The 54,453-nt window shown below is 57.9% G+C and carries 56 protein-coding genes, 1 tRNA gene, 3 pseudogenes and 1 riboswitch (1 of these 61 only partly in view); of the genes and pseudogenes, 27 read left to right on the forward strand and 33 right to left on the reverse strand.

Translation table 11 applies throughout. The features are described 5' to 3' along the window. Positions 1–266 precede the first annotated feature (266 nt). Complete coding sequence (locus ACVWXE_RS02960) at positions 267–1,805, forward strand: glycoside hydrolase family 3 protein (protein ID WP_457489551.1); 1,539 nt, start codon at positions 267–269, stop codon at positions 1,803–1,805. Positions 1,806–1,852: 47 nt separating this feature from the next. On the opposite strand, the pseudogene ACVWXE_RS02965 reads toward ACVWXE_RS02960, so the two are convergent. The 5 genes and pseudogenes from ACVWXE_RS02965 to hmpF form a co-directional block, all read right to left on the reverse strand. Beyond that, a pseudogene (locus tag ACVWXE_RS02965) lies at positions 1,853–2,036 on the reverse strand (hypothetical protein); the annotation flags it as partial. Positions 2,037–2,105: 69 nt separating this feature from the next. Beyond that, entirely contained in the window at positions 2,106–2,972 is an 867-nt protein-coding gene (gene fabD, locus ACVWXE_RS02970) for an ACP S-malonyltransferase (protein ID WP_457388824.1), read from the reverse strand. A gap of 4 nt (positions 2,973–2,976) precedes the next feature. Next, positions 2,977–3,978 (reverse strand): beta-ketoacyl-ACP synthase III, encoded by a 1,002-nt coding sequence (locus ACVWXE_RS02975; RefSeq protein WP_457489552.1) that lies wholly within the window; start codon positions 3,976–3,978, stop codon positions 2,977–2,979. Next, a complete protein-coding gene (gene plsX / locus ACVWXE_RS02980; RefSeq protein WP_457395637.1) occupies positions 3,965–5,089 on the reverse strand; it encodes a phosphate acyltransferase PlsX in 1,125 nt (374 codons plus the stop codon). The genes ACVWXE_RS02975 and plsX overlap by 14 nt, the downstream gene beginning before the upstream one ends. Before the next feature lie 208 nt (positions 5,090–5,297). Beyond that, a complete protein-coding gene (gene hmpF, locus ACVWXE_RS02985) occupies positions 5,298–7,025 on the reverse strand; it encodes a pilus motility taxis protein HmpF (protein WP_457489553.1) in 1,728 nt (575 codons plus the stop codon). A gap of 263 nt (positions 7,026–7,288) precedes the next feature. Here hmpF and trpC point away from each other — a divergent pair, with 263 nt between their 5' ends. From trpC to ACVWXE_RS03015, 6 genes are all read left to right on the forward strand, one after another. Continuing rightward, positions 7,289–8,209: an indole-3-glycerol phosphate synthase TrpC gene (gene trpC / locus ACVWXE_RS02990; RefSeq protein ID WP_457489554.1), complete on the forward strand. Its 921-nt coding sequence runs from the start codon at positions 7,289–7,291 to the stop codon at positions 8,207–8,209. A 63-nt stretch (positions 8,210–8,272) separates the two neighbouring features. After that, positions 8,273–8,512, forward strand: coding sequence for a DUF5340 domain-containing protein (locus tag ACVWXE_RS02995; RefSeq protein ID WP_041436722.1), 240 nt, complete (start codon positions 8,273–8,275; stop codon positions 8,510–8,512). 59 nt (positions 8,513–8,571) lie between these two features. Further along, positions 8,572–8,766, forward strand: a complete 195-nt coding sequence (locus tag ACVWXE_RS03000; protein WP_457395644.1) for a copper chaperone — start codon at positions 8,572–8,574, stop codon at positions 8,764–8,766. A 112-nt stretch (positions 8,767–8,878) separates the two neighbouring features. After that, positions 8,879–11,194 (forward strand): heavy metal translocating P-type ATPase, encoded by a 2,316-nt coding sequence (locus ACVWXE_RS03005; RefSeq protein WP_457489555.1) that lies wholly within the window; start codon positions 8,879–8,881, stop codon positions 11,192–11,194. Between the two features lie 127 nt (positions 11,195–11,321). Then, positions 11,322–11,457, forward strand: a riboswitch (cobalamin riboswitch). Between the two features lie 30 nt (positions 11,458–11,487). Beyond that, positions 11,488–12,531, forward strand: a complete 1,044-nt coding sequence (locus ACVWXE_RS03010) for a sirohydrochlorin chelatase (protein WP_457489556.1) — start codon at positions 11,488–11,490, stop codon at positions 12,529–12,531. Between the two features lie 97 nt (positions 12,532–12,628). Continuing rightward, a complete protein-coding gene (locus tag ACVWXE_RS03015) occupies positions 12,629–13,522 on the forward strand; it encodes a hypothetical protein (protein WP_457465547.1) in 894 nt (297 codons plus the stop codon). Positions 13,523–13,530: 8 nt separating this feature from the next. Here ACVWXE_RS03015 and ACVWXE_RS03020 read toward each other — a convergent pair whose 3' ends face one another. The 4 genes from ACVWXE_RS03020 to obgE are packed head-to-tail and all read right to left on the reverse strand — an operon-like array spanning position 13,531 to position 16,414. Further along, on the reverse strand, positions 13,531–14,148 hold the full coding sequence (locus ACVWXE_RS03020; RefSeq protein ID WP_414357585.1) for a PAP/fibrillin family protein: 618 nt from the start codon (positions 14,146–14,148) through the stop codon (positions 13,531–13,533). 55 nt (positions 14,149–14,203) lie between these two features. Next, on the reverse strand, positions 14,204–14,917 hold the full coding sequence (locus ACVWXE_RS03025; protein WP_457489557.1) for an L-threonylcarbamoyladenylate synthase: 714 nt from the start codon (positions 14,915–14,917) through the stop codon (positions 14,204–14,206). An 18-nt stretch (positions 14,918–14,935) separates the two neighbouring features. Then, positions 14,936–15,310, reverse strand: a complete 375-nt coding sequence (locus tag ACVWXE_RS03030) for a hypothetical protein (protein ID WP_457403299.1) — start codon at positions 15,308–15,310, stop codon at positions 14,936–14,938. A 60-nt stretch (positions 15,311–15,370) separates the two neighbouring features. Continuing rightward, positions 15,371–16,414: a GTPase ObgE gene (gene obgE, locus ACVWXE_RS03035; RefSeq protein WP_457489590.1), complete on the reverse strand. Its 1,044-nt coding sequence runs from the start codon at positions 16,412–16,414 to the stop codon at positions 15,371–15,373. 214 nt (positions 16,415–16,628) lie between these two features. On the opposite strand from obgE, the gene ACVWXE_RS03040 reads away from it, so the two are divergent. Then, positions 16,629–17,597: a 30S ribosomal protein S1 gene (locus tag ACVWXE_RS03040; protein WP_011433921.1), complete on the forward strand. Its 969-nt coding sequence runs from the start codon at positions 16,629–16,631 to the stop codon at positions 17,595–17,597. 210 nt (positions 17,598–17,807) lie between these two features. Here ACVWXE_RS03040 and ACVWXE_RS03045 read toward each other — a convergent pair whose 3' ends face one another. The 3 genes from ACVWXE_RS03045 to ACVWXE_RS03055 form a co-directional block, all read right to left on the reverse strand. Continuing rightward, a complete protein-coding gene (locus tag ACVWXE_RS03045; RefSeq protein WP_457489558.1) occupies positions 17,808–18,701 on the reverse strand; it encodes a hypothetical protein in 894 nt (297 codons plus the stop codon). 54 nt (positions 18,702–18,755) lie between these two features. After that, on the reverse strand, positions 18,756–19,724 hold the full coding sequence (locus tag ACVWXE_RS03050; protein ID WP_457489559.1) for a CobW family GTP-binding protein: 969 nt from the start codon (positions 19,722–19,724) through the stop codon (positions 18,756–18,758). Between the two features lie 572 nt (positions 19,725–20,296). Then, the gene (locus ACVWXE_RS03055) at positions 20,297–20,722 is read right to left on the reverse strand and encodes a VOC family protein (RefSeq protein ID WP_414408912.1); all 426 of its coding nucleotides are present in this window, start codon (positions 20,720–20,722) and stop codon (positions 20,297–20,299) included. Positions 20,723–20,918: 196 nt separating this feature from the next. On the opposite strand from ACVWXE_RS03055, the gene topA reads away from it, so the two are divergent. Next, the gene (gene topA / locus ACVWXE_RS03060) at positions 20,919–23,714 is read left to right on the forward strand and encodes a type I DNA topoisomerase (RefSeq protein WP_457489560.1); all 2,796 of its coding nucleotides are present in this window, start codon (positions 20,919–20,921) and stop codon (positions 23,712–23,714) included. 89 nt (positions 23,715–23,803) lie between these two features. On the opposite strand, the gene ACVWXE_RS03065 is transcribed toward topA, so the two are convergent. After that, complete coding sequence (locus ACVWXE_RS03065) at positions 23,804–23,971, reverse strand: hypothetical protein (protein WP_011433927.1); 168 nt, start codon at positions 23,969–23,971, stop codon at positions 23,804–23,806. Between the two features lie 115 nt (positions 23,972–24,086). Between ACVWXE_RS03065 and ACVWXE_RS03070 the strand changes: the two genes are divergently transcribed. After that, the gene (locus ACVWXE_RS03070) at positions 24,087–25,322 is read left to right on the forward strand and encodes an RNA-guided endonuclease InsQ/TnpB family protein (protein WP_457489561.1); all 1,236 of its coding nucleotides are present in this window, start codon (positions 24,087–24,089) and stop codon (positions 25,320–25,322) included. 1 nt (position 25,323) lies between these two features. Here the strand turns inward: ACVWXE_RS03070 and ACVWXE_RS03075 are convergent, their stop codons facing one another. The 5 genes from ACVWXE_RS03075 to grxD form a co-directional block, all read right to left on the reverse strand. After that, the gene (locus ACVWXE_RS03075) at positions 25,324–26,484 is read right to left on the reverse strand and encodes a SpoIID/LytB domain-containing protein (RefSeq protein WP_457489562.1); all 1,161 of its coding nucleotides are present in this window, start codon (positions 26,482–26,484) and stop codon (positions 25,324–25,326) included. Positions 26,485–26,535: 51 nt separating this feature from the next. Continuing rightward, positions 26,536–28,092, reverse strand: coding sequence for a B12-binding domain-containing radical SAM protein (locus ACVWXE_RS03080; RefSeq protein WP_457489563.1), 1,557 nt, complete (start codon positions 28,090–28,092; stop codon positions 26,536–26,538). Positions 28,093–28,419: 327 nt separating this feature from the next. Further along, positions 28,420–28,776 carry a phage holin family protein gene (locus tag ACVWXE_RS03085; protein WP_011433930.1) on the reverse strand — a complete coding sequence of 119 codons (357 nt, stop codon included), beginning with the start codon at positions 28,774–28,776 and terminating at the stop codon, positions 28,420–28,422. Positions 28,777–28,820: 44 nt separating this feature from the next. Further along, the gene (locus ACVWXE_RS03090) at positions 28,821–29,111 is read right to left on the reverse strand and encodes a BolA family protein (protein ID WP_414329320.1); all 291 of its coding nucleotides are present in this window, start codon (positions 29,109–29,111) and stop codon (positions 28,821–28,823) included. A gap of 29 nt (positions 29,112–29,140) precedes the next feature. Further along, positions 29,141–29,482 (reverse strand): Grx4 family monothiol glutaredoxin, encoded by a 342-nt coding sequence (gene grxD / locus ACVWXE_RS03095; RefSeq protein ID WP_011433932.1) that lies wholly within the window; start codon positions 29,480–29,482, stop codon positions 29,141–29,143. 501 nt (positions 29,483–29,983) lie between these two features. Here grxD and arsB point away from each other — a divergent pair. Next, positions 29,984–30,994: an ACR3 family arsenite efflux transporter gene (gene arsB / locus ACVWXE_RS03100; RefSeq protein WP_414328751.1), complete on the forward strand. Its 1,011-nt coding sequence runs from the start codon at positions 29,984–29,986 to the stop codon at positions 30,992–30,994. Further along, positions 30,995–31,411, forward strand: coding sequence for an arsenate reductase ArsC (locus tag ACVWXE_RS03105; protein WP_011433934.1), 417 nt, complete (start codon positions 30,995–30,997; stop codon positions 31,409–31,411). 51 nt (positions 31,412–31,462) lie between these two features. Here the strand turns inward: ACVWXE_RS03105 and ACVWXE_RS03110 are convergent, their stop codons facing one another. The 3 genes from ACVWXE_RS03110 to hrcA all read right to left on the reverse strand — a co-directional run bounded on the left by ACVWXE_RS03110 (position 31,463) and on the right by hrcA (position 34,763). Beyond that, the gene (locus ACVWXE_RS03110; RefSeq protein WP_414357574.1) at positions 31,463–32,359 is read right to left on the reverse strand and encodes a T9SS type A sorting domain-containing protein; all 897 of its coding nucleotides are present in this window, start codon (positions 32,357–32,359) and stop codon (positions 31,463–31,465) included. A 215-nt stretch (positions 32,360–32,574) separates the two neighbouring features. Continuing rightward, the gene (gene tilS / locus ACVWXE_RS03115) at positions 32,575–33,558 is read right to left on the reverse strand and encodes a tRNA lysidine(34) synthetase TilS (RefSeq protein WP_457489564.1); all 984 of its coding nucleotides are present in this window, start codon (positions 33,556–33,558) and stop codon (positions 32,575–32,577) included. A 53-nt stretch (positions 33,559–33,611) separates the two neighbouring features. Then, positions 33,612–34,763, reverse strand: a complete 1,152-nt coding sequence (hrcA, locus tag ACVWXE_RS03120; RefSeq protein ID WP_414344420.1) for a heat-inducible transcriptional repressor HrcA — start codon at positions 34,761–34,763, stop codon at positions 33,612–33,614. Positions 34,764–35,190: 427 nt separating this feature from the next. On the opposite strand from hrcA, the gene ACVWXE_RS03125 reads away from it, so the two are divergent. Together ACVWXE_RS03125 and ACVWXE_RS03130 are read left to right on the forward strand one after the other, a co-directional pair. Beyond that, positions 35,191–35,493 (forward strand): urease subunit gamma, encoded by a 303-nt coding sequence (locus tag ACVWXE_RS03125; RefSeq protein WP_011433938.1) that lies wholly within the window; start codon positions 35,191–35,193, stop codon positions 35,491–35,493. A gap of 49 nt (positions 35,494–35,542) precedes the next feature. Next, positions 35,543–35,965: an urease subunit beta gene (locus ACVWXE_RS03130; RefSeq protein ID WP_457489565.1), complete on the forward strand. Its 423-nt coding sequence runs from the start codon at positions 35,543–35,545 to the stop codon at positions 35,963–35,965. Between the two features lie 143 nt (positions 35,966–36,108). Here ACVWXE_RS03130 and ACVWXE_RS03135 read toward each other — a convergent pair. Beyond that, a pseudogene (locus ACVWXE_RS03135) lies at positions 36,109–36,292 on the reverse strand (hypothetical protein); the annotation flags it as partial. Between the two features lie 72 nt (positions 36,293–36,364). Between ACVWXE_RS03135 and ACVWXE_RS03140 the strand changes: the two are divergent. Further along, positions 36,365–36,619 carry a hypothetical protein gene (locus ACVWXE_RS03140; RefSeq protein WP_011433939.1) on the forward strand — a complete coding sequence of 85 codons (255 nt, stop codon included), beginning with the start codon at positions 36,365–36,367 and terminating at the stop codon, positions 36,617–36,619. 95 nt (positions 36,620–36,714) lie between these two features. On the opposite strand, the gene ACVWXE_RS03145 is transcribed toward ACVWXE_RS03140, so the two are convergent. Continuing rightward, complete coding sequence (locus ACVWXE_RS03145; RefSeq protein WP_457489566.1) at positions 36,715–39,150, reverse strand: endonuclease MutS2; 2,436 nt, start codon at positions 39,148–39,150, stop codon at positions 36,715–36,717. A gap of 7 nt (positions 39,151–39,157) precedes the next feature. Beyond that, the gene (locus ACVWXE_RS03150) at positions 39,158–39,328 is read right to left on the reverse strand and encodes a hypothetical protein (protein ID WP_187147233.1); all 171 of its coding nucleotides are present in this window, start codon (positions 39,326–39,328) and stop codon (positions 39,158–39,160) included. 306 nt (positions 39,329–39,634) lie between these two features. Here ACVWXE_RS03150 and ACVWXE_RS03155 point away from each other — a divergent pair, with 306 nt between their 5' ends. From ACVWXE_RS03155 to ACVWXE_RS03180, 6 genes are all read left to right on the forward strand, one after another. Beyond that, the gene (locus ACVWXE_RS03155) at positions 39,635–40,039 is read left to right on the forward strand and encodes an NIL domain-containing protein (RefSeq protein WP_414344412.1); all 405 of its coding nucleotides are present in this window, start codon (positions 39,635–39,637) and stop codon (positions 40,037–40,039) included. A gap of 108 nt (positions 40,040–40,147) precedes the next feature. Beyond that, a complete protein-coding gene (ndhL, locus tag ACVWXE_RS03160; protein WP_414331907.1) occupies positions 40,148–40,369 on the forward strand; it encodes an NAD(P)H-quinone oxidoreductase subunit L in 222 nt (73 codons plus the stop codon). Between the two features lie 28 nt (positions 40,370–40,397). Further along, the gene (locus tag ACVWXE_RS03165; protein WP_414331908.1) at positions 40,398–40,712 is read left to right on the forward strand and encodes a DUF3007 family protein; all 315 of its coding nucleotides are present in this window, start codon (positions 40,398–40,400) and stop codon (positions 40,710–40,712) included. A gap of 338 nt (positions 40,713–41,050) precedes the next feature. Then, the gene (locus ACVWXE_RS03170; protein WP_457398309.1) at positions 41,051–41,572 is read left to right on the forward strand and encodes a response regulator; all 522 of its coding nucleotides are present in this window, start codon (positions 41,051–41,053) and stop codon (positions 41,570–41,572) included. A 273-nt stretch (positions 41,573–41,845) separates the two neighbouring features. After that, positions 41,846–42,769 carry an NAD(+) kinase gene (locus tag ACVWXE_RS03175; protein ID WP_011433945.1) on the forward strand — a complete coding sequence of 308 codons (924 nt, stop codon included), beginning with the start codon at positions 41,846–41,848 and terminating at the stop codon, positions 42,767–42,769. A gap of 90 nt (positions 42,770–42,859) precedes the next feature. Further along, positions 42,860–42,940 (forward strand) — tRNA-Leu (locus tag ACVWXE_RS03180). A 76-nt stretch (positions 42,941–43,016) separates the two neighbouring features. Here ACVWXE_RS03180 and ACVWXE_RS03185 read toward each other — a convergent pair. The 3 genes from ACVWXE_RS03185 to ACVWXE_RS03195 all read right to left on the reverse strand — a co-directional run bounded on the left by ACVWXE_RS03185 (position 43,017) and on the right by ACVWXE_RS03195 (position 44,210). After that, on the reverse strand, positions 43,017–43,508 hold the full coding sequence (locus ACVWXE_RS03185) for a pentapeptide repeat-containing protein (protein WP_041436730.1): 492 nt from the start codon (positions 43,506–43,508) through the stop codon (positions 43,017–43,019). Between the two features lie 167 nt (positions 43,509–43,675). Further along, positions 43,676–43,972: a hypothetical protein gene (locus tag ACVWXE_RS03190; protein WP_011433947.1), complete on the reverse strand. Its 297-nt coding sequence runs from the start codon at positions 43,970–43,972 to the stop codon at positions 43,676–43,678. Positions 43,973–44,036: 64 nt separating this feature from the next. Then, positions 44,037–44,210, reverse strand: coding sequence for a hypothetical protein (locus ACVWXE_RS03195; RefSeq protein ID WP_011433948.1), 174 nt, complete (start codon positions 44,208–44,210; stop codon positions 44,037–44,039). A gap of 25 nt (positions 44,211–44,235) precedes the next feature. On the opposite strand from ACVWXE_RS03195, the gene lptB reads away from it, so the two are divergent. After that, positions 44,236–44,964 carry an LPS export ABC transporter ATP-binding protein gene (gene lptB / locus ACVWXE_RS03200; protein WP_011433949.1) on the forward strand — a complete coding sequence of 243 codons (729 nt, stop codon included), beginning with the start codon at positions 44,236–44,238 and terminating at the stop codon, positions 44,962–44,964. 12 nt (positions 44,965–44,976) lie between these two features. On the opposite strand, the pseudogene ACVWXE_RS03205 reads toward lptB, so the two are convergent. Beyond that, positions 44,977–45,552, reverse strand: a pseudogene (locus ACVWXE_RS03205) (pyruvate kinase); the annotation flags it as partial. A 75-nt stretch (positions 45,553–45,627) separates the two neighbouring features. Here ACVWXE_RS03205 and ACVWXE_RS03210 point away from each other — a divergent pair. Continuing rightward, positions 45,628–46,821, forward strand: coding sequence for an RNA-guided endonuclease InsQ/TnpB family protein (locus ACVWXE_RS03210; RefSeq protein WP_457489567.1), 1,194 nt, complete (start codon positions 45,628–45,630; stop codon positions 46,819–46,821). Here ACVWXE_RS03210 and ACVWXE_RS03215 read toward each other — a convergent pair. Together ACVWXE_RS03215 and ACVWXE_RS03220 are read right to left on the reverse strand one after the other, a co-directional pair. After that, positions 46,818–47,441 (reverse strand): pyruvate kinase, encoded by a 624-nt coding sequence (locus ACVWXE_RS03215; protein WP_457489568.1) that lies wholly within the window; start codon positions 47,439–47,441, stop codon positions 46,818–46,820. The two genes, ACVWXE_RS03210 and ACVWXE_RS03215, sit on opposite strands and share 4 nt — an antisense overlap. Before the next feature lie 3 nt (positions 47,442–47,444). Beyond that, entirely contained in the window at positions 47,445–47,735 is a 291-nt protein-coding gene (locus ACVWXE_RS03220; RefSeq protein ID WP_457489569.1) for a hypothetical protein, read from the reverse strand. Positions 47,736–47,989: 254 nt separating this feature from the next. On the opposite strand from ACVWXE_RS03220, the gene ACVWXE_RS03225 reads away from it, so the two are divergent. Beyond that, positions 47,990–49,111, forward strand: a complete 1,122-nt coding sequence (locus ACVWXE_RS03225) for an LptF/LptG family permease (protein ID WP_457489570.1) — start codon at positions 47,990–47,992, stop codon at positions 49,109–49,111. Positions 49,112–49,174: 63 nt separating this feature from the next. Continuing rightward, positions 49,175–49,327, forward strand: a complete 153-nt coding sequence (locus tag ACVWXE_RS03230; RefSeq protein WP_414328994.1) for a hypothetical protein — start codon at positions 49,175–49,177, stop codon at positions 49,325–49,327. 75 nt (positions 49,328–49,402) lie between these two features. Here the strand turns inward: ACVWXE_RS03230 and ACVWXE_RS03235 are convergent, their stop codons facing one another. The 3 genes from ACVWXE_RS03235 to upp all read right to left on the reverse strand — a co-directional run bounded on the left by ACVWXE_RS03235 (position 49,403) and on the right by upp (position 51,946). Further along, positions 49,403–50,110 carry a tetratricopeptide repeat protein gene (locus tag ACVWXE_RS03235; protein ID WP_414383967.1) on the reverse strand — a complete coding sequence of 236 codons (708 nt, stop codon included), beginning with the start codon at positions 50,108–50,110 and terminating at the stop codon, positions 49,403–49,405. After that, entirely contained in the window at positions 50,097–50,981 is an 885-nt protein-coding gene (locus ACVWXE_RS03240) for an HAD family hydrolase (protein ID WP_414383968.1), read from the reverse strand. The genes ACVWXE_RS03235 and ACVWXE_RS03240 overlap by 14 nt, the downstream gene beginning before the upstream one ends. 275 nt (positions 50,982–51,256) lie before the next feature. Further along, positions 51,257–51,946 (reverse strand): uracil phosphoribosyltransferase, encoded by a 690-nt coding sequence (gene upp / locus ACVWXE_RS03245; protein WP_011433955.1) that lies wholly within the window; start codon positions 51,944–51,946, stop codon positions 51,257–51,259. A gap of 571 nt (positions 51,947–52,517) precedes the next feature. Here upp and ACVWXE_RS03250 point away from each other — a divergent pair. Beyond that, complete coding sequence (locus ACVWXE_RS03250) at positions 52,518–53,594, forward strand: ABC transporter substrate-binding protein (protein ID WP_011433957.1); 1,077 nt, start codon at positions 52,518–52,520, stop codon at positions 53,592–53,594. A 404-nt stretch (positions 53,595–53,998) separates the two neighbouring features. Beyond that, positions 53,999–54,453, forward strand: the beginning of a protein-coding gene (locus tag ACVWXE_RS03255) for an FAD-dependent oxidoreductase (protein WP_457489571.1). It continues 820 nt past the right edge of the window; 455 of the gene's 1,275 nt are visible here — the first part of the coding sequence; its start codon is at positions 53,999–54,001; its stop codon lies beyond the right edge, outside the window.

Below are 54,453 nucleotides of genomic sequence, written 5' to 3' on the forward strand. Positions count from 1 at the left end.
GTCGATTGGGGGTGCTGTAAACCACCCCAGAGGCTCGTGGTTGGCTTGCTAACTGCAGGGCTACTAAAAGCCCGCTCCGTACCGCCTAGCGGTTGATGTCGGGTAGTTTACGCTCATCCTGACCGGCTTTCTTTGCAGCGACGCCCAAGGACATCTGCTTTAGGACATCTGCTTTGACATGCTCGATAGGACTCCGTCCCGCTGACGCGAAAGGACCCCGTCCCGCTGCCGCAGTGGATCCCAGGGCTTGGAGCCTTGAGGAGAAAGTGGGGCAACTGTTTCTGGTTTATTTTGAGGGAGCTGAGTTTTCCTCCGCTCTCGAGGAGATGATCCGGGACTACCACGTGGGCGGGCTGATCTTCTATTCGATTGCCGGCAACATTCAAACGTTGCCTCAGGTGGCCCAGCTCATTGCCGCGGCTCAGGCACAAGCCCTTGTCCCCCTGTGGATAGCCATTGATCAAGAGGGGGGGCCGGTGGTGCGCCTTACCGAGGGGGTGACGGTGTTCCCCAGCGCCATGGCAGTGGCAGCAGCGGGATCCCTGGCAAAGGCGGAGGCTATGGCCCGTGCGGTGGGAACGGAGCTGAAAAGTTTGGGGTTTAACCTCAACTTCGCCCCTGTTGTGGACGTGAACAGCAACCCCCACAACCCCATCATCGGCATCCGAGCCTTTGGGTCAGACCCGAAACAGGTGACAGATTACGGCCTCGCCCTGTGGCGCGGCTATCGGCAAGCCGGGATCCTCTGTACGCCCAAACATTTTCCCGGCCATGGGGACACCGATATGGATTCCCACCTGGGGTTGCCGCGGGTGGATCGCCCTCTGGAGGCGCTACAGACCACGGAATTGCGCCCGTTTCAGGCTTTGATCCGGGCAGGGGCAGAGGCGATGATGACGGCGCATGTGGTGATGCCGGCTCTGGGATCCGTCGGCGACAGCGGGACGAAGTCCTTGCAACCGGCAACGCTGGCCCCTGAGGTGGTGTCCGGCTGGCTGCGGCAGAAGCTGGGTTTCAAGGGTCTTGTCCTGACGGATTCCCTGACCATGGGGGCCATTGCCCGCACCTACGGCATTCCCGAAGCGGCAGAACTGGCCTTTAGGGCAGGAGCCGATGTGCTGGTGTTTGGGGCAGATCCCGGCTTTAGCCCGGCCATCCAAAAAGAAGCCTATGCCCATCTGCTGCGGGAGTTCCGTGCCGGTCGTTTGTCGGTTGAGCAGTTGGATCGGTCAGTGGAGCGAATTTTGACCTTGAAGCGGCGCTACGGATTGGGATCCCCCTGCCCCCCTTTCCCCCCTGCCGGCTTGGAAAACCACCGGGCACTGGCCCGCCAAATCGCCCAAGACAGCATCACCCTAGTACGGGGATCCCTGCCTCCCTTGGCCCCTGACCCGCTGCTTATCACCCCTGTACCTTTGTTGGGGGAGCTGCTGCAAAAAGCCAGTCCCGCTGCCCAAGTGTTCTCCATCCCTCTGGATCCCACCCCCGAACAGCAGCGGATTGCCCAAGAAGGGGCTCAAAGGGCTGCGCAGGTGCTGGTGGGATCCCTTGATCTGTTTCGTTACCCGCTTCAGAAGGAGTTGCTGGTGGACTTACTGGGATCCCTTCCGCCGGAAAAGGTGATTGGGTTGGCCTTGGGATCCCCCTACGACGCCTTTGCCCTGCCCCAGATCCCGGTCTATTTGGCCTGCTACGGCACTACCCCCGTCTCTCTACAGGCGTTGCTGCAGGTGTTGTTGGGACAGATCCCGGCCCAGGGTCGCTTGCCGGTTGGATCCCACTTGGAGGGAGCCTGGTCGCGTTAGCGGAGCTGATACATTTACGCTGAACACTGCTGAACATCACTGTTCAACTATGCAGCGATAGCATTCTGTTTGTTTCCAACCAGAATGGCGGTATCCCGCAAAGCTTTGAGTAGAATACCCAAAGCGCAGTTTCCGTGTCGTCTTACTACCAATTTTCTGCTTTGCTTTGGCTACCATGTTGGCAGACTCGAAAGTAAACAGAAAGATCAACTGGTAGTAATCCGTACTGAACATATTATACATTATTTTCAGTATAGTTGAGCTTATTATTGACTAGAGTCATGCTCCATAGCAGATCCCCTAGCTGCTGAGGTTGCTGAAATTGCACCGCGTCAGGGTCGGCACCGTTCGCCTCACCAAGCCCGTCAGCACGTTGCCGGGGCCGATTTCCCACACCTCTTGGATGCCGTCGGCGGCCATCTGCAACACGGTTTCTCGCCAGCGGACAGGGGCAGTCATCTGGGCCAGCAGCGCCTGCTTAAGGGCTTGCGGATCCCGGCTGGCGGTGGCAGTGCAGTTGCTGTAGACGGGCACTCGCGGCGGCTGAAAGTCAACAGCGCGCAAGGTGTGGGCAAACTCCTCGGCAGCAGCCTGCATAAAGGGCGAGTGAAAGGCGCCACTTACCTTGAGGGGAACGGTGCGCTTGGCCTGCAACTGCTCACAGACGGCCCGCACCCCCTCCACTGAGCCGCTGATCACCACCTGATCCGGGCTGTTGTCGTTGGCAAGAGTGACGTCGGGGATCATCTGGCACAGGTGCTCCAGCTTGTCGCGGTCAAACCCCATCACTGCCGCCATGCTGCCCGGGGGATCCCCTGCGGCTTCCATCAGTTGGCCCCGCAGCGCCACCAGCCGTAGGCCGGTTTCGAAATCAAACACGCCGGCAGCGTAGAGGGCGCTGTATTCGCCCAGACTGTGGCCAGCAGTGCAGGCAGGAGCCTGTCCCTGGGCGTAGAGATAGTCCGTCAACAGGGCCGATACGGTGAACAAAGCCGGTTGTGTGTAGCCGGTCTGGTGGATCTGGTCTTCCGACAGAGCTAAGGGATCCCATCCCAACATCTCACGGGCCAAAGCCAACTTCTGGGCTGCTCCCTGCCAGTTCCGCAAGTCCCTTCCCATGCCCACCGCTTGGGATCCCTGGCCGGGATAGATCCAGGCAACGGTCATCAATTCACTTCCCCCAACGAAACACAATCGCCCCCCAGGTGAGGCCGGCACCAAAGCCCGCCATCACCCCCAGATCGCCGGCGCCAAAGCGTCCCTGCTCGATCCAAGTGGCCAAGGCAATTGGCACCGAAGCGCCCGAGGTGTTGCCGTAATACTCTAGGACGCTGGCCACCCGCTGCGGATCCAGTTGCAAACGCTTGGCTACCGCATCGAGAATGCGCTGGTTGGCCTGATGAATAAAATACCCCTGCACCGCCTCCGCCGGGATCCCAGCCCGGAAGAGAGCCTTCTCGATAACCTCCGGCACCGCCTGGACGGCAAACTTGTACACCTCGCGGCCATTCATGGCGATGGGGCAGCAGCGGTATTGCCCCACCTGCAGGGATCCCACCAGGGGCTTGGCCTCTGTAGCCATGGACAAGCTGAGCAGCTGGCTGCCACTGCCATCGCTGCGCAGCTCAATGCTGAGGATCCCGCCGGTTTCCCCCGCCTCCAGAACCACCGCCCCGGCCCCATCTCCAAACAAGACACAGGTGGTGCGATCTGCCCAGTCCACCGTGCGGGAGAGCACATCCGCCGCCACCACCAAGGCCCGCCGATACAGCCCGGTTTGCAAAAACTGTGCTGCCGTGGCCACCGCAAAGACAAAGCCTGTGCAGGCTGCCGTCAGATCAAAAGCCACCGCCCGCGTTGCTCCCAGAGCTGCCTGCACCTGAGGGGCCGAGCCAAACCGATCGACGCCGGTGGAAGTGGCCAGCAGGATCAAATCCAGATCTTGTGGCGGGATCCCAGCCCGATCCAGAGCAGCCTTCGCCGCTTGAGCCGCCAAGTCCACCAAACTCAGATGGGGGGGGAGAATGCGTCGTTGGCGGATACCGGTGCGGGGCCAAATCCATTCGTCAGAAGTTGCAACGATCTGGCTGAGGTCGTCGTTGCTCAAGCAGGGATCCGGCAGGGCAGCCCCCACCCCCACCAGCCGCACGGTCGGGAGGCTATGGCTGGGCATCTTCCACGGGTTCGGGACAGCGGGAGGAAGTCCTTTCCAGGGATCCCAACGGCAACACTTCCGGGCCAGAGCCAGAGTAGACCTGAAGGGGCCGGGTGCGCCGCCTGGGGTTGGATTCAGGTTCGCGAGGGTCAACCATTTCCGCCTGCAGCCGCTGTAGGATTTTCTGTTCTGCCGCCTCTTTGGCCAGGCGAATGGCGTGGTAGACCATCGGCGCCTTGGAGCTGCCGTGGGTAATCACGCAGATGCCGTTGACGCCGAGCAGCAAAGCACCGCCATACTCCACGTAGTCCATGCGCCGCTTTACCTGCTTGAGGTTGGGCCGGAGCAGCCAGCAGCCCAACTTGCCGCGCCAGCCGCGGGGCAGCTCCTCCCGCAGCACCTGGGTGATCACCTGGCCAACACTTTCGGCAAACTTGAGGAGGGCATTGCCCACAAAGCCGTCACACACCACCACATCAAACTCCCCGGTCAGCACATCCCGCCCCTCGGCATTGCCGGCGAAATGGATCCCTGGCAACTGGGCCAGACGCTGGTGGGTGGCCAGAGCCAAATCGTTTCCCTTGTTGGGCTCCTCGCCGATGTTGAGCAGGCCCACCCGCGGACGCTCGACCCCCAGTACACACTGGCAGTAGAGGGATCCCATACGGGCAAACTGCTCCAAAAAGCGGGGCCGGCAATCCACATTGGCCCCCACATCCAGCAGCAGCACCGGCTTGCCTTTCAAAGTGGGCAAAAGAGCGCCAATGGCCGGGCGATCGATCCCTGCCAGCCGGCCCAAATTCAGGTAGGCCGCAGCCATCGCTGCTCCGGTATTCCCGGCGGCCACCACGGCATCCGCTTGGTTGGAGCGCACCTGTTGCATCGAGATGTTGATGGAGGCTTTGGGCTTTTTGCGCACCATCAGCGGCTCTTCCGCCATGCCCACATCGTCCTCGGCAGGCACGATGGTGATCCCAGCAGGCAAGGGCTGAGGCAAAAAGGGCTTGAGGGAATCTGGACGACCGACTAGTGCAATCCCGACCCGGAGCTGCCGATGGGCCAGCAGGGCGCCCTTGATGATCTCTTCGGGAGCGTAGTCACCCCCCATCGCATCGACCGCAATTCGCACAAGCTGACCTCACACTGGAATATCCTTGGCAACTGCAAGCAAGAAGCGGGGCAAAACGCACTAACCTCTGCAGTCCCCTCGCCCGAGAATTGGGAGCCCCAGTGGCTGCAGGGTGCTAGCGAATTTTACCAGATTTGTTTTCCTCAATTAAGGCCGCAGTTCCGCTTGCGCCGGTTCTCCCCACCCCCCACAGGAAACGTGAACTTCCTCACGCCTGCGTGAGGGCAGCCAAGAGAGAGCGTACCTGTTGGACGTGGGCGTGTGCAGTGGAGTTTCTGGCCTGGTGTTGGCTCAGCTCCGTCTCCAACTGCGCCAATTCTCCTGCCAACGCTGCCCACCGATCCCGCTCTGGGTAGAGGGTGGCCTGCAAGTGATTGAGGCGACCCCAGGTTTCTGCCATGGCCTGGGCGCGCGCCCGCAGGGATCCCTCCTCTTGCTCCAGGTGTTGCCACTGCTGCTCCAATTTCTGCCGTTGGCGGGCGAGCTGCTCCTGCTGAGAAGGCAAGGACGATTCCAGTTGTTGAATGAGGGTTTGCAGACGACCTTTTTCTTGGAGAAGATCCTGCTTCTGGCTGCCGATCTGTTCCAGGAGCGGCCCAATATCGACCTGAACCGGGGCAGCAGCTTGATTTTGCAGCTGTCTAAGGCGGGCTTCCTGGCGGGTCAACTCTTCATACTCTCGCTGCAGGTTTTTTTCCTGAGGCAGCAGGGCTTCTTCCAAAGCACTGCAGGCAGACTGGGCATAGTCGATATCCATCTCGATGTCAAACCGCTCCTCTGGAGAGGCGCTGGCCAGCCGCTCTTGCAGCTCCCGCAGGGTTTGCCGGTTTTGCTCCAGTTCGGCCCGCTGCTGGCTGACCTGGGCCGCCCGCTGCTCGTAATCTCGGCGCAGTTGGCTGACCAAAGCCGCCAGCTCCTCGACCGAGATCGCCGGCTCCCCAGCCCTGCCGTTGCTGCTGCCATCGACGATAAAGTCGTACTCCTGCACCAGACGAGAGGCTTTCTGGTATAGGCTCTCTTGAGATTGCAGCTGCTGGAGAATCCTCTGCAGGTGCTCTTGATGGGCTCGCAGGGATCCCTGCCGAGTTTGCCACTCTGCTCGGCTTTGCTCCAGGGATTGTCGGGATCCCCACCAAGCGGTGTGGCGTTCTTGCCAAGCGCGGTAGTCCCGATCCAGCTCGTCTTGCCGGATCTGGGCCTGCTGACGTTCTGCTTCCAGTTGGGCAATCTGTTGATTCAAGTGCTCCTGCTGCTGCTGAATGTGGCTTTTCAAGCTCTGCAGAAGCGCCAAGGGATCCCCAGCCGGATGTAGAGTCTCCTGGAGCTGTTGCATCAAAGCCTGTAGCTGCGCTGCTTCTGCCTCCCCCAAGCGGCTGGAGCGAGCTTCTTGCAACTGGGCTTCCAACTCTTGCCGCTGCCGATTCAGAGCTTCCCGCTGTTCTCCGATCAGGCGCTGTTGTTCAGCTAAGTAAGCTTGCTGGGCTGCCAGTTCCTCTTTGAGGCTGTCCAGAAGTTTGCGATCTTCCTCCACACTCTTGTATTGCTCATACAGCCGCTGCACCTCTTCTTCTTGAGCTGCTAGCTCCATCTCGCGGCGTTTAAGCTCATGGGCCTGAAAGGTGAGGGACTGTTTCCAAACCTCGATCTCCTCCTCCTGGCTGCGGGCTCTGAGCTGAAGTTGGCTGAAGTTTTGCAGATAGGTCACCAGTTGGCGAGCGGCTTCGCTGATGCGGGCGACCTGACGGTTGCCGGAGATTTCCGCCAGCACCAATGACCCATCCTTGAAGCGCCCAGCCTCCTGGGCGATGCGGCCTTCCAAGGTAATGGATTCTTCGTTCACGGCCACCCAGGTATTGTCCTGCTGCTGCTTGGCCAGCAATTGCAGAGACGACTTGGCAAATCCAATCGGCTTGGATAGCTCTGCTAGGTACAGCACGCCTGAACTCCTCTAAAACAGCATGGACAGCACCAGCCCTGACCCCACCGAGCCACTGCCCCTGGCCGGGGAAAAATGGACGGCCGCCAGAACATGGCTCGCTGAGGCGCATAAAGACTACACCACCTTTCTAGACTCAACCATAGGGTAAAAAAAACGCCTTCGCCAGATGAGTTTTGGGGATGCCTGGGGTAGCTATTCAAACCGGTGGCGGAGCACTAAAGTAGTCTAGGGTGTGGTGTAGAGTTGTGTTCGGGGGTTGTATGGAGCTGCAAGGTGAGCCGCTTTCTATTCGTCGGCGTTCTCCTGCCCCGCCGGTGGTCGTAGCCTCTCAGGTGTACCAGACAACAGCGCCGGAAGCCAAACCGCGCCACATCTTGGAAGCGATCGTCTGGCATAAAGAGCAGGAGGTGGAGCGGCAACGGGAGCAGCTTCCCCTCAAGCAATTGCAACAGCAACTGGATCAAGCCCCGCCGGTGCGGGATTTTGTGGCGGCCCTCACCCAGTCGCCTCACCCTATCTCTGTGATTGCCGAGGTCAAAAAAGCCTCTCCCAGCCGCGGCGTTCTGCGGGATCCCTTTGACCCGGTAGCCATTGCCCAGAGCTATGAAGCCGGTGGGGCCAGTTGTCTCTCGGTGCTGACGGATGGGCGGTTTTTTCAGGGCAGCGGCGAGTATCTGCGCCAGATCCGTCAGGCAGTAGGGATCCCCATCCTCTGCAAGGAGTTCATCCTCTACCCCTACCAAATCCTCTGGGCCCGCAGCCTGGGGGCAGATGCGGTGCTGCTGATTGCCGCCATTCTCTCGGATGCGGACTTGGGCTATTTTCTCAAGCTGGTTCGGCAATTGGGCATGGCAGCTCTGCTGGAGGTGCACACTTCCCAAGAGTTGCAGCGGGTGTTGCGTTTGCCCCAACTGCAAGACTCCAGGGGGCAGGTGCTCATTGGCATCAACAATCGCGATCTGAGAACCTTTGCGGTGGACTTAAACACAACGCGCAACCTGTTGGCCGCCCACTCGGAGCTCCTTGGCGATCTGCCTGTGGTCAGCGAGTCCGGCATCCATACCCCCGCCGATCTGCAGCAGTTGCGGGCCTGGGGGGTGCGCTCTGTGCTGGTGGGGGAAGCGCTGGTGACCCAGCCGGATCCCGGCCAAGCTGTGCGCCACCTGTTGTCATCTCAGTGAATGAAAACCATTTATCAATGGATCTCTGCGAGAACAATTGATCTCTAAGGATTGCTTGGATCGATGAAACGTATTCCTGTGCCGGCTCATATCCACTACGAATTTCTGCTGCGGGTGTTGGAGCGGCAAACCTTTCCGGCAGTAGAGGAACAGGATTTTGGCAACCGAGGCCGCACGCAAGAGCTGATCAACTCCCTGCGCAAAGCCCTCACCCAACAGGTGCAACTGGAGGAAGAGTGGCGACAGCGGGGCTATCAGGTGGACTACCGCTGGAATATGGACGAGCCTCAGCCTCCCTCTTGACCTTCCAGCCCACTGTAAGGTTTAGCATCCTTTCAGTGGCATTGGGGGGGTTTTCCAAGATGCAGGTTGTTTTGACGGTGCCCAAGCTGGCCTGTGGGGCCTGTATAGACACCATTGCGCAAGCGGTGCGGCAACTGGATCCCCAGGCGCAGGTGGAAGGGGATCCCAAAACCAAACAGGTGCGGATTACTTCTGGGCGGTCTGTGGGCGATTTGCGGCAGGCCCTCACCCAGGTGGGATATCCCCCGGCCTAGTCAATTTTGGGCCGGGAACGGTCGGGCGTCTGTTTTGAATTTCTGTACAGATGGCTGCCTTCGCCCTGCCCAGGGTGGAGAGTAGCTGTCGTTTCATCAACAAGGTGTTGCCATGTCTGCCCATAAAGGGTCATCGGGTGCACTATCGGCCTCTGCGCCTTCTCCTGAGGGCACCTGGCAGTTGGCCTTACAAGGGATGAGCTGTGCCTCCTGCGCCCGCAGCATCGAACAGGCCCTCGCTCAGGTGCAGGGAGTATCCTCCGGATCCGTGAATTTTGCCAGTGAGCAGGCCACCGTCAAAGGGGATCCCCGGCTGGTGGATCCGCAGGCGTTGATTCGGGCGGTGGAGCGGGTGGGGTATCGGGCGCGCCTTATCCAGGAGGATTGGCAGCTGGACGATCTGTCGGATCCAGAGCGGATCGCCCAACGGGCCGCAGAACGGGAACTGAAGCTCAAGGTGGCGATAGGGGTGGGCATCAGCACGGTGCTGGTGATCGGATCCCTGCCGATGATGCTGGGGATGGACATCCCGGGCTTTCCCATGTGGCTGCACAATCCTGGGTTGCAGTTGCTGCTGACGGCTCCGGTGCAGTTTTGGGTGGGCAGGCATTTTTACCGGGGAGCCTGGGATGCTTGGCAACGGCGTTCAGCGGATATGAACACGCTGGTGGCCTTGGGGACGAGCGCGGCTTTTTTCTATTCTGTTTTCCCAACGGTTTTCCCCGACTATTTTCACCGGCAAGGACTGCACCCGGATGTCTATTATGAGGTGTCGGCGGTGGTCACCACCCTGATTCTGGTGGGTAAGTGGATGGAGCAACGGGCCAAAAGGCAAACCTCTGAGGCCATTCGCAAGCTGATCGGGCTGCAACCGAAAACGGCGAGGGTAATCCGCCAGGGGGTGGAGCAGGATGTCCCCATTCGGGAGGTGCAGGTGGGGGATTGGATCCGGGTGCGCCCCGGCGAGAAGGTGCCGGTGGATGGGGTAATCCTAGAGGGATCCTCCACCCTCGACGAGTCCATGGTGACCGGCGAGAGCCTGCCTGTTGTCAAATCGGCGGGGGATGAGGTGATTGGGGCAACGCTGAATCAGACGGGCAGCTTTGTGATGGAAGCGCGGCGGGTGGGCAAAGACACAGTTCTGGCCCAGATCGTGCGCTTGGTGCAGGAAGCTCAGGGATCCAAAGCTCCGATTCAACAGTTGGCGGATCGGGTCACCTCCTGGTTTGTGCCGGCAGTGATCGGGGTGGCAGTTCTAACTTTTGTGCTCTGGTGGGTGCTGGCGGACAACCTGACGCTGGCCTTGGTGAACACGATTGGGGTGCTGATCATCGCCTGCCCTTGTGCGCTGGGGTTGGCAACCCCCACCTCGATCCTGGTGGCCACGGGACGAGGGGCGGAATTGGGGATCCTGGTGAAAAGTGCCGACAGCCTGGAATTGGCCCACCACTTGCGCACGGTGGTCTTGGACAAAACTGGCACCCTGACTGAAGGTCGCCCTACCGTCACCGATATTTGGGCTAATGGCTCCTCTCCCCTGGCGGTGTTGCGCCTGGCAGCGGCGGTGGAGCGGCACTCGGAACACCCTTTGGCCCAGGCGGTGGTGCAGAAAGCCGAAGCGGAAAAAATTGCCATCCCTCCTGCCCAGCATTTTCAGGCAAGGGTAGGCAGTGGGGCAGAAGCTTGGGTGGAAGATCAGTGGATTCGCATCGGTCGGCTGAGCTGGCTACAGGAGATGGGGATCCCCTGGGATCCCTCTTGGTCAGAGCGGGTTCAGAATTGGGAAAGCCAGGGCAAAACGGTGATCGGCGTAGCCCAATCCCAGAGCCTGGTGGGGCTGTTGGCCATTGCCGATCCGCTCAAACCCACCTCTCCTGAGGCAGTGCAACAGCTGCAACAGATGGGTCTAGAGGTGATCCTGCTAACCGGGGATAACCCCACCACAGCCCAAGCGGTTGCTCGGCAAGCAGGCATTCAGCGGGTAATTGCCCAAGTCCGTCCGGATCAGAAGGCCGCTTACATTCGCAGCTTCAGACAACCTCGACACCGGGTGGCGATGGTGGGAGATGGCATTAACGATGCTCCGGCTCTGGCAGAAGCCGATGTGGGGATCGCCATCGGTACGGGTACGGATGTGGCGATGGCCGCCAGCGATATTACCCTCATGTCGGGGGATCTGCGGGGAGTCGCCACAGCCATTCAACTCAGCCGGGCCACCCTCAACAACATCCGCCAGAACCTCTTCTTCGCCTTTATCTACAATACGCTGGGGATCCCGATTGCCGCTGGGGCGCTCTATCCCTTTACAGGCTGGTTGCTCAACCCTATGCTGGCGGGGGCAGCCATGGCCCTGAGTTCCATTTCGGTGGTCGCCAATGCCCTGCGCCTGCGACACTTTCAGCCCCCCAGACCAGCGGGCCGGCGTTAGGCCCTCTCCCAGGGGCAAGGGGGATTAGCGCGGCAACAGTTTTGCTGCCCTTTGAGCATGAGTCTGCCGTACCGCTCATGCCTCAGGGCTATCTTCTGGCAGACAAGAACATCCCCCCCGGGAGCTTGGTGAATGGCAAGAGGCAAGCTAACCTAAAAAGCTCAGGCAGACTGGGGAAAGCGCGGTGCAAGTCCGCCACTGTGACGCAACTGTGATGGGATCCCTCCCTCAGCCAGAACACCCACCTGCCGTTGTCCTGTACCCCTTGCGATTCACAAGGAACGGAGTTTTTTGTGTTGAATACCCTCAGTGTTTCCCCTCCGCTTGCGGTTGGGCAGTCTCCTGTTGTCCCCCTGCCCCTGTTGCTCATCGGCCACGGATCCCGCGACCCCCAAGGGCAGCAAGCCTTTCTGGAGCTAGCCCAGGCTTACCAATCCCTCACTCCCCATCGACCGGTGATCCCTTGCTTTCTGGAGCTGACCCAGCCAACCATTGCCCAGGGGGTAGAGCAGTGCTTGGCCCAAGGGTGGCAGGAGATCGTGGCCCTGCCGCTGTTGCTGTTTGGGGCCCGCCACAACAAGTTCGATGTGACGATGGAACTGGATCGCCTGCAGGCCCTCTATCCCCAGTTGCGCATTCGTTACGGTGGGCCGCTGGGGATCCGCATCGAGATCCTGCAACTGCTGCGAGACCGATTGGCTGCTCTGATAGCTGCCCAACCGCGGCGGATCCCAGAGGCAGAAACCGTGCTCCTATTTGTGGGTCGCGGCTCCAGCGATCCTGAGGCCAATGCCGAAGCCTGTAAACTGGCTCGGCTGCTTTGGGAAGGATCCGGGTTTGCCGCTGTGGAGACCTGCTTTATCGGCATTACCCATCCCCGCCTGCCTGTGGGGTTGGAGCGGGCCTCGTCCTGGCAGCCGCGTCGGGTGATCGTGCTGCCCTACTTTCTGTTTACGGGGGTGTTGGTGAAAAAAATCGAGGCGGCAGTGGAACAACAACGACAACGACAGTCGGAAATCGACTGGCTGATGCTGCCGGAATTGGGCCTTGTGGATACGGTGCTGCACAGCCTGCAGCAACTGGAGCAGGAAGCCCTGCAGGGCCAAACCTCGATGAACTGCCACCTGTGCAAGTTTCGCCTGGCCGTGAGCGCAGAGGTTGGAGCTGGATCCAGCCATCACCACCCTCACGAGCCTCATGACCACCATCACGGGCACGGATCCCATCACCATCCTCATTCCCACCCTCACCACGACCACGGCCACACCCACGCAGCGGCTGGGGATCCCTGGGCCCAATTAGAGGGCTACCACCAACGGGCATGGCAGGTGCCCTAAGAGGGAAACAGAGGCTGCTGGCGGGATAAACTGAGTGCAGACAGGCAATTTTTGAACCTGGTTTTCCCGCTCTAGCGGTTGTGATGACGAAAAAACGATGATGCTCTCCCGCTCCTCTTGGGTTTCAGGTGCCGCTGCCGCGGGGAGCGGGATCTTTGTTTTCGCCCTGGTGGTGGGGCTGCTGGATCAGATCCTGCCCACCCTGCCCAAGGTTTCCCTCTCCCTGGCCGGGATCCCTGGGATCCTGGCTGGAATTGGGTCTGCCTATGGGGTTTGGCAGGTGGTTCAGATGGGTCTGCAGTCGGGCTCCTGGACTGATTTTCGGGCCTCGCTGGTAGCGGCTCTGTCTCCCTTTGATCCCGCCGATTATGGCGGCAACCCTCGGCAACCCGAGGAGGATTCTCTCCCTTTGCAGTCGGTTGACGAGGATCCTCAAACCCAGATCCGCGATCGACAAATTCTTGATCAAGCTGAGCAGCAGACGGAAACTGAAACCGAAGTAAGCGAACACACTCAAGTAAGACTGCAGGGCGAGCAGCACCAGGATCAAGCTTCGCAGGCCAAGGCCCAACAGTTGCAGCCCCTACAAGAATTGTCATCACCTTCTTCCCCAAGCCCTGAGTCGGCAAAACCCACACCAGAGCCAGAGCTCAACCAAAAACTTCGCCAACTCCAGATGCAGGTCGCCACTCTGAAAATAGAACTGGAACTCCAAGAAATCCAACTGCAGCAGTTGGAGGTGAGGCGGACTCGGCTTCAGCAGCAGAAGCAGAAACTCAAGCACGTTCTGCGTCGCACGGCGTCCGAAAATCAAAGGCTGCGCTTCTTACAGGAGCAAAAAGCCCGGCAACTGGAGCAAACTCAGCAAGAGCTGCAAGCTTTGCGGGAGTCCTACCGCGCCTTGCAAGTTCTCCAGGAAATAGGCTTCACCCTAACCCAAAACCTATCTCACAAAATAGCCGAAACGGAACCCTCTAAGCCCTCCGGCTAGCCGAAGTCTCAACTCACCCGTTTCAGGACAAATACACTCCCCTCGCTGCCCCGGCCCATCCGCAAATCTTCATCTAAATAGGTGATATCCAGCCAGCCCGTTGGCTCGCGGCGGCGGATATCGATTTGAATAGCCGGGATCCGCTCCGGAGCCCGCTCGAGCAAATAGAGAAAACTCTCGATCTCGTAGCTCATCAAAGCTTGGGATCCGAACACCAATCGCTCGAAAATCACCCTCACCCGACGCTCCGATTCGGGGTAAAAGCGTGCCGATACCGCCAAGATTCCCCGTGGCACCCAAGCCCCCAGCCAGCCGGATCCCTGGATCTCCGCCACGTTGAAGACCCGTCCAGCCTTGGCCCGAATACACTGGTAGATCTCGCCGGTGGTCAAAAAAGGCAACTGTGCCAGCCGCAGCAGAGCTGTGCTCGTGGTAAATAGGGTGAGCCAGTTCCCCTCCAACCCTTCAGGAGCCGATGTTGGCTTGGGGGTGGGGTTGAGCGCTTCTAGGACGGCAATTTGAGACAAAATCTGGGCTTTTTGGTCAGGGGAAACTTTCCGGCCCCGGTCGGTCGCCTCCAGTAGGTGCAGCAGAGCGGATTTTTGCTGAGCCAGGGCCTCAGACATGGGCACACTCCGAAGGCACTGACCCTATTTTAGAGAACGCGGGATCCCTCTGCCCTTAACCGTCTTCTCCCACCAGTTTCAGGTTCAGATCTGCCACCTGCTCATACCCTAGCCCGGCCCGCACCACCAGCGGCTCGGATCCGGTCAAATCGATTACCGTAGAGACCTTGGCCCGGCGGGGGGCATCGTCATCCAGCACCAGATCCACCTGTTTTTCCAACTGCCGCATTTCCTCAGCCGCAAAGATCCCACCCTCATCCCAGGGATCGCTCTCCCATTCCCAGGTTTGCCCAAAACTTAAGCCCAGGGATCCGACGGGATCCCCCCCCAGCTTGGCAGAGGTCGAGACAATTGGATTGCCCAACTCTTCCAGCAAAGCCTGACAAATGGCAGAATCGGGCACCCGGATGCCGGTGGTTTTCCGCTTGGGATCCATCACCAACTTGGGCACCAGCTTGGTTGCTGGCAACAGAAACGTAAACGGGCCGGGGATCAGCCGCCGCATCAGTCGATAGGCTGAATCGGTTACCTGGGCATAGTGGGCAATGCGTGAGAGAGAAGGGCACAAAAAGGTAAGAGGCTTGTCGTTGGAGAGCTGCTTGATGCGGCGTACCCGCTCCACTGCTTGTTTATGGGTCGCGTCGCAGCCAATGGCGTAAACCGTATCGGTGGGGTAGAGCATCACCGCCCCCTCCCGCAAAGCCGCTGCGATCCGCCGGATGGAACGGGTCTGGGGCTGTTGAGGATGCAGCTTAAAGTACTCGGCCATCGGGCAGGTGGAAAGAGGTCAAGACTCGGAGCAGCTCCCCCCCAAAGGGTTTTCCACAAGAGGGCGGGGGGTCGGTGGCACCGACGCGGGCGGGGATCCCTGAGATTCGGGCCAGTCCTTCAGTTGTTGCATCAGGGCTTGGATGTGCAGACGGGGCAGATAGGGCCAGTCGCCCGCTTCTTCCAAATCTTGAAGCACCCGATACAGAGCTTGACGGGTATTGGGCAAAGACTCCCGAAAGGCACCTTCCAGGATCGCGCGGTGCAACTCCTCCAGCAGCCGCAGGAGCATCAGCAGCTCCACACACGCTCCCGCCCTCGCCTGAGCCGCCTGTTCAACAGCCAACATAATCTGACGCAAATCCGGTGGCAGATCCTCCGCCGAGATATACATAGCCACTCGTCTCTGGGTTCTGGGAAGGCAGGGGCTTTCCCATTCTAAGATTCTTCTGCCCTAGGACTGGATGGATTTTGCCCCCACAAGATCCAACTCCGCAGACTGTTGGGATCCCCGACCCAGGCACTGCCACACCCGCTGCAAGAGGGCATCCAGCCCCTGCTTGGCAATTGCAGAAATGGCCACTACGGAAGTGCCGGCAGCGGCAGACAGCCTCTGGGTGCGCTCGGCAACCTGCTGGGGATCCAGAACATCGATCTTGTTCAAAACCAGGATTTGTGGCTTATCGATTAACCCGTGGCCGTAGGCGCGCAGCTCCTGCTGAATGATCTGGTAATCCTTGACGGGATCTGCCGCCGTGCCATCCACCAAATGAATCAGTACCCTGGTACGCTCCACATGGCGCAAAAACTCATGGCCCAGCCCCACCCCCAAGTGCGCCCCCTCGATCAGCCCCGGGATATCGGCAAACACCACCCCATCTCCCGATGGATGGGGCACCACCCCCAAATTGGGCTGCAACGTGGTGAAGGGGTAGTCAGCAATCTTGGGCCGGGCAGAGGAGACCACCGAAATCAGAGTGGACTTGCCCGCATTGGGCAGGCCGACAATGCCCACCTCGGCAATCAACTTCAGCTCCAGGCGCAGGCGCACCCGTTCTCCCGCTTCGCCCTTGGTAAATTGGCGGGGGGCGCGATTGTGGTTGCTCAAAAAATGGGCATTGCCTAAGCCGCCTTTGCCCCCACGGGCTACCAGCAATTGATCCCCCTTGCCCACCAGATCGCCCAACAATTCCCCAGTCTCCGCATTGAACACCACAGTACCGCAGGGCACCCGCACCAGCCGATCCGCACCACTGGCCCCGCTGCGATGGTTGGGCCCCCCTTTGGCCCCGTGTTCCGCCTTGATCACCGGTTGAAAGCGAAAATCCAACAGAGTTTGCAGGCCGGGATCGGCCACCAAGATCACCGAGCCGCCCCGCCCGCCATTGCCGCCGGATGGCCCCCCAGCCGGCACATACTTTTCACGGCGGAAGGCAACGATGCCATCTCCGCCATTCCCCCCTTGCACTTCAATTTCGGCTTGGTCGATAAAGTGCAATTGCTCTTCTCCCAAATCTTCTATCTTCCAGCTTGGCAAGATCCCCGGAAAACTTGCCACAAAAGACGCTCCTCTAAGCTACGATGGTATTTCCCAGCCACATCCCCCACAGGTGGGAAAGTGGGAGAGTGAATGCACTCTCATCTGGGATTCTGCTAAACTCAACTGGCCTTCTACCCTTTATCCCGCGCAACTGATCAGTTACTGCACCCCTATGAGTCGATTCACTGCTGCCGATGTAGGTTTTACCACTGAAGACTTTGCCGCCCTTCTGGATAAGTACGACTATCACTTCAGCCCTGGCGAAATTGTGGCGGGTACAGTATTCTCGGTGGAGCCACGCGGTGCTTTGATCGATATTGGGGCCAAAACGGCTGCCTTTCTGCCGCTCCAGGAGATGTCGATTAGCCGCCTGGAAGACCCGCACGAGATGCTGCAGCCGGGAGAAACCCGCGAGTTTTTTATCCTCACCGAAGAAAACGAAGAGGGACAGCTGACCCTCTCCATCCGCCGCATCGAGTACATGCGGGCCTGGGAACGGGTACGGCAGCTCCAGAAAGAAGATGCCACCGTTCGCTCAACCATTTTTGCTACCAACCGAGGTGGAGCCCTGGTGCGGATTGAGGGGCTGCGGGGCTTTATCCCCGGATCCCACATCAGCACCCGCAAGCCAAAAGAAGAGCTGGTGGGCGAAGAGCTGCCCCTGAAGTTTTTAGAGGTGGACGAAGACCGCAACCGCTTGGTGTTGAGCCATCGCCGCGCCTTGGTGGAGCGGAAGATGAACAAGCTGGAAGTGGGCGAGGTGGTGGTCGGCACGGTGCGGGGCATCAAGCCCTATGGTGCCTTTATCGATATTGGCGGCGTCTCCGGCCTGCTGCACATTTCCGAGATCTCCCACGATCATGTTGACACGCCCCACAGCGTTTTCAACGTCAACGACGAAGTGAAGGTGATGATCATCGATCTAGATGCGGAGCGGGGGCGGATCTCGCTGTCCACCAAGCAACTGGAGCCCAATCCCGGCGACATGATTCGGGATCCCAAGCTGGTTTACGAGAAGGCTGAGGAAATGGCAGCCAAGTACCGTGAGCAACTGCTGGCCGCTAAGCAAGGACAAGCGGCAGAGGCTCCACCGGAAGTGGTGGAAGAGGAGCTGGAATACGCGGCGACGGCTGTGGAATGAGGGCAAGCTTGGCGCCATCTCTGCCTGCGATGAGACTGAGGTTAGGAGCCTTCAGCTCCGTTGGCGTGGGTGGCTCGTGGGAGCGGGGCAGCCCAGGCTCCTAGGGAGACGGGTACTGCTGCTGTGGCGAAGTAGGCCGACGGCGCTCACGCAGGGCTGCAAACCTGCGCCAGTAACGGGAATCCCCCGCTCCTGAGCTTGAGGAGCTGGTCAAAGACTGTAGATCTGCCCATCCATGAGCAGATGGGTGATGCCTTTCTTTTGCAGTTGGGTGCGCACAATCTCCAGGATGTAGCCGGGAAACTGGATCACCCGGTAGGGCGGGTAGGTGTTGCTGCCCCGACGGCTCATTTCGGAAAAGCGACGGGCCACCTTGTGGTTGTCGAAAATGGGCAGCGTATTGGCGTTGTCGATCCCTTCGATGGGCAGGGATCCCGAGCCAAAGAATTCTTTGAGAGGGCGGGTGGTCAGTTCTTGGTAGCGGTCAACAACGACATAGCAGGTTTCCGGTAGGGTGAGCTCTTCCAGGGGTAATACCTGAATTTGATAGCTGGGATCGGTGAGGGGATCCTCTTCTGGCCCATCTTCATCTTCTAGGTCTTCATCTTCTAGGAGATAGTCAGGGTCGTCCTCATCTTCGTCCTCGTCTTCAAGGTCACGGTCTTCTTCGGTCTCTTCCTCATCCTCTTCCCCGACATCCTCCACATCTTCCTGAAGCTCAGCCGCCAACTGCAGTTCTTCTGGGGGCAGTTTTGGCAGAGACTCTGTTCCAGCGGTGTTATCCTCGCCTTCGTCGTTTGCGTTCGGCTGCAGCGAGGGAGATGAAAAAGGCAACTCCGGTTCCAGCGGCAAGATCTGCTGCTCTGGGGCTGGGATCCCGCCAACAACAGCTTTTTCCCCCATGTCTTTGCGGCGGGCAGCCGAGCGTTTGAGATGGATCAACCGCTGATACTCATCGGCAGCGATATTTTCCTTCAACACGCGGGTGATGGTGGTGATGCTCACCTGAAATTGCTCCGCCAATTCGACGGCGGTCGCTGCTGAGCCGCGGTAGGCGCTAACAATTTGCTGTTGTTCTTGCTCTGAAAGTTTGCTGCGAGCCATCCCAGGTCACCCAATCTAGAAATTGAAAGAAATAGGCAGTGGTGAAGAGGATCTCTAGCCAGCGGCGGTTGCCCCACACACCCGGCTGAGGCCGGCAGCTAGCTGCTCCCGCTCCAGCCCCTTGCCGATCAACACAATTTTGGACAGGCGGGGCTCATCGGGATCCCAGTCCCGTTCCAGAAAAAGGGTTTGCCGCTGGCCCACTTGATGGAAGATAACCCGCTGCGGCTCATCCAGAACCGACAGCACCCCCTTGGCGCGAAAAACGGTCTCGGACAAGTCTTGTAGCCAATCGCGAAAGGCCCCCAAATCCAGCGGCTGCTGCAGTTGAAAGCTCACCGATTGGATCCCGTCCTCCTCCAGGTGATGGCTGGGGTGGGCCTCAGTCCCCGAATCGGGGAGCCTGGGATCCCACAATTCCGGACGAAAGGCATGCACATCCAAGATGCGGGCCAAGGGCACCTGGGCATGGGTGGTGAGCAGGCAAGGGGCATCGGGGTTGTAGCGGCGCAGATCCAGAAGGATCCGCTCTCGTTCGGCTTCGCCGATTAAGTCCACCTTGTTGAGCAACACAATGTCGGCACTGCTGATCTGGTGGGCAGCAGTTTGCGAGCGCCGGAAATTCTGCCAGTATTCGGCCCCATCCACCAACGTCACCACGCCATCCAGGCGCAACTCCTCATGAAAAGTCCTCTGCACAAATAGCTCCGTCACCTGCCTGGGATCCGCTACCCCACTGGTTTCCACCACCAGGTAATCCAACGCCTGGGCACGCTGCAGCAGCTCTCGGGCTGCCTGTTCAAAATCTTCTCGCACCGTGCAACAAAGGCAACCATTGCTGAGCTGCATCAGCCCCTCTTCGGGCAGATTGATCAGCTCTCCATCGATGGAAATTTCGCCAAACTCGTTGAGGATCACTCCAATGCGCAACCCATGCTCCTCCTCCAAGATGCGCTTGAGTAGGGTAGTCTTACCACTGCCCAAAAAGCCCGTCAAGAGGGTAACCGGAAGCTGAGTTTTCATTGCCAATTCGGTCTACAACCAACAAATCCTCTCTAGTTCCCCACAGGCTTTACCAAGAAAACTGGGTTTAAAGCCCCGCCCTTCCAGGGCAGCTTTGTACTACTTTATACGTTTGTTATAGTTATATGTGTTTGTTAGCAGGGGCAGGGTAGTCAACTGCTCTCGCCTACGGCGGCGCGGAGCGCTATAAAAACCCGACAGTCTCGCGACTGGATCCAACCTAAACTAAATAGGTTTTAGTGCTATCGCAGAACCAGGAACCAGAATCCCTTTCCTTCGGGCAGGGGGGATATCAACAGCTTAGCCTTAGACTTACAGTCATTTCGATTCAAACTAGGACACTTTGCCCACACCTAAACCGTTGGTCGCGTCGTCGCGTCAGCGTTGCGAAGCAATATAGGGGGCCAGAAGGCTTTTCTCAGTAGCTCAGGTTCCCCATCTTAACCTGAAACAACCATAATTTTGGATTCCACCCAATGGCAAGTCCAACAGAAGGATCGGCAGCTCAGCAAACGTCGGCGCCACTTCTCTGGGTGAAAGCCTCAACCACTCCCCTTGCCGAATGCAGACTGCTAACCCCGTTCGGATTTTGGGGATCCCTGTAGGCGGAGCAACTCGATGGGTAGGCCATCGGGATCGGCAATGAAGGCCACCTCGTAGATTTGATTGCCGATTTGCTGCTGCTGGGGCGGGAGCAGCAGGGTGAACGGCACTTGCGCCTGCAGATGCTCCAAATAAGCGGCCAAGGATTCCCATGCAGGCTCGATCTCCAAAGCGGGATGGTAGTAGCCCACATAGTGGGGATCCCCAAAGGGATCCGGGGCAGGCCGGGGCTCCGGCACCTGCATCAGCTCTAAGCGCCCCCAGGGACCACGCATCCAGCAGGCCAACGTGATCCCAGCAGTAAAACGTTCTTCTACCGCAAAGCCCAACCCCTCGTAAAAGGCGATGGAGCGGAAGATATCGGCGGTGCGAATGGAAAAATGGTGCAGTTTCATCGTCCTGTAAAGCAGCCAGATGGGGGCAGACCGCTCAGATCAATCGCCGCTGACGGCTGGTCAAGCGCAGACAGACTTGCTACGCTCCAGAAAAGTAGGCTGTCTATCTCAGAGCACCTCTTGCGGTGTACGCTGGCCTGCCGGATCCCCGAAGCGGGAAGCGCGACAACCCAAGCTGATTACTGCCAACATCATCATGTCTAAGCTGGTTATTGTCGAATCTCCCACCAAAGCCCGTACCATCCGTGGATTCTTGCCCGCAGGGTACGAAGTTCAGGCCTCGATGGGACATGTGCGGGATCTCCCCGATTCGGCATCTGAAATTCCAGAAGAATTGAAAGGAGAAGAGTGGAGCCGCCTGGGGGTCAATGTCCACGCCGACTTCGAGCCCCTCTACGTCATCCCCAAAGACAAAAGAAAGGTGGTCAAGGAGCTGAAAGAGGCCCTCAAGAAAGCCGACGAGCTGATCCTGGCCACCGACGAGGATCGCGAAGGGGAAAGCATTAGCTGGCACTTGCAACAGGTGCTGCAACCCAAAGTGCCCACCCGCCGCATGGTGTTCCACGAGATCACCCGCGAGGCCATTCAGGAGGCGCTGCAAAACTGCCGTGAGGTGGATGAACAACTGGTGCGTGCCCAGGAGACCCGCCGCATCTTGGATCGCCTGGTGGGCTATACCCTGTCGCCGCTGCTGTGGAAAAAAATTGCCCCCAAACTCTCGGCAGGGCGGGTGCAGTCGGTGGCGGTCAAGCTTTTGGTGGATCGAGAGCGGGAGCGGCGGGCCTTCAGAAAAGCCTCCTACTGGGATCTCAAAGCGGAGCTGCAGCCCAAAACGACCGTCGCCGGCCAGCAGGCTGTCTTTCCAGCAGAGCTGGTGAGCTTGGGTGGCAAACGCCTGGCCAATGGGCAAGACTTCGATCCCAGCACCGGCCAGCTCATTGCCGGGCGGGATGTGGTGTTGTTGGATCAGGCCCAGGCCGAGGCCCTGCGGGATTGCTTGCTGGGAAAAGCCTGGATCGTCAGCTCTGTGGAAGAGCGCCCCTCCACCCGCAAACCTGCCCCTCCCTTTACCACCTCCACCCTGCAGCAGGAGGCCAACCGCAAGCTGCACCTGTCGGCCCAGCAGACGATGCGCATTGCCCAAAAGCTCTACGAAGAGGGCTACATCACCTACATGCGCACCGATTCGGTCCACCTGTCGGAGCAGGCCATCCGCGCTGCCCGCGCCTGCGTGGAGTCGATGTACGGCAGAGAATATCTCAGCCCCGAACCCCGTCAGTACACCACCAAAACCAAAGGGGCGCAAGAAGCCCACGAGGCCATTCGTCCTGCCGGATCGGAGTTTCGTCTGCCCAGCCAAACTCCTCTGTCCGGCCAAGAGCTGGCCCTCTACGACCTGATCTGGAAGCGCACCGTCGCCAGCCAAATGGCTGAGGCGCGGCAGACCCACACCATCGTACTCATCGCCGTAGACGATGCGGTGTTCCGGGCCAGCGGCAAGCGCATCGATTTTCCCGGCTTTTTCCGCGCCTATGTGGAGGGATCCGACGACCCAGAGGCGGCTTTGGAAGATCGGGAGGTGCATCTGCCTCTGTTGCGGCAGGGGGATCCCCTCCGCTGCCAGAAGCTGGAACCCGTTGCCCACGAAACCCAGCCTCCAGCCCGATATACGGAAGCCTCCTTGGTCAAGGTGTTGGAAAGTGAGGGCATTGGCCGCCCCAGCACCTACGCCACCATCTTGAATACGATCATGAGCCGTGGCTACGTCAGGCCGATGGGAAGTGCCCTCGTGCCCACCTACACAGCTTTTGCAGTCACCGAGCTGCTGGAAAAATACTTTCCCAACCTGGTGAATACCCGCTTCACTGCCGAGATGGAGCAAACGCTGGACGACATTGCTTCTGGACAGGCGGAGTGGCTGCCCTATCTGCGCCATTTCTTCTTGGGCGAGCAGGGTCTCGAGGGACAGGTGAAGGCGCGCGAGCTGGAAATTGATTCCGGCCTGGCCCGCTCCATCCATCTGGAGAACCTGCCTGTCAAGATCGGCATTGGCCCCTATGGCCCCTATGTAGCAGTTGAAACTGAGTCTGGAGAGGTGCGCGCCAACTTGCCGGAGGATATTCCCCCCGCCGATCTGAGCCCAGAACACATTGCGGAGCTAATCCAGCGGAAGCAAGAAGGCCCCAAGCCCATTGCCTTTCACCCGGAAACCCAGGAGCCAATCTATGTGATCCCGCAGGGCCCCTACGGCCCCTATGTGCAATTGGGAGAAGTTTCTGAGGACAACAAAAAACCCAAGCGCACCTCCCTGCCCAAAGGGTTGAAACCGGATCAGGTCACGCCAGAGATTGCCTTGGGGTTGCTGAGCTTGCCTCGCACCTTGGGGGAACACCCGGAATCGGGGAAAAAGGTGCAGGCCGGTATTGGCCGCTTCGGCCCCTACGTAGTCTGTGATGGCGATTTCCGCTCTCTGCCCGCCGAGGAGGATGTGCTGACCATCAGCCTGGAGCGGGCGCTGGAGCTGCTGGCCCAGCCCAAGAAAAGCCGTGGGCGCGCCTCGGCCAAGCCGCTGCGGGAGCTGGGATCCCATCCTGAGGATGGTGAGCCGGTCAATCTGCACGACGGCCCCTACGGGCTGTATGTCAAACATGGCAAGGTCAATGCCTCTTTGCCCAAAGGGATCCCTGCCGAAGCGGTTACCCTGGAAATGGCCCTGCAGGTGCTGGCCGAAAAGGAAGGCTCTTCTGCAGAGGTCGAGGGGAAAAGCCGCTCGACCGGCAAAGCGGGCTCCTCGGTCAGTAAAACCCAAGCCAAAACTGCCTCCAGCAGCCCTACAGCCCAGCCGGCTGGAGATGCTGTGCCGCAGAAGCGGCGTAAAGCACAAACAACTTCCACCGGCGGCGGGATGGCCAAAGAGCCGCAAGCGAATGGGTCAGCCCAGGTGGGATCCCGTCCCACTATTGTGAGGATCACGCCCAAAGCTCGCGCCTGAAGTCAGCTTTTCTGCCACAGCCCAAGGTCGCCTGCTCAGGGTGGCTTAGGGGTTAGCCATGTAACAGTTTTGCTGACGACACAACTGCTTCAAGGGCCGCAAGCAGCGGCCACGGCGGCTTCCTGATTGGCAATGCAACCCATTGCTTCTGCAAACGGCAAGGGATCCTGCTGCTGGCGCTTGGGAATCTGGGCGTGTTCCAGCTCACTGCAGTAGCAGTAGGCAGGATGGCGACGATGGGGGTGTGCAAGGGACACGGGAGTAAATGAGAGTTGGAGTCGGGGCCAACAGCCTTCAGCTAGAAATCGCAGGAGCCCCGCACTGTACCCGTAGGGTCAGTGTCGGGAGGAATGCGGAAGTTATGATAGAACCATGACCCAAGTCCTGACCGTATCCTGCAAGCTCAAGGCGTCCCAGTCGCAAGCCGCCAAATTGGACGCGACTTTGGAGGCTTTTGGCCAAGCCTTGAACTGGGTCAACCAGAACACGCCGGAGAAAGTCGCCAACGCCGTTAAGCTCCAGTCTCTGTGCTACCGCGAAATCCGTGCCCGGTTCGGCTTGTCCAGTAACTTGGCAAGGACTACGTCCCGCTTACGCGACCAGCAGGTCTGCAGACGGCTGGCCGGCGCCCGTAAAGTTGCCCAACAGAAAAACCGCCCCGTCAAAGCGTTCAAGGGTGGCTTCGCTACCTACGACGCTCGTATCTTTTCGTTCCGCGAGAAAGACTGGTCGGTGTCGCTGACCACAGTGGAGGGTCGGGAGCGCTTTGAGCTGGCGATTGGCCGCTACCAGAGAGAACGGCTGGCGGGCTCCAATCCCAAATCTGCCACTCTGGTCAAGCGTAAAGACGGCTCCTACTCTATTCAAATCTGTGTGGAAGCGGAGCCATCCCCACCGCAACGCACGGGCAGAGTGCTGGGGGTGGACTTGGGGAGGACGGATATTGCTCATACGTCAGAGGGTGATAACTGGAATGGACAGCAGTTGAACCGAATCCGAGACCACTACTCCAAGCTGAGGGCGGTACTCCAACGCAAAGCCAGTAAGGGCACACGCAGTTCGCGGCGCAGATGCAGAGAACTGTTGCAACGGCTGTCTGGCAAGGAGAGGCGCTTTCAGGCGTGGGTCAATCATCGCATCTCCAAAGCTATTGTCTCTAGGGCAAAGGCTACCAACAGCGCTATTGCCCTGGAAGACCTGACAGGGATCCGGAAAAGAGTCAATCAACAGCCGCGCAGCAAAGCCGAGCGGCGCAGGGCCAACAGTTGGGCGTTCTACCAACTACGTCAGTTTCTGGAATACAAGGCGAGGGTTGCAGGGGTTTCTCTGATTCTTGTGCCGCCTGCCTACACGTCGCAGACCTGTCACCGGTGCTTACACATCCACCCTGAGCAGGGCAAGTCCTACCGCAGTGGAAAGAAGTTTAAGTGTGGGCACTGTGGATGGGAAGGAGATGCGGATTTGAATGGTGCGAATGTGATTGCGCTTTTGGGGGCTGCCGTAAACCAGCCTAGAGGTTCGGGCCTGTTTTGTTCTCTGGTAGAGCAGAGCAGGCTCAGGGCTACTGAAAGCCCGCTCCGTACCGCTTTAGCGGTCAGAGCCGGGTAGTTTACCTCAACGTTATCACCTGGGTGCCGGGGAAGTAGTGATTGAGGATTTGCGGCGCCGTGTAGCCCTTCTCGGCCAAGCCGCGGGATCCCCACTGACACAGTCCCACCCCATGGCCGGCCCCACGATAGGTGAAAAGGTACACTTCCTGCTGGCCGGGCTTTGGCTGGAGACGTTCCCATGTGAAGCGGTTGCTGGGGAGGATCCCCCAACCCAGGGTTTGGCCAAGGCGCAGCACAAACTCTTGGCCAGTCAACAGTTGGGATCCAACGCGGATGCGCACAGGGCGACCCCAGGGATCCGACTGCACAATCTCCAGATCGCCGTTGCCCAAGGCTTGCTCCAACTCCCGTCGGCTGAGCCGGACGCTGTGAGGGCCATAGAAAGGAGAGGCACGACACCCGTCACAGATCACCCCTTGTAGGTAGGGGCGGGCGGGTGGGGCAAAAATATCCTGGTTGGCACTGGTGTGACCGCCGCAGGTGGAGTGAAACAGAACCTCTATCGGCTGGCCGGCATGGGTTAGGATCTGCCCTCGGGTTGCCTGCACCGCAGCAGTGGTCGCCGCCGTTTCATAGGCCAGGCCACCATAAAACTGGTGGGCGGTGGAGTCTTGCAATGGCCTTATCGGGGCAGAGGGCCATTCTCTTCTGGGGCCGGGGCACAGATGGGGAACGGCCAAGGTACGGGCCAAGATGGCTTGCGCCTGCAAGGCGGCAGCTGGCCAATCGGCGGGCATTTCGCTGGGCACCAAAGCCAGCAGATAGTCTTCCAACTTCACCCAATTCACCAGATGCAGGCGACCTAAACCCTTGGGACGAATCTGTACCCAGCCCCGATAGCGACGCTCCTCCCCTGCGAGGGAGCGCAGAGCTCCCCCCTGTAGCCAAAGGGATCCCTGGTAGCGACGAGGCTGTCCCGGCCCGGTCAGCAGGAGCTCTTGGCGGCGCACCTGTAACTTCCAGGCACCTGTTGGAAAAGGCTGCTGATTTAAAACAAAAGGGCCAACCAGCTCCAACTCGGCCAAGGGATCCGCACTCCAGCGGCTGAACAGCTCCACGGCCAGCCAATCTCCGCGCCCGGACGTTTGGGCCTGCCGAGAGCCTCCCCAAACAGCCCACAGGGATCCCAGCACCATCGCCCCCAACTGTCGTCGCCGCATAGGCCCCATCCGGGCATCCTCTATCGATAGACCATTCCCCCAGAAATACTGTCAAGATGAGCTGGCCAGCAAGGGATCGTATCCCAGTTGCTGGGTAAGCCGGGCGCGGGCCAATTCCCGATATTCCCAAAAGTGTTCTCCTGCAGCGCAGAGGCCCAAATATAGGTTCAGCAGGCTCGGTTTCTGTCGCCAAATCGTCCATAGCTGCCGCCAAAATTGGGCGCGGATTTCGGGATGAAGGATCCCTTGCCGCCAGATGAGTTGTAGAAGCAGATGGATCCCTTTGCGGAGGGGCAGCTTCATCATTTGCCGCCGGCCATCTTTGATGCCGATATTCAGGCATTGTTGCAGGCAGCGAGATAAATATCGCGCAGGATCATACAGTTTCCAAAAACTTTCCAGATACTCTCGGGCAATCTCCGATAGAGAACGGGTGGGAATGAAATTCATCAGCGTATTTTGATCGCCGAACTCAGTAACGCCGATCCCTTCCAGCAAACGTTCCTCCTTCTTCAAGCGATTCCAGAGTTGCGTGTTTGGCAAAGCCTGTAAAATGCCCAGCATTGGCTGAGGAATACCGGTTTGCTCGACAAAAGCCTGAATGCGCTCCCCTGCTCCTGGCCGCTCTCCATCAAAGCCCAGAATAAACCCAGCATAGATTAGCAGTCCAGCATCGTTGATCTTGCGACAGGCCTCCACCAAAGGGTGGCGGGTATTCTGGAGCTTTTGGGTCATCTGTAAGCTGTCTTGGTCTGGAGTCTCAATGCCCAAAAAGACAGCATAGAACCCCGCTTCTACCATCAACCTCATCAGCTCTTCGTCTTCCTCCAGGTTGACTGAAGCCTCTGTCATAAAGGTAAATGGGTAATTGCGCTCCTGGCTCCAAGGGATCAGCTCTCGCAAAAATCGCTTGACGTTGCGCTGATTGCCGATAAAATTGTCATCCACTACAAATACCGAACCCCGCCAGCCCAAGTCATAGAGGGCCTGTAGCTCAGCTAGCATTTGACTTGGCTCTTTGGTTCTTGGCTTGCGTCCGTAAAGAGAGATGATGTCGCAAAACTCGCAATTGAAGGGGCAACCTCGCGAAAATTGGACTGACATCATGAAATATTGATCCATACGCAGCAGATCAAACCTCGGCAAAGGACTTTGGGTTACGTCCGGCTTTTCGGCGGCCCGAAAAATGCCCGACTCTTGCCCAGCTTCTAGAGCCTTGACAAAGGCCGGTATGGTCACTTCCCCTTCGTCCAAAACCAAATAGTGAGCCCCGGATTCCAGGGCGTCTTGCGGCACAGAAGTTGGATAGGGCCCGCCGACAGCTACTTTTTTGCCCAGTTGTACAGCCTTGCGAGTCAGGGCGTGGAAATCTTGTTTTTGCACCAGCATGGCCGACAAGATCACCAGATCGCACCAGTGCCAATCGGCTTCTGTTTCAGCAGCGACATTGCGATCCACAAAGCGAATCTCCCAGTGTTGGGGTAGCAGAGCAGCAACGGTGATCAAGCCAAGAGGTGGCATTAGCGCTTTTAGCCCCACCATCTCAATGGTGCGATTGTAAGACCAGAATGATTGAGGAAAACGCGGATAGAGCAGCAATGCCTTCATACCGACCAGCTCCTGAGTTGCAGATCGACCAACTTGATCCCCTACTGGTTTCCTATCGATTTGCTAGGCTTAGATAAAGCAGCCACAGATCAAACGCCTGCTCGCAATATCCTGCTGATGTTAGCCATTGGCAGATCTTGTGCAGGCTATCTGTGGAGAATCCTATGGTTCTGCGGCAAAAACTTAGCGGGCAGGGCCAATGGAGTAAAGCTTATCGGGATCCCTTAAAGTTGGTTTTGGTTATCGTCGGGCTGAGTGTTGACGTTCCCCTAGCGTACCCCCTGCAATCTTGAACCAAACCCTGCCCTCTCACGGCTGGGGACGAAGTCAGTTCGGCGCACCTTGCTCAAAAACCTGCTGAACCAAGCCGCTGACGATGGAAAGTACAATTGCGCCGATAAACGCCCAGCCGAAATTATCGATGTTGAAAGCATTCCCGGCCAGCTTATCGGCAATGGCTAGACAAATGCCGTTCAAAATCAGCCAAAACAAACCCAGGGTAAGAACCGTAATCGGCAGGGTGATCAGCCGGAGAATCGGCCTAACCAAACCATTGACCAGACCAATGGCCAGAGCCGCCACCAAAGCCCCGCCAAACCCGGAGACGTGGATCCCGGGCAAAAGCCAAGCCAGGATCATTACACTCAAGGCTGACATCAGCCAGGTGGCCAAAAGAGTTGCCATGCTCCCTCCTCTGCCCTGATGGGGCCGCGATTTTGCCCTCTATGCTAGCTGATCTCCTCAGGGATCCCTTGCGCAGAAACCTCTTCAGGGCTGTAAGTTTGCAGGGCCAAAGCATGAATGCTCCGCCCCATGTGTTCTGCCAGAGCGGCATACACCAGGCGATGTCGCTGTAGGGTCGTTTTGCCGACAAACGAAGGCGACACTACTTGAACTCGGTAGTGCCCTCCTGTCCCGCCCCCGTGGCCGATGTGCAGGTGGGACTCATCCTCCACCTGCACATGAAGAGCCTGCAGCTTCTCCATCAGGTGCTGCCGAAGGTAGTCGGGGGTAAGCATGGCAACCCCTCTGGATGAGATGGGATCCCTTAAGATTGAGCCGTGGCCTTGGCAAAGGCTGCCTCGACCAGCGGACGCAGCTCGTTGCGGGCGTGCATCTCTTGGATGATGTCGCAACCGCCCACAAACTCCCCATCAATATAAATCTGCGGGATAGTAGGCCAGTTGGAAAACTCTTTAATCCCCTGGCGGATCTCAGGATCCTCGAGTACGTTAATCGCCGTGTAGGGGAAGCCCAAACTATCCAGCACACGAACGGCGGCATAGGAAAACCCACATTGGGGCATTTCCGGGGTGCCCTTCATGTAGATGAGCACCTTGTGGGTGCGGATTTGCTCACGGATTTTCTCTTCCAAAAGGGGATCTAGCATGGTGTTCAGCCACTATAGCGACAACAGTCGATAGGCAAACTGGCATCCTATCGAGATCTCATTTTCGTCTACTTTTAACATGCTCGACACTTTTCCCGCGGTTGGGCCGAGAGATTCTCTCATAGACTCTGTTCTACGGACGCCACCAGCAAGCCCCATTGCCCAGGGCTGGCCCAAGCCCCCAACCTATCCAGGCAGCGACCCCAGGATCCATGTTAATTTCTACACCAACATGGTTAGCGACAGGGTCGGCGACAAACCTCAAACCCTGATTCTTCCGTTGACCCGGTCGATCCCGCTCTGGGCAAGGGTTTCAGGCCCCTCGGCGGAGAAAAACAAGGGGAAATTGCAGCCATTCGCGCCAGCGGGACGGAGTCCTTAAACGAGACCCTGTCGATCTAGGCCCCTGGATCCCGCTCTGGACAAGGGTTATAATGGGGGGGAGTTGCTTCCCTTCGGGGAAGTGGAATTAATGGAAACGCTGTAATTAAATTTCAACCCATGAAGTTTTTTGAAAAATACCTTACCGTTTGGGTCTCGCTATGCATTGCTGCAGGCATTGGTCTTGGGAAAATACTGGGGAATTCTGTTTCGGTGCTTGAAAGCTGGCAGATATATACCATCAACATTCCGGTAGCGGTGTTGGTTTGGATGATGATCTACCCGATGATGGTACAGATTGATTTTTCATCGATAGGCGGTGTTTCAAAAAATTGGAAAGGGCTGGCGCTGACAGTTACTGTAAACTGGCTGATCAAACCTTTCACCATGGCATTGTTTGGATGGATTTTCTTTAAAAATCTGTATGCTACCTGGATCACTCCGGAAGATGCAGACCAGTACCTGGCAGGCGCCATTCTGCTGGGTGCCGCACCCTGCACAGCCATGGTGTTTGTGTGGAGTTATTTGGTAAAAGGCGATGCCAATTATACGTTAATACAAGTTTCAGTCAACGATCTTATTCTGCCGGTTGCATTTGTACCCATTGTAAAATGGCTGCTGGGAGTAACCAACATACAGATACCGTATGAAGTACTGATTACTTCGGTGGTTGTTTTTGTTGTTATACCGCTAACTACGGGTTATCTGACCAATCGGATATTGCCTCAACGAAAAGGAAAGGATTGGTTTGAACAAAAATTTCTTCCGGCACTTCGTCCTGTTTCCATACTAGCATTGCTTTCAACCCTGGTTTTACTCTTTGCCTTTCAGGGCGAACACATACTGGATCATCCATACACCATTTTGTTGATAGCCATACCACTGACCATTCAAACCTACTTCATATTTTTTATAACCTGGCTGGGTGGAAAATTGCTCCGTTTATCACATCCGGTTTGTGCACCGGCTGCGATGATTGGTGCCAGTAATTTTTTTGAACTCGCAGTTGCCGTGGCCATATCACTTTTTGGTCTTAATTCAGGTGCGTCGTTAGCCACGGTGGTTGGTGTACTCATAGAAGTACCCATCATGTTATCGTTGGTAGCCATCGCTAACAGTTGGAGGTATTAAATGAAAAAAATCTTGGTTTTATGCACAGGTAATAGCTGCCGTAGTCAAATGGTACATGGTTATTTAGAAAATCTGTTACAAGGTAAAGCTCATATTTACAGTGCCGGTATTGAGATACATGGCGTAAATCCGAGAGCCATACAAATCATGAAGGAAGATGGAATTGATATCAGTCATCATACCAGCAACCATGTAAATGAATACTTAAACATACCCTTTGATTACATCATCACGGTATGTGATCATGCCAGAGAAAACTGTCCGTACATACCAGGTAATTCCATTCGCATACATCATAGTTTTTCTGATCCTGACAAAGCAACCGGAAGTGAAGAAGAAATTATGCATGCATTTCGTATGGTTCGAAATGAGATACGCACATTCTGCGAAGAATTTTCAAAGACTATCATTGCTTAATCCTAGTAAGAAAACACAAACAAAAAAGCCCCGTAACCGGGGCTTTCTGATTTATTTTACAACCATGATGCGTTGTGTTATCGCTTGTTTTCCGTCAGATATTCTAAGAAGATAAATTCCAGAAGACAATCCGTCTGTGATCAAAGTTATTTGCTGCTGAGATGGAGCAATGGTAAATTGCTGCAACACCTGACCCAGTGTTGTCATCAGTTCTCCTTTCAACGGTTCGGCAGAAGCCAATTGCAGAGCAATGGTAATCATATCAGTAGCCGGATTGGGATACACCAAAAAGTTGGAGGTATTCATCACTTCATCCAGCGAAGAACAGTTAAGTACTGTAACCGATGCAGTGGCAGTTGCTGTACATCCGTTAGTAGCTGTGGCTGTAACGGTATAGGTAGTAGTGGATGCAGGGCTTACATTGATGGAAGCAGTATTAGCACCTGTATTCCAAGTAAAACTATTACCACCAGAAGCAGTAAGATTTACAGAGCTTCCCTGACAAATAGTACCGCCACCACTTATAGTAGGTGTGGGCAAAGGATTCACCACAATACTGGCTGTTGCCGTGTTTGTTCCGTTTAAATTGCTAGCTGTTAATGTTACAGTATATGTCCCCGCTGAATTAAATGTTACAGTAGGACTGGCAGCCGTACTTGTTGAAGGAGTTCCGCCGGGGAAGGACCAGCTATAGGAAGTAGCATTGGTAGATGTATTGGTAAATGTAATACTTTGCCCTGCACAGATGTTAGTTGATGAAACATTAAAAGAAGCGCTTGGTGGTGTATTGGTTGCAGCACTAATGTTTATATCATCCAGATAAGTAACATTTCCCCATCCACTTCGCAATTGGAATCTGATTCTGGCGGCGGTTTGAGAAGCATACGGGCTTAAATCTATTGTCTTGGTTGCCCATTGTGATGGGGTAGGTACAAATGCAGTGGTCATATCAGGTGCTGTAGCCAATGGACTCGGGCCTGTATTATTACCATAAGATGCTAATCGTATCCAAGTATTGCCACAATCAGTGGTGATACTTACTATTAATGAATCAGTCGCTTCCCTTCGGGGAAGTGGAATTAATGGAAACTGGAAGGTGGAGAGGGGAGAGATGACGGATCGAGTGGTTGCTTCCCTTCGGGGAAGTGGAATTAATGGAAAAATTAATGGAAACAAACCAAGTGATCCCCTTTCACTTCCAGCCAGTGCCCACCTGGATAATCGGGGCTACGGCTGCCTCGGTCTGCTTTTAAGAGCTGGATCCCGGCTTCTACCTGTTCAAAGGTGGGGTGGTGGGGCAACACCAGGGACAAAAACTGGAACATTACCTGCCGCTGCAGAGCCAAGGGGGCAGCCCGCAAGGGATCCCGTCGCAGCCCTGGCAAAGCGGGCTCATATACCTGTGGCCATAGCTGAGCTGCTTGAGCTACCACCAGCTCATGTTCTGCTTGCAGCAGTGTGGCAGCCCGATTCAGGGCCGCTTCCAGTTGCGGGTTGAAGTGCTGTTTCAAGTAAGGCATCACCTCCAGGCGGAGACGGTTGCGGCCATGGGCCAGATCTTGGTTGCTGCGATCCGGCCAGACCGGCAATTGGTGCTGTTGGCAAAATTGTTCGGTTTCCCAACGGTATAGACCCAGCAGGGGTCGCACCACCTGGGCAGAGGTGGGATCCCGGTCGTCTAGGTGCCGCTGCCAATCCAGGCTGCTCAGCCCGGCGGCTCCTGTTCCCCGCAACAAGTTCCACAAAAACGTCTCTGCTCGATCCGTGGCCGTATGCCCCATCACCACGGCGCTGCAATCCCAGATGCGGGCCCATTTGTCCAGTTGTTGGTAGCGCCAAGCCCTGGCCCCTGCCTCATCTCGGCGGATGGGATCCGCAGTCTCAACAGCATGAGGTAGTCCCTGCTGCTGCAGCCACCCCTGCAAAAAGCGGGCACACTCCGTTTCATCTGCCGACCAGCGGTGATCACAATGCAGAACAAATATCTGCCAGCCCCAGCGAGGCTGCAAATCCCGCAAGATCTGGAGCAGGCAAAAAGAATCTTGCCCGCCCGAAAAAGCCACCAGCAGTCGCTGGCCAGGGTGAAGAAGTTGCTGCTGCCGAATGGCGCACTGTACCCGCAGGTGGAGAGGAGAGAGCCTGGCCACAGCTTGCTATTGCTCACGTACAACCCAGACCCTACCTGCCGCTATGGGATCCCTTAGGCAAGAGCCCGGGTCAGATGAGAGGCCACCGCCTGCACAGCAGCAATGCTGCGTTCGTAGGCCATTCGGGTCGGCCCCAGCAAGGTGACGGTGCCCAGAGGAGCCGAGCGACGGTGGTAAGTGGAGGCGATAACCGTGCAGTGGTGCAGAGACTCCAGTGGATTCTCGCTGCCAATGTAGATGATCACCGGGGTCTTGCGGGCAGACTGTCCCGACTCCTGATCCATCTCCGTTGAGCTCGGCAGAGAGGGCAAACCCCCATCGGCAAAATGGAGCCCAATCATCCCCTGAAGTTGCTTGGCTCCCTCCTCGATCAACTGCATCACTGCCTGCACCTGCCGGGCCTGGGAAAACTCCGGCTGACGCATCAACTCGGCCATACCGGCACTGAACACCTGCCCCAGAGAGGGCTGTAGACAGCGTTGCACCACCGAGCGCAGCAGTTGCTGGAGCCAATGGCCGTAGGTACGAAATTCTTCATCCAGTTTCAGCCAGCTCAGATCCTGCAACTCGGCAAAGGTTTTGCCCCGCAGCTTCAGGGTGAGAAAGTTGCTGAGCAATTGCAATTCATCTTCCAAATCCTCTCGGGAGTCGCTGGGCCAGTCGGGGGGGCTGACCAGAGCTGAATGGGTTTGATAGGAGTCGGTTACCACCAACACCATCACCCGCCCTGGCGCTACCGACACCAACTGCACATGATGAATGGCTACCACCGGCCCCTGAGGAGGAGTGATGAGAGCAATGCAACCGCTCAGATGGGCCAAAAGCTGAGCTACCCTTTGCAGGAGGCTGTCTAGGTCGTCTCCCAGCTCACGGCCAAGCTGATCCATCAACTGTTGCAGAGCGGGATGGGGATCCGGCTGAGGAGCATCGTGAGGGATCCCACCGCTGTTGGCGGAGGTCAACAAATCGTTGACATAAACCCGATAGCCAAAGTCGGAGGGAACCCGACCCGCAGAGGTGTGGGGTTGAAACAGCAATCCCACTTGCTCAAGGGTGGCCAGGTCGTTACGAATGGTGGCCGTGCTCACCCCAAAGTTATAGGACTGGGCCAAGGTTTTGGAACCGACAGGTTCAGCCGTCGCAATGTAGCTGCGCACCGTCGCCCAGAGAATCTTCCGCTGGCGGGGAGTCAGTTCGAGTTTCATAGCCGATCAAAAGAACCCAGTCAACGCCTATCAAAGGAAACTGTTAATACAGAGCCGGTAAATTGCTCCAGGATAAACCAACTCAGAGCTGAGATAGGAATCCAGACAGACTTTTACATCTTCTAATCTATATGCATCTATTGTTACTCTTTATATAGCGGGTTGCCTAGGAAGGAAGTTGCAAAACCCGATGTCGGAAGAGGTTGAGACTGCTGCTTGTGCAGGAGAGAGTGAAATCTCTTGTAGCCTGGGCTCCCCTTTTTTGCCCAGAGGTGGTAGAAGATGAACTACGGCTAGCCACCTTGTTGCGTAGCAACAGTCCGCTGCGCCAAGACTGGGGACTTCTGCGCATGAGTTCGGTCAACTCTAGGCCAACTGGGCCTGCTGCTGTCCTCTTTGTATCCTTTTTTATCTTTGAGGTTGCCCCATGTACTTATCCCCCCAGGAGAAAGACAAGTTGTTGATCTACCTGGCTGCCCAGTTGGCTCGGGATCGGCGGCAGCGGGGCCTCAAACTCAATTACCCTGAGGCGGTGGCCTACTTGAGCGCAGCAGTCTTGGAAGGGGCGCGGGAGGGGAAAACAGTCGCCCAATTGATGAGCGAGGGGCTGACGTGGCTGACCCGCGAGGACGTGATGCCCGGGATCCCAGAGATGATCCCGGAAATTCAAGTGGAGGCTACTTTCCCCGACGGAACCAAGCTGGTTACCCTACACCACCCCATTCGCTAGGGATCCCCCAGATGCTCCAAAGACCCAGAGACTTCAGGAGGTCGTCCCCATGGCTCGCCAATCCAGAACCAACCCTGCTGCCAACGCAGAGCCGGCCCTGATCCCAGGGGAACTGTTGCTGGCAGAGGATCCCATCCAAGCCAACGTCGGACGGGCCACCGTGACCCTGGAGGTTACCAACCGAGGGGATCGGCCCATTCAGGTGGGATCCCATTTTCACTTTTTTGAGGTGAACCGAGCCCTGGTTTTCAATCGCGCCGCCAGCTTTGGCATGCGCCTCAACATCCCTTCCGGCAACGCAGTGCGTTTTGAGCCAGGGCAAACCCATCGGGTAACGCTGGTGGCTTTGGGGGGCAAGGGGTTGGTGCATGGCTTCAATCGGCTCACGGAGGGCACGATACGCTCCGCTGCCCAGAAGCGGCTGGCTCTGGCCCGATTGCAGGAGTGGCTGGGTGAAGCAGCCAATCCCTAGGGAGTACCGCCCCCCCAAGTGTGCAGCTTTGGGCAGCGGTGTCAAGGCTCAACCCCATCCCCGTCTCTGCTCAGATTCAGGACAGTAGGGCTATCCTATTTCTGATACATTTACGCTGAACACTGCTGAACATCACTGTTCAACTATGCAGCGATAGCATTCTGTTTGTTTCCAACCAGAATGGCGGTATCCCGCAAAGCTTTGAGTAGAATACCCAAAGCGCAGTTTCCGTGTCGTCTTACTACCAATTTTCTGCTTTGCTTTGGCTACCATGTTGGCAGACTCGAAAGTAAACAGAAAGATCAACTGGTAGTAATCCGTACTGAACATATTATACATTATTTTCAGTATAGTTGAGCTTATTATTGACTAGAGTCATGCTCCTCTAGGAGCTGACAGATGTCAGAGCGCGAGACTGTCTTGTGGATGTGGGTGCAAGGCTTGGGGCTAAATCTTTCTGGGTTGGCGCTGTTGGCAGCAGCAGGCGCCGCCTTTGGGCCTCTCAGTTGGACAGGTGCAACGGTGGCGGTGATGTTGAAGCTCATTGGGGATAGCCAACTGGTGCGGGGCTACTGGCTCTGGCAAAGCCAGCGGCAACAGAAGGGATCCCAGCCCGTCAGCTCAGCAGCGGCAGTGCTCCACAGTCAAGCTTGAGACATTGCCCGGCACTTGTCCGGTCTCCGACTCGAGAATGCCAACGCGACCACCCCTACTCCCTTCTGGCACTGGCAAGCCTCACTGTACAAGCCTCACTGTAAATGAGCCACAGTCACTCCAGTACCGCCGTCTTCGGGATCAGCGGCTGAAAAACGCTGAACGCGCGGGTGATTTTGGAGATAAGCCTGGACGCCGGCTTTCAGGCGCCCTGTGCCGTGGCCGTGGATGATCCAAACCGGGCCGGGAGGAGCTTGGGCAAAGTGCTGTTCCAGAATGGCCTCAGCATCAGCAACGGTTTTCCCCCTCAGATCGAGGGTGTTCTGGCTGGTGCGCAGGTTCAGGGGAGCGGTGGCTGCAGGGGAGGGAGGTGGGGCTTTGGGGCGTTGGCGTTGCTTAGCCTGGTGTTCGTCAATGGGATCCAACTGCCCCCGTGGCACTGTGAATTTGAGGATGCCGCTGCGCACCACATACACATCCCCTTCGATGGCGATCACTTCCCCCGTCTGACCCAAGCCTCTCAGCCGCACCCGATCTCCCACCTCTGGCACAAACTCCATATCCACAGGCGGCGGTGGGGGAGAGTAGCGCTGCTGGATTTGCGCCAGCTCGGCAGTAATGCGTTGGGGATCCTCTCCCTGCTGCAATTTGCGGATGGCGGCAGCCACTTCCTGACGGGCAGCAGCCAACAGGGCTTGTAGTTCTTGGTTTTGCTTCTGCTCCAGCCGGGCTTCTCGCTCGGCGATTTGGCGGCTACGCTGTTGCATTTGTTGATATAGGCTCTCCAGCTCTCGATGCAGGGATCCCACCTGGGCCGCCCGCTCTTCCAATTGAGCCCGCTGCGCTTCCAGGCCGGCAATGACCCTATCCACCTGGCTTTCCCCTTGCAGGTGCCGCTGGGCCCGCCGCAGAATCTCTGGATCCAACTGCAGCCGTTGGGCAATGGCCAAGGCGTTGGAGCGGCCTGGGATCCCCCACAAGAGGCGATAGGTGGGGGCCAGGGTGACCTCGTCGAACTCCACTGAGGCATTTTCAAAGCCGGGATGTTGGTATTTCAGGGCCTTTAGCTCGCCGTAGTGGGTGGTAGCCAGGGTGAGCAGTGCCCTTTCCGAGAGGTACTCCAACAGCCCAGCCGCCAGGGCAGCTCCTTCGGTGGGATCCGTGCCCGCCCCCACCTCATCCAACAGGACAAGGGCCGGCTCTGGAGTGGACTGCAGGGCCTGTACCATGCGGCTGATGCGGCGGATGTGCCCCGAAAAGGTGGAGAGATTTTGTTGCAGCGATTGTTCGTCCCCAATGTCGGCGTAAACCCCGTCGAACCAAGGCAGTTGGGGCGGATCTTGAGCCGGCAGGAAGATCCCCGCCTTGGCCATGAGCACCAACAGCCCTAGGGTTTTCAAGGCAACGGTTTTGCCGCCGGTGTTGGGGCCGGTGATGACTACGACCCGAATCGAGTCCGAGAGGGTAAAGTCGATAGGGACAACGGCAGAACCTTGACCCTCCGAAGGGGCGGCGGCGCGGGACTGCCAGAGCAGCAGAGGGTGCTTGGCCTGACGCAGGCGCAATCCTGCCGAGACAAACTGGGGACGATTGCCCTCCAGCCAGAGGCTGTAGCGACCCCGAGCCAGAGCCACATCCAACCCCACCATCACCCCCTGCAGATGCTCCAGATCGGTGGCCACGGCTGCCACCTGAGCCGAGAGCGCGGCCAAGATCCGCTCTTCCTCCGCCTGAATCTGAGCTTGGGTTTCTCGCCAGCGGTTGCCCAGTTCCACCACAGCGTAGGGCTCCACATAGAGGGTGGCTCCACTGGCAGAGCTGTCGTGCACAAGGCCGCGGATGAGATCCCGATGGGTGGCCTTCACCATCAGGACAAACCGCCCCTGCCGCTGGCCAATCAGGGTATCCTGCAGCGCCTGGGGATACTGGCTCATCAATTGTTGCAGCTGCTCTTGGATCTGGCTGCGTTGCCGCCGCTGCTGCTGGCGCAGATCCGCAAGGGTAGGGCTGGCGCTGTCCCGCACCTCACCATGCTCCTCCAGGCAGCGGAAGATCTCCTGCTCCAGCTCCGGGTAGGTGCGCAGGTTGCTCACCCAGGCCTGCAGGTGGGGCAGATGGTCATGATCATCGATCAGGCGGCGGATGCGGCGGGCTGCCCCCAGAGTTGTAGCGATCTGCACCAGCTCTTCCCCGCTCAGGATCCCCCCCCGTTCGGCCCGTTCCAAAGCCGGCAGCAAGTTGTGGATCCCTGCCATAGAAAGTCCCCCGGCCTGTGTGCGATCGAGGCGGATCGCTTCCTCAGTCTGATCGAGGTAGGCTTCGCTATCGGCGCGGCTCTGCCAGGGATCCAGCTCTAGGCAGGCACGACGGCCCAAGGGTGTGGCCGCAAAGGTGGCCAAGTGTTGACAGAGGCGGGGCCACTCCAACAATTCCAAAGTTTCTTGCCCTTCGTCTTGGCGGGCCGTAGGCCCTGGGGAGGGATCGGGCTTGGAAAAGACTGGCAGCGGGTGCAAGGTGGGGACGGTGGGCATTAACCATTCAGCGATGCAAAGAACCCTGGAGACGCAGTTGCTTCATCTCCTGCAAAAACTGCTGTTGATACTTGAGGAAGGCAGTGTGCCACTCGCGGAAGCGACGTTCGCCATCCCGCACCAGCATCTGGCGGTACTGCTCTGAGTTGAGACGGGGCTGAGCAAAAGATGGGTTCATAGGGATCGGGGACGCTCTCCATCCTATTGTGGCAGGCTCTGGGTCGGCTTCCACAGATAGCTTTTGGTGAGAGGGGCACGCTGATAATGGCGCCGTTGTCTCACGCGCTGCCTCTGGTGATCTTCCCAAGAAGCTGAGCTCACCGAAAAACTGGGTTCAAAGCCCCGCCCTACCGCTGTGGGGTTCGCCTTGGGTGTCCTGTGGAGGGTGGAAGTGAGCTGCATTCACGGCCAAACTGAACCTCACAAGCCTGCCATACTGAAGGAAGTTGCTGCACTCAAAACACTCAAGATCCGTGCAAGATCCGTGCGCAAACGAGTCACCCTCATTTTCCCCCGCCATTTGGTGAATGTGCCTCTCACCTATCGGTTGGCCAAAGACTTCGATGTGGCTGCCAATATCGTGCGCGCCAGGGTAGCCCCCAACGAAGTGGGCACTTTGGTGGTGGAGCTGTCAGGGGATATCGACCAGGTGGAAGCAGGATTGGAATGGGTACAGTCTTTGGGCATTGAGGTGACTGAACGGGCCAAGGAAATTCAAATCGACCCAGACTTGTGCGTGGACTGTGGATTGTGTACGGGAGTTTGCCCAACCGAGGCCCTGAAGATTTCTGCTCCCAGCTGGAAGCTGGAGTTCTCTCGCAACCGCTGTGTCATGTGCGAACAGTGTGTTGCCACCTGCCCCGTTGGGGCGATCAGCACCAGCTTGTAGTCAGTTTGTGGTCAGTTGGCTGAGTTACGAACTCCCCCAAGCTGACAAATCCCTTTACAATCCTGTTAGATTTGTTGGACATAGGTCTAGCTGCGGAGCGCACTCGACATGGCTTCTACTACATCGTTGATTGGGTTAACTTATGCCGGTTTGGCTGTTCTCTATTTGCTGGTGCTGCCTCTGTTGTCTCTGCTGTACGTGGACAAACGCTGGACTTCAGGCAGTGCTTGGGAAAAGGTGCTGATGTTTTTCTTGGTCTTGTTTTTCTTTCCCGGCATGGTGCTCTTGGCTCCCTTCATGACGTTTCGGCCCAAGCCTCGGTCGCTGTAAGGTCAGCCGTTTGTCGATCCACTGAGCCATGCGCAGATTGGACGTTCTTGGCATAGGCTTGGCCCTGCTGCTGGGGGGAGGGATCCTCTACGGCCTGCTGCTTTGGGCGGGCTTGGATACGGGGGCCGCGCAGCAGATATCGAGCGTGGTGCTTCTATTGGCCTGCTTGGGGTGGACTTTTGGCTACCTGAAGCGGGTGCTGCGTGGGGAAATGACCCTGAAGGCTCAATGGGCCAGCTTCGAGACCCAGCAGATTCAAGAGAGGCTCCGCTCCCTCTCCCCAGAAGAGTTGCAGGCCCTGCAAGCTGAATTGGAAAGCGAGAAAGAAGGGATCCCAGATTGAATTGAGCAAGACAAACGTTGAGGCCGTCGGACAGGCCGCACCCAGAAATTGGCTGTCGGCTGCTGGGGATCCAGGTTTAAGGGTATGGAGCGTCGGGCTTAAACCGCAACACTTGTATATCTGTATATCCGGTTACCATTTGCTTCCCCTAAGAATGCTACATTACGCCCCGCACAAGATTCTGGCGTACGACGGATTATTAAGTGGTGCAAGCCTTTGCCTTTCCTTCTACTCGCATATCTCCATCCACTGTGAGAAAAACCATACTGCTAGCTCAGGGCCAGCCCTCGCAAATTCATCTCTGGAAGTTGGCGCTGGAGTCTCAGGGGCACTCTGTGGTGCCGATTTCCCCACGTGAAGATCTGCTGGAGGCGGCAACAAGCCAGCCTCTGGATTTGGATCTGATGGTGGTGGACATGACGACGGGGCTGTTTAACCCCTATGCCTTTTGTCGAGAGTGTCAAAGCAAGCTGCCCAACATCCCTGTGATCCTGACTCATCACCCCCGCCGCCACATCGAGCCCGCAGAGCGGCGCTGGGCAATCTACCAGGGGGCAGCAGATGTGATCCCTGGCTTGGCGGAGGCCGGCGACCTTCTCCACTCCCTCGAACGGATTTACGAGGCTGCCAGGTGGTTTTTGCCTATTGACACGGAGGCGCTCCACAGGGCTCTGAAGCAAGCGGGCTTATGGCCGGCGGAGGTCAGCCGTACATCTTCTTCCACCCCTCCCCCGCAGCCGAGCGCCCACTCTCCCACCGCCCCTCCACAACCCATCACCGCGGAAGGGGATCCAGGGCAAAAAGACTTGACCCCGCAGGTGAAGTACCGACTGATGTACCGGGGTCGCCCTGTCGATTGAGGTACTCGTTCCAACCTGCCGTCACTCGTTTTTCCTCGTAGCTTCTCGTAGCTTCTTGCCCTGCCAGGGTTGAGCTGCCGATTGGCAACGAGCAGGATGCAATCGCTGCAGCCCCGGGCAGCAGTGTATGGCTTCGCCGTGCAAGCTACCCGTCTTGTTCAGCGTCAATGTATCAGCGAAGTCTGCTGGCAGAAATTGTGGAATGGATCACCTGGCCAGCAGAGGGGCCTGCAGAACTGATAGAGTTTTGGCACCTCTGCCTTCCCATTGCCCATGACCAAGCCCAAAGCCGGGATCCTCTACAACGACGCCAAACCCGCCGCCAAACGCAGCAGCGAAACCCTAGCCCGCTGGTTTCAGGAGCAGGGCTGGGAAGTCTGTGTGGCCCCCAACTGGGGCGGTATCCTCGGTTATGCCAAGCCCGACAGCCCCATCTGCCTGACCAAAGTAGATAGCCTGGCCCCGGCTGGATTTGATCAAACCATGAAGTTTGCGGTGGTGTTGGGGGGAGATGGCACCGTCTTGGCAGCAGCACGGCAACTGGCCCCCAAAGGGATCCCCTTGTTGGCGGTGAATACGGGCCATCTGGGCTTTCTGACGGAGACCTACCTTCCTCACCTAGAAGAGGCAGCCAGTGCCGCCATTGCCGGGGAATACACCCTGGATCGCCGCAGCATGTTGCTGGTGCAAGCCTACCGAGGGCAAGAATTGCGCTGGGAGGTCTTGAGCTTAAACGAGATGGTGTTGCACCGCGAGCCTTTGACCAGCATGTGCCACTTCGAGATCACCATCGGGGATCACTCACCTCTGGATGTGGCTGCCGACGGAGTCATCTTGGCTACTCCCACCGGCTCGACGGCCTATGCCCTCTCGGCGGGTGGGCCGGTGATCACACCGGGGGTGCCGGTTTTGCAGCTGATTCCCATCTGCCCCCATTCCATGGCGTCGCGGGCCTTGGTCTTCCCCGATTCGGAGGAGGTATGGATTAGCCCCGTTACCCCTCAGCCACTGGTTTTGGTGGTAGATGGAAATGCCGGCTGCTACATCATGCCGGAAGACCAGATTCGGGTGGTACGTGCCCCCTATTGGACAGATTTGATGCGCCTGCGCCGACCGGAATTTTTCCGGGTTATGCGAGAGAAGTTGGGGTGGGGACTGCCCCACGCTTCCAAGCCCACGTCGGTGGAGTTGCCTTAACTTTGCCGAGGCAGGACAAGCCATAGCTGCAAAATGGCCAATGCCCTTAACAACTCCACCCCTCTGTCGCTATGATGGTTAGGCTCGGAAGCGGATGTGGCGGAATTGGTATACGCGCACGTTTGAGGGGCGTGTGGCTTTGCCTTGCGAGTTCGAGTCTCGCCATCCGCATTACGCAATTAGTACGCGTTATTCATTAGTCCCTCTCCCAGAGAGGGAGAGGGGAAGCTGGCTTCGGCCTTTGGCACTATTCCCGAACGGCACCCTGCAGGCGTGCGCCCCAGGTGCGAGCAAAGCGCAGGTCAGCCCCAACCAGGTTGGCGTCGCGTAGATCGGCCCCCCGCAAGTCGGCGCCGTACAGGGATGCAGAAGAGAGATCGGCCCCCCGCAGGTTGGCCCCCCGCAAGTCTGCCCCCTCCAGGTAAGCGCCACTCAGGTTGGCTCCCCCCAATTGAGCCCGCCGCAAATTGGCCCCCACCAGGTAAGACTGGCTGAGATCGGCGCCCGTCAAGATGGTGCGCTCCAGATTGGCCTCGATGAGATCGGAACCGCTGAAATTGGCCTCCGCCAAATCCAGATTGCTCAGCTCAATGGATCCCAGGCGGCAGTTGGGACAGGTGCGGGAAGCCATGAGGTAGCGCATAAAACAAGAGTTGTAGGTTGTGGCTGCGGCAGAGGAAGCCAAGGCTGCCGTGGCCAGTAGTGCCCAAATGGCGGGAACTTTGAGATTGAGGTTCATGGTTACCAAGCCTCACAATTTTGAAGGTTTACGTGAAGGGACACAGCAGAGGGGGATGGTTCTGCGCTGGTCACATGATAGTGGCATCTTCTGGCTTCGGCCACTCCGCAGGTCTGTCTGGCCCACCTGATAGCAGGCTCTCTCAGGGCGGGATGACGTTTGGAGTCCTATCGTCCCGAAGCTGCCGGGCCGTTGCCAACACTGGGAAGGGGTGGATCTTTGAGCAGCGGCTGCACCCAATGCCAAGACAGTTGCCCCAACCCCACCAAAACCCCGAGTATTGCCGAGGAAGTCAGGACGCGATCCCAGCGGATTTCCCGCCAGCCGGCAGGGCTGGTTGTTGGCCTTCTTGGGTTGAGTTTCTCGGCAACAGGAAGCGGGCGATGGCGCAAAAAGTGCCCACAGCGACGACAGCGATAATCGGAGTTGGAGTTGAGCCAGTAGCAAGCTGGGCAGCGAAGCATGGGAAGGCCAGGGATCCCCTAGTGAAATGATCCCATTTTGAGGGGGGCGAGCAGTTGCCGTGAGCTATGAGAACCCCATTAGGGATCCCTCCAGTTGGCTTGAGAGGGATCCACTTTGCCTACACTCCCCTGGATTGTGGGCGGGGTTTGGGGCATCTTTGAGGAAGTAGCCTGTGCGCTGCGGCAGCCGGGATCCCTGTCGGTTGGAGAGAATCAGCCCTACAGAATCAGTAAGCATTGATCAGCAGCCCTGTGCCGGCCCTATGCAGATCTACTTAGAAAACATCTGTAAGCGCTATGGCCGCCGTGAGGTGGTGAGCGACGTTAGCCTGAACATTCAGCAGGGGGAAATCGTGGGGCTCCTGGGCCCCAATGGGGCGGGGAAAACCACCACGTTCTACATCATGACTGGCCTGATCCAGCCCAACCGCGGCCATGTCTGGTTGGATGACCAAGACATCACCCACCTGCCCATGCATCGCCGGGCCCAATTGGGGATCGGCTACCTGGCCCAGGAGCCGAGTATTTTTCGTCGCCTCAGCATCCAAGACAACCTGCTGCTGATCATGGAGCAAACGGGGGTGCCTCGCCGCCTCTGGCAGCAGCGGCTCAACCAACTGCTGGAGGAGTTTCGCATCGCCCACGTGGCCCACAGCCTGGGCCTGCAGGTATCGGGGGGGGAGCGTCGCCGAGCGGAGATCGCCCGTGCCTTGGCCGCTGGGATCCACGGGCCGAAATTTCTGCTGCTGGATGAGCCCTTTGCGGGGGTGGATCCCATCGCGGTGGCGGATATTCAGGAGGTGGTGGCCAAGCTCAAGCAACGGGGCATCGGTGTTTTGATTACTGACCACAACGTGCGGGAGACGCTGGAGATCACCGACCGGGCCTATATCCTCAACGACGGGGCCATTTTGGCCAAGGGCACGGCGGCGGAGCTGGCGGCGGATCCCTTGGTGCGCAAGTATTACCTGGGGGAGAAGTTCCGTCTCTAGGGCAGCTCCAGGTCACCTCCAGGAGTACAGAGCTCGCAGGCGTTGGCTTTTCTTGTGCTGGTGGGTCTGCATCCGAGCCAGCAGCTCGTCCAGGAGGGCAACCGCCTCCAGCAGGTAGGGGCCCTTGTTGAGCATCACACATTCGGCGCGGGCAGACATCACCGCATCGGAAAGCTCAGGCCGCGAGGGCAAGCCCTCCTTGGTGAGCTGATCCAGCACCTGGGTAGCCCAGACCACCGGCACCTGGGCTGCCTCGCAGATCCACAGCAGTTCCTCCTGGATCTCGCCCAAGCGCAGCCAACCGATCTCCACGGCCAGATCGCCGCGGGCAATCATCACCCCCAGGGGCCGGCAGCCGGCAACGGTCGCGATCAAGGCCGGCAGGTTTTTCACCGCCCGCTGCGTTTCCATCTTGAGGATCAAGCCCAGATCGGGGCGAGCCTGCCGCCGCTCCAGCTCAGAAACCAGCAACTGCAAGTCCGCTGGCTGCTGGACAAAGGAATAGCCCACTAAGTCGGCATGCCGCACCACAAAGTCCAGGTCTTGGCAGTCTTTGTCGCTAAGGGAACGGATCTGGAGCTGACTGTCAGCTAGAAATCGCAGGAGCCCCGCACTGTACCCGTAGGGTCAGTGCCGGGAGGAATGCGAGGTTACAATAGAACCATGACCCAAGTCCTGACCGTCTCCTGCAAGCTCAAGGTAGCCCAGTCGCAAGCCGCCAAATTGGACGCGACGATGAATGCCTTTGTACAGGCATTGAACTGGGTCAACCAGAACACGCAGGAGAAGATCGTCAACGCGGTCAAGCTGCAATCCCTTTGCTACTACGAGACTCGAGCCCGGTTTGGCTTGTCCAGTAACTTGGCTCAACAGGTGTGCAGACGGGTAGCGGGTTCCCGCAAAGTGGCTAAGCAGAAAAAGCGTCCCGTCAAGGAGTTTAAGAGCGGCTTTGTTACCTACGACGCCCGTATCTTTTCGTTCCGTCAAAAAGACTGGACGGTGTCGCTGACCACGGTGGAAGGGCGAGAGCGCTTTGAACTGGCCATTGGCAACTACCAGCGTGGGATGCTGGCTGGTTCCAACCCCAAATCTGCCACCCTGGTCAAGCGCAAAGATGGCTCCTACTACATCCAGATTTGCGTAGAGAAAAAGCCACCCAAGCAACAAGATACCGACAAGGTGATCGGGGTGGACTTGGGAAGGACGGATATTGCTCATACGTCAGAGGGGGACAACTGGAATGGACAACAGTTGAACCGAGTCCGAGACCACTACTCCCGGTTGAGGGCGGTACTCCAACGCAAAGCCAGTAAGGGCACACGCAGTTCGCGGCGCAGATGCAGAGAACTGCTGCAACGGCTGTCTGGCAAGGAGAGACGCTTTCAAACGTGGGTCAATCATCGCATCTCTAAAGCTATTGTCTCCAGGGCAAAAGCTACCAACAGCGCTATCGCTCTGGAAGACCTGACAGGGATCCGTGAAAGAGTCAATCAACAGCCGCGCAACAAGGCCGAACGGCGCAGAACCAACAGTTGGGCGTTCTACCAGCTACGCCAGTTTCTGGAATACAAGGCGAGAGTTGCAGGGGTTTCTCTGATTCCTGTGCCGCCTGCCTACACGTCGCAGACCTGTCACAAGTGTTTACACATCCATCCCGATCCTGCGCAATCCTACCGCAGTGGGAAGAAGTTTAAGTGTGGGCACTGTGGATGGGAAGGAGATGCGGACTTGAATGGTGCAAACGTAATTGCGCTCTTGGGGGCTGCCGTAAACCAGCCTAGAGGTTCGGGCCTGTTTTGTTCTCTGGTAGAGCAGAGCAGGCTCAGGGCTACTGAAAGCCCGCTCCGTACCGCTTAGCGGTCGGAGCCGGGTAGTTTACGAAAATTGAGGCCTTTTTCTGCTCGCAACTTCTTGCCCTGAGGGGCAACTTTGTCCACCTCCAGCACCACGCCTGCCGGCTCGATCCTTACCACGCGGGCGCCGATTTTGCCGTCGTCGATCCAAACACTTGCCCCTACCTGCAGGTGCGCCAAAACCTCCGGCAGGCTGCAGGTCACCTGGCAGGAGATATCGGCGCTGGCCTCAGGAACCTTCGCGGTGAGCAGGATGCGATCCCCGCGGTACACCTTGGTTTTGCCAGGGGGCATGGCCACTGGGCCGGTGCGGATCTTGGGGCCGGCCAGGTCCAGCAAAATCTTGCAACGCCGTTGGGTCTGGGCTTCGGCCTGGCGCAAGTGGGCCACCATTTTCTCCCACACCGAGGGCTCGTCGTGGGCGCAGTTGATGCGGGCCACGTTCATGCCCCGCTCCAACAACTGCAGCAACAGCTCCGGCTGCTCGGCGGCTTCGCTGGGCAGGGTCACCATGATGCGCGCGCGGCGATGGGGAGAAGGAGGGCCAAACAGCGCCTCGGCGTGCTGCTCTAGTGCCGTATCCCCGGCGTAAAACTCTTCATAGCTGGGTGCCGTATGGGTCAAACCCTAGGTGGCTGCCAAAATAGCAATCACCGCATCCAGGCTCTCCAGAACCCGCGACTCACAGCGCCCCAGCGAGGACAGCCCCGCAGCCGCCAGCTCCAGTTGCAAGCTGCGCAGATCCTGTTGGCGCAGCGCCAGGTAGCGCGCCAGGTTGTGGATGGCCGCAGGAGGGCTCGTAAGGCAGCCCCAAGCGGCCAAGTATTTCTGGGATCCCTCTACAACCTGCTGCCGCAGCTCCAGGAGCCGCTCCAGCAAACTCCTAAGATTGCAGGAGGGGGAAGAGGAGGAAACCATGTCGAAAGTCTTCCCAAGACAAACCCGGCCCAATTCTATGCCTGAGCTTACTTGGGGTCGATCATAGGCGGGTTAGGTTGAGAAAGGAAGGCGATAGCCTTTCATTGCCCAGTGTTCCGGTCTAGAGTCGTTAACAGCCTTCGGCTGTCCTGCCTACTACTTCCTTGGGTTGCGTGAAACTTCATTCTCTCCCTCCTGCCCGTTCCCGCGAGCGGCCTGACCACAGGCTCTCCCTCGTTTGCGCGGTGGGCCTGATGGATCGCTATGTCCTCTCGGAGATGCTGCTGCCGTTTCTCTTTGGGGTGGGAGCTTTCACAACCTTGGTGATGGCGGTGGGATCCCTGTTCGAGCTGGTGCGCCTGGTGGTGGAGGCAGGGTTATCGATTTCAGCAGCCTTGCAGGTGTTCGTGCTGCGGGCGCCGGGGATCATCGTTTTGACGTTCCCGATGTCCATGTTGCTGGCGACGTTGCTGGCCTACGGGCGCTTGTCTGCCGACAACGAGATCACGGCCTTGCGCGGATGCGGGGTGAGCCTTTACCGCCTCATGGTGCCTGCCCTCATCCTCAGCTTGTTGGTGACGACGTTAACGTTTCTGTTCAATGAGCTGGTGGTGCCGGTGAGCAATCGCCAGGCAGCCACGACTTTGAACCGAGCTTTAAATCGGGATCCGGACTTCCGGCGGGAGAATATCCTCTACCAAGAATTTGGCGAGATCCTCATGCCTGAGCCAGACGGCACCTTTTCCCGGCGACAAGGGCTAACCCGTCAGTTCTACGCCCGCAGCTTCGATGGAAAGCAAATGCGCGGCATTATCGTCCTGGATTTTTCCAACGAGGCGCTCAACCAAATTCTGCTGGCCCAGCGGGGGCGCTGGGATCCCCAAGAGAATCTTTGGGTGTTTGAGGATGGCACCAACTACATCGTTTCTCCGGATGGCACCTACAGCAACATTGCCACCTTCAGCCGGCAGGAGTTGCGTCTGCCTCGCGCGCCGCTGGAGCTGGCTCAGGAGATTCGCAGCCCTGAGGAAATGAACATTCGGGAGCTGAAGCATTACATCGAGGTGATCGCCAGTTCTGGAGATCTGCAACGGGTGCGCCGTCTGCAGGTCAGCCTCAACCAAAAGTATGCCATTCCTTTCGCGTGTCTGGCGTTTACCCTGATTGGGGTGCCTTTGGGGCTGCGCCCGCAGCGCACCGGTTCCTCTTTGGGGTTGGGCATCAGTGTGCTGATTATCTTTGCCTTCTATGTGCTGCTGTTCATCACCCAGGCGCTGGGACAAATTGGGACGCTGGGGCCAGCAATGGCGGCTTGGTTGCCCAACTTGATCTGTGCCGCCGTAGGGCTGGGGTTGCTTTACCGAGCCAATCAGTAGCTGCTGGGCACCGTTTCTCCAGATGTAGGATCAGGGTTGCCTGTGTATTCTGGAGAGCCCCCCATGGAAGTTCAAGCTTGGATGAATTGGATGTTTGGCGGATTAGCCCTGCTGATCTTGGGGGGAGGCATGCTGATGATGTTCACCACGGTGTTCACCACCAAAGGGCCCCAGCCCGAGGATTCTCAGTCGGATCCCCAAAAGGGGCGAGCCTAGCCCAAGGCCCGGTGACGGGATCCCTGGCATCCAGCTACATGCCTTCATGGGTTGTCAGTCTGGGCCGAGAGAGAACTAGTCCCGCTCCTGTTGGCGGAGCCGCTGCAGAAGCGAGAGGGGTTTCTCTTCCTCTGGCCCTTTCTTTTCAGTCGCAGTTGGCAGGGCGGCTGTTTCTGTTTTCTGAGGTTCGAGCAAAAGCTTGGCGGCTTCTGACTCAACGGCTGGAGGGCGAGCCGGGTTCTCCCCTTGTTGGCCGGGCAAGGGAACAGACTCCAGAGTGGCCAGCAGAGCTTGAATATGGCTGTGGGTTTCGGGATGGTTGCTGGCGGCATGGGCCAAGAGGGTGAGCTGCTCTTTGGCAGCGACCAGGTTCCCCAGCTTGAGATCCACCAAGGCCAGTTGATAGCGAGCCTTAAAGCCACTGGGATCCACCTCCACCGAGCGCTGAAAGGCGGCGCGGGCCTCCGCCAGCTTGCCTTGACGGGCATAGATCAAGCCGAGGTTGAAAGGCACGTCGGGATCCCGTTCGCTGGGCAGCACCAAGGTTTTTTCTTCCAGTTCAATTGCGCTCCGGTAGGCGTTGATGGCCAAGGTATGAAAGCCCATCTGCAGATAGCGAGCTCCGTCTTCCTTCAGTTGGGCGACCGTCGGCTCCCCTGTCAGTAGGGTCATGGGCGGTTGCGCGTGGGCAGGCATGGCCACCGCCAAGCTCAGCAGGCACCCCACCGTTTTCAGGCCTAAGGGTACAGCCTGACGACCAATCTGCTGCCTATTCATCACCATGATCTGTTTCCTCCAACCACATCAACACCACTTCATTCCACCCCTCTGGGCCCGGGAGCTGAGCCAATTGCCATTGAGGCAGGGCCTCACTCCAGAGACTATCCGCAATGGGGCTGGGAAGCACCACTTTTTGTTCCGACCATCGCAAAAAGGCCACATCTGGCGGGGAACACCCAATGCCCAAAGCTTTGATAGGGCCCAGATGCCGTTGGTAGCAATCCAGCAGCCGCTGCACCGCCTGTTCCCCCGGTAACCAATTGGGTTCTGCGGCCATCGTTGGCTGCATCCATCCGGTCAGATACCATTGCGGCAGGCTAGAGAAGTGAAGCTGACGCACCCGCAGCAGATGTTGGGTGAGGTTGGCTTCTTGCTGGGCAAAAGCTTCCCGCAGGGTTTCGGGATCCCCGGAATAGCTGAAAATCTCACTGTACTCTCGCTGCTGCGCCCGCTCTGCCTCTTCCAAAGGGATCCCAGTGGCAGCGGCCAGTTCAGAGGCAGTCCAATCCCCAAACCCGATCAAATCCAAGTGGGACTCTTGACGCACCTGTTGCAGGATGCTGCGCAGGCGAGAATAGGGCAGACCCAAAGCATACACGTAGTAGGGCGGTCGGTGTTGCCACTGCTCGTCTAGGATGCCCGCCGGGAAGTAATGCTCGGGAACGTAAACGGCAGAGCCATCCTCACAGATGAACGGATGCTCCAGGCGCAACTGCCGCCGCACATGTTCCAGTTGAGCGCGGGTGCGCAGGCTGTAGAGCACCAAGGGAATGGAGCGGCGCTCTAGGGCAGCCAAGGCTTGTCGGGCAGCACCATAGCTGTTGGACTCCAGATCCAGCAAGCTGCCATCTAAACTGGTAAGGACAAGTCGCATAGGTGCAGGAAGGGAAAAGGTGCTGGCCCCGTCAGAATTGCAAGTAGCGCGACCGGGATCCCTGAAGCGGCCAACATTACCCATGATCCAATAGCTTGACCAATCTGAGGGGGGTTAGCCTCAAATGCTCTCCCTCACAGCATCTGGGTGAATGGGCAATCCGTGCGCCAGAAGTGGTAAAAGCTCGATTGAGCACTACAGAATGCGTGTGTCGCCGAAGATCTTGGCTCAAAAACCAGCAGCAGAGAAGACAGACAGATTGAGTGGGTCAGTGGCTAGTTCTCTGTGCCAAAGGCACGATCCCCTGCATCCCCCAGCCCGGGCAAAATGAACCCTCGATCGTTCAGCCGCTCGTCAATCATGGCGCAGAAAATTTGCACCATCGGGTAGTGGGATCCCAACCGCTGTAACCCTGGGGGCGCTGCCAATGCGCTGACAATTCTAACCAAGCTGGGATCCGCCCCCCGTTTTTTTAGCTCATCCAAAACCCAGAGCAGCGTGCCCCCGGTGGCCAACATCGGCTCGGGAATGAGAATGCGCATCTGTTCAGGGATCCGCTCTGGAAGGCGATTGAGGTAGCAACTGGCCTGCAGCGTTTCCTCATCCCGCACCATGCCAATGTGAAAGATCCGCGCCTGGGGCAAAAGGGCCTGACAGCCTTCCAGCATCGCCAAGCCAGCCCGCAATACAGGCACAATGCCCAGCAGGGTATCCGGCGCGATGACCTCTGCGGCAACGGGTTCCAAAGGGGTTTGCACCTGAACGGTTTGGGTGGGGATCCACTCCCGCATCGCCTCATAGGTTAGCCAGCGGCCCAGCTCCGACATGGCCGTGCGAAACAGGGGCATGGGCGTCTCCGCATCCCGAGCCACGGTTAGCCAGTGCTTAATGAGCGGGTGAGGGGGGACATAGACACGAAGCTGCTGACTTGCCACGGGAGAATGCCTCAATCTGGGCGGTAGCATAGCGGGTTGCCTTAGCAGAAAGCAAGCTCTAGAAAGCAAGCTCTCCAATTGGCCGCAACTCCATCCCGACCGGGGATAAATTGCCAACAGCTCCGGCAAATGCTCAAGGGGTGGGGCTCTTTGACCCAGCAAGATTGCGGCAGAATGAGATCTGCAGGCTACTTCGAGCGCCGGTCATGTTCGGTGGCTACAGGTTTGGGATAGACCAGGGCAAGGCTGGTTTCGGGTTTTGTTCCTCTTGCCATTTGCGAACTGAGGTGCTGGCCCCAGGGCAGCTTGGCCTCCCGCCGATGGAACCCAATGCCGGCGGATCTCGTCTGCAAGTACCGGTAGCCGGAGATACCGCTCTGTCCAAGGGTTTCTGGCTTAATGGGGTGTCGCAAGTTACAGCCTGTTCACAAATTAAGGGATACAAAACTTAAGGGATACAAAACATCGTGTTTCTGAGGCTTGACTCCGATGAGGTTTAGAACAAGTAGGTTTACAACCGTATCCGTAGCCCCTCAATAGGCTGTACCTGCATCTTTGGCCCCCTCACACCTTGCAAGGATTAGCTTAGGGAGAATGGATTATGGCTTCGTCTCAACCCTCTGACTCGAACACCAAGGCTCTGAGCCGCCGTCAGCTTCTCAAAGTGGGGGCCGCAGCCCTTGGGGGCGGTCTGCTGGCGGCAGGGGGCGCCCAAGCTCAGCGCAAACCCTCTCCCACCCTGATCGTGGCTCAGGGATCCGGCCTGGATCGCGTTTCCTACGCTACCAACTGGTATGCTCAGGCGGAACACGGCGGCTTCTATCAGGCGGTGGCGACCGGCATCTACCGCGAGCATGGCCTGGATGTAACCATCAAGATGGGTGGCCCCGGCATCAACATCACCCAAGTTTTGGCCGGTGGAGCTGCCGAATTTGCCATGGGAGGAAGCACAGGGGTGATCAATGCCGTGCGAGAAGGGATCCCTTTGGTGTGTGTGGCAGCCATTTTCCAGAAAGACCCGCAGATCATCATGACCCACCCCGGCACCCAGCGCTTTGAAGAGCTCAAGGGCCGGCCCATTTTCGTCTCGAAAGGGGGGCTTGCCACCTACTGGCCCTACCTAAAGGCCCGCTTTGGCTTCACCGACGATCAGGTTCGTCCCTACAACTTCAACCCCGGCCCCTTTTTGGCGGATCCCAGCTCAGCTCAGCAAGGCTATCTGACATCCGAGCCTTTTGCCATCCAACGGGAAGGGGGATTTGAGCCGGTGGTCTTCCTCCTGGCGGATTTGGGCTACAAACCCTACGCCACCACCATCGAAACCCGTCGCCAACTGGTGGAAACCAAGCCCGACTTGGTGGAGCGATTCGTGGATGCCTCTATCAAAGGCTGGTACAGCTTCTTGGAGGATCCCCGTCCGGCCTATCGCTTGATCAAGCAGGACAACCCGGAGATGACCGATGCCCAGTTGGCCTACAGCTTCGAGAAATTGCAGGAGTACGGCATCATCTTGTCCGGCGATGCGTTGGAAAAAGGCATTGGCGCCATGACCGACAAACGCTGGCAAGACTTCTTCGACAGCATGACGGTGGCCGGCGTATTTGAGCCAACCATCAACTACCGGGCTGCCTACACACTGGACTTCGTCAATAAAGGCACTGCCTACTACACTGCCTGACGGACTTCCACCCTTGGCGCTTCTCAGCCCAAGGGATCCCCCCTCGCCCCCAGCCCCTCTTCCACCAAGGGAGAGGGGAACTATAGTCATTTCAAACTAGATTGAGACACCCCCTAAACGCTCCGCGCCACTGCCCTCACCCCCATTCCTTCTCTCAGAGGGAGAAGGGGGCTAGAGGGAAATGTTTCATTCCGGTTTAATTGAGAATGCCAGAACACTGCGTGATCACCTCCCCCAACACCGCCAGCAACACCGGCACCCCCAGACGGATCCCGGAGACCAACAGCGAGATCAAACAAAAAGCTCCAAGTGAAAAGGCGTTCCAGCGAAGCTTGGCCCAGCACTCCATCAACAAATGCAGGCACAGGTGGGAACAGATTCATCGCCGAGCTGGAAAGCCTATCATGGGATCCAGTATGGAATCCATTGTGTCAGCAGCGCAGGGCACTTTGACCCTTTCACCCTCCTCTTCTCCGCCAGACCCGCCAGCCAGTCTGACGGGCTCATTCCCCGCCGCTGACGCGGCAGGGATCACTTGGCCTTGGGCAGCGCAGCGGGATCCCATCCTTGTCCTCGGGGCTGGGCTGATGGGGCGTTTGTTGGCCGCCAGCCTTGTCGAGGTTGGGCATCCTGTCCGCATTGTGGAGGCGGCCACTGCTCCTGAGAGCAGCGCTGCCCATTTTGCCGCTGCTATGCTAGCTCCTTTGGCCGAGTCCGCCGTCGCCGAAGCCAGTGTGGTGGCCCAGGGGTACTATGCCCTCTCCCGCTGGCCCGCCCTTCTGGCCAGCCTGCCAGAGCCGGTTTTCTTTCAGCAGGAGGGCACTTTGATCCTCTGGCACCGCCAAGATGCCGGGGAAGC

The sequence above is a fragment of the Thermostichus sp. MS-CIW-41 genome, assembly GCF_054058915.1.

Excerpts from the sequence above, each read along its gene's own strand:
- ACVWXE_RS03130 (WP_457489565.1), top strand. The coding sequence starts at position 35,543 with ATGGCTCGCCAATCCAGAACCAACCCTGCTGCCAACGCAGAGCCGGCC.
- ACVWXE_RS03125 (WP_011433938.1), top strand. The coding sequence starts at position 35,191 with ATGTACTTATCCCCCCAGGAGAAAGACAAGTTGTTGATCTACCTGGCT.
- ACVWXE_RS03020 (WP_414357585.1), bottom strand. The coding sequence starts at position 14,148 with ATGTCTGAGGCCCTGGCTCAGCAAAAATCCGCTCTGCTGCACCTACTG.
- ACVWXE_RS03000 (WP_457395644.1), top strand. The coding sequence starts at position 8,572 with ATGCAGGTTGTTTTGACGGTGCCCAAGCTGGCCTGTGGGGCCTGTATA.
- ACVWXE_RS03025 (WP_457489557.1), bottom strand. The coding sequence starts at position 14,917 with ATGGCCGAGTACTTTAAGCTGCATCCTCAACAGCCCCAGACCCGTTCC.
- ACVWXE_RS03230 (WP_414328994.1), top strand. The coding sequence starts at position 49,175 with ATGGAAGTTCAAGCTTGGATGAATTGGATGTTTGGCGGATTAGCCCTG.
- hrcA (WP_414344420.1), bottom strand. The coding sequence starts at position 34,763 with ATGAAACTCGAACTGACTCCCCGCCAGCGGAAGATTCTCTGGGCGACG.
- upp (WP_011433955.1), bottom strand. The coding sequence starts at position 51,946 with ATGCTACCGCCCAGATTGAGGCATTCTCCCGTGGCAAGTCAGCAGCTT.
- ndhL (WP_414331907.1), top strand. The coding sequence starts at position 40,148 with ATGGCTTCTACTACATCGTTGATTGGGTTAACTTATGCCGGTTTGGCT.
- ACVWXE_RS03105 (WP_011433934.1), top strand. The coding sequence starts at position 30,995 with ATGAAAAAAATCTTGGTTTTATGCACAGGTAATAGCTGCCGTAGTCAA.
- ACVWXE_RS02975 (WP_457489552.1), bottom strand. The coding sequence starts at position 3,978 with ATGCCCAGCCATAGCCTCCCGACCGTGCGGCTGGTGGGGGTGGGGGCT.
- ACVWXE_RS03055 (WP_414408912.1), bottom strand. The coding sequence starts at position 20,722 with ATGAAACTGCACCATTTTTCCATTCGCACCGCCGATATCTTCCGCTCC.
- ACVWXE_RS03240 (WP_414383968.1), bottom strand. The coding sequence starts at position 50,981 with ATGCGACTTGTCCTTACCAGTTTAGATGGCAGCTTGCTGGATCTGGAG.
- ACVWXE_RS03150 (WP_187147233.1), bottom strand. The coding sequence starts at position 39,328 with ATGAACCCATCTTTTGCTCAGCCCCGTCTCAACTCAGAGCAGTACCGC.
- ACVWXE_RS03175 (WP_011433945.1), top strand. The coding sequence starts at position 41,846 with ATGACCAAGCCCAAAGCCGGGATCCTCTACAACGACGCCAAACCCGCC.
- ACVWXE_RS03210 (WP_457489567.1), top strand. The coding sequence starts at position 45,628 with ATGACCCAAGTCCTGACCGTCTCCTGCAAGCTCAAGGTAGCCCAGTCG.
- ACVWXE_RS03185 (WP_041436730.1), bottom strand. The coding sequence starts at position 43,508 with ATGAACCTCAATCTCAAAGTTCCCGCCATTTGGGCACTACTGGCCACG.
- lptB (WP_011433949.1), top strand. The coding sequence starts at position 44,236 with ATGCAGATCTACTTAGAAAACATCTGTAAGCGCTATGGCCGCCGTGAG.
- ACVWXE_RS03250 (WP_011433957.1), top strand. The coding sequence starts at position 52,518 with ATGGCTTCGTCTCAACCCTCTGACTCGAACACCAAGGCTCTGAGCCGC.
- trpC (WP_457489554.1), top strand. The coding sequence starts at position 7,289 with ATGGAGCTGCAAGGTGAGCCGCTTTCTATTCGTCGGCGTTCTCCTGCC.
- topA (WP_457489560.1), top strand. The coding sequence starts at position 20,919 with ATGTCTAAGCTGGTTATTGTCGAATCTCCCACCAAAGCCCGTACCATC.
- ACVWXE_RS03195 (WP_011433948.1), bottom strand. The coding sequence starts at position 44,210 with ATGCTTACTGATTCTGTAGGGCTGATTCTCTCCAACCGACAGGGATCC.
- arsB (WP_414328751.1), top strand. The coding sequence starts at position 29,984 with ATGAAGTTTTTTGAAAAATACCTTACCGTTTGGGTCTCGCTATGCATT.
- ACVWXE_RS03225 (WP_457489570.1), top strand. The coding sequence starts at position 47,990 with ATGGATCGCTATGTCCTCTCGGAGATGCTGCTGCCGTTTCTCTTTGGG.
- ACVWXE_RS03015 (WP_457465547.1), top strand. The coding sequence starts at position 12,629 with ATGATGCTCTCCCGCTCCTCTTGGGTTTCAGGTGCCGCTGCCGCGGGG.
- ACVWXE_RS03110 (WP_414357574.1), bottom strand. The coding sequence starts at position 32,359 with ATGACCACTGCATTTGTACCTACCCCATCACAATGGGCAACCAAGACA.
- ACVWXE_RS03085 (WP_011433930.1), bottom strand. The coding sequence starts at position 28,776 with ATGGCAACTCTTTTGGCCACCTGGCTGATGTCAGCCTTGAGTGTAATG.
- ACVWXE_RS03090 (WP_414329320.1), bottom strand. The coding sequence starts at position 29,111 with ATGCTTACCCCCGACTACCTTCGGCAGCACCTGATGGAGAAGCTGCAG.
- grxD (WP_011433932.1), bottom strand. The coding sequence starts at position 29,482 with ATGCTAGATCCCCTTTTGGAAGAGAAAATCCGTGAGCAAATCCGCACC.
- ACVWXE_RS03220 (WP_457489569.1), bottom strand. The coding sequence starts at position 47,735 with ATGGTTTCCTCCTCTTCCCCCTCCTGCAATCTTAGGAGTTTGCTGGAG.
- ACVWXE_RS03080 (WP_457489563.1), bottom strand. The coding sequence starts at position 28,092 with ATGAAGGCATTGCTGCTCTATCCGCGTTTTCCTCAATCATTCTGGTCT.
- ACVWXE_RS03140 (WP_011433939.1), top strand. The coding sequence starts at position 36,365 with ATGTCAGAGCGCGAGACTGTCTTGTGGATGTGGGTGCAAGGCTTGGGG.
- ACVWXE_RS02995 (WP_041436722.1), top strand. The coding sequence starts at position 8,273 with ATGAAACGTATTCCTGTGCCGGCTCATATCCACTACGAATTTCTGCTG.
- ACVWXE_RS03045 (WP_457489558.1), bottom strand. The coding sequence starts at position 18,701 with ATGGCTCGCAGCAAACTTTCAGAGCAAGAACAACAGCAAATTGTTAGC.
- ACVWXE_RS03235 (WP_414383967.1), bottom strand. The coding sequence starts at position 50,110 with ATGGTGATGAATAGGCAGCAGATTGGTCGTCAGGCTGTACCCTTAGGC.
- ACVWXE_RS03030 (WP_457403299.1), bottom strand. The coding sequence starts at position 15,310 with ATGTATATCTCGGCGGAGGATCTGCCACCGGATTTGCGTCAGATTATG.
- ACVWXE_RS03005 (WP_457489555.1), top strand. The coding sequence starts at position 8,879 with ATGTCTGCCCATAAAGGGTCATCGGGTGCACTATCGGCCTCTGCGCCT.
- ACVWXE_RS03145 (WP_457489566.1), bottom strand. The coding sequence starts at position 39,150 with ATGCCCACCGTCCCCACCTTGCACCCGCTGCCAGTCTTTTCCAAGCCC.
- ACVWXE_RS03165 (WP_414331908.1), top strand. The coding sequence starts at position 40,398 with ATGCGCAGATTGGACGTTCTTGGCATAGGCTTGGCCCTGCTGCTGGGG.
- ACVWXE_RS03050 (WP_457489559.1), bottom strand. The coding sequence starts at position 19,724 with ATGAAAACTCAGCTTCCGGTTACCCTCTTGACGGGCTTTTTGGGCAGT.
- ACVWXE_RS03040 (WP_011433921.1), top strand. The coding sequence starts at position 16,629 with ATGAGTCGATTCACTGCTGCCGATGTAGGTTTTACCACTGAAGACTTT.
- ACVWXE_RS03075 (WP_457489562.1), bottom strand. The coding sequence starts at position 26,484 with ATGCGGCGACGACAGTTGGGGGCGATGGTGCTGGGATCCCTGTGGGCT.
- fabD (WP_457388824.1), bottom strand. The coding sequence starts at position 2,972 with ATGACCGTTGCCTGGATCTATCCCGGCCAGGGATCCCAAGCGGTGGGC.
- ACVWXE_RS03070 (WP_457489561.1), top strand. The coding sequence starts at position 24,087 with ATGACCCAAGTCCTGACCGTATCCTGCAAGCTCAAGGCGTCCCAGTCG.
- ACVWXE_RS03190 (WP_011433947.1), bottom strand. The coding sequence starts at position 43,972 with ATGCTTCGCTGCCCAGCTTGCTACTGGCTCAACTCCAACTCCGATTAT.